We start from the raw sequence: 57,671 nt of genomic DNA on the forward strand, positions 1-57,671 counted from the left end.
ATTTTCTTCTTTACGATTTATGTGTCTTCAGGAATGGTATCAGGAGGAAGGGTTTTTGATTCGTTATTAGGCATTGATTATCATACGAGTTTGTTAATTGTCGCAGGGGTTACCATTCTTTATACACTGTTTGGTGGTTTTTTAGCAGTAAGCTGGACAGACGTCGTCCAAGGTGGCGTTATGATGCTTGCATTGCTCATTGTGCCGATTTTTGCTTTAGCAGAAGTAGGCGGAGTGTCTTCGTCATTTGATCAAATTCGAACTATTGACCCACAGCTATTAGATATTTTTCGCGGAGTTACAGTGATAACGATTATTGGCTCATTAGCATGGGGCCTAGGCTACTTTGGTCAACCACACATTATTGTTCGTTTTATGGCGCTGCGTACGGCGCGAGAAGCGAAGCCGGCTAGAAGAATTGGGATGGCATGGATGATTATCTCGATAATTGGTGCTATGTTTACAGGTCTCGTTGGCCGAGCATATTTGAGTAACGAAGGGGTCTTCTTAAATCCAGATAACGACAGTCAACATGAAACCGTATTTGTGGTTTTAGGTGAGATGTTATTTCATCCGTTCGTTATCGGCATTATCTTTAGTGCAATTTTGGCGGCTGTTATGAGTACAATATCTTCTCAACTACTTGTAACATCTAGTTCACTAACTGAAGACTTATATAAGACATTTCTTAAGCGTAAACCTGGAGATCGAGAGTTAGTTTTTCTAGGTCGAGCAGCGGTGCTTGTTGTTGCGCTAATTGCCTTAGCGTTGTCTTGGAATCCGGATAGTTCGATTCTTGAACTAGTTAGTTATGCTTGGGCAGGTTTTGGTGCTGCATTCGGTCCAGTTATGCTAATCAGCTTGTACTGGAGAGGCATGACGAGATGGGGCGCACTTGCCGGAATGTTGTCTGGTGCAATTGTTGTTATTGTTTGGGCCAACACAAGTCTTTATCAAGTGCTTGGTATGAATGAACGTGTATATGAACTTCTTCCAGGTTTTATTATAGCGACCATTATGATTTTTGTTGTAAGTAAGCTAACGAAAAACGACGAAAGAGTCGCTCAAGGCTTTAAAGAATTCAAACAACAGTTAGACGAGAATAAGAAATAATTAGCTTCGTACGCTTAAAGACAAATGAGCCATTGATGGCTCATTTGTCTTTTTAGGTTCAAAAATCACTTGCATGTAAATGTTTAATGGGAGCATAATTGGGTATCGTAAAGGTGGACATAGAAGAAAGGGAATGAGACAGTATGAAAAAATGGTCAATGTTTAGTCTAGTTTTACTAACGACAATACTCCTATCAGCATGCAACAATGGTGGGAATGAACCAGCAGAAGAAGGAGAGTCTGGTCAAACGAGTGATGAAACGAGTAGTGAAAATCATGATTCGAACGAAGCCTCTATTGATGGGGTAAAGGATTCATGGACAGAAGTACCGCTTGTTTTAGAGGAGATCGAGGATTCAATTACTCGGGTCGAACTGACAAATGATCGAGGTGGCAGTCGGGTCATTCTTTATTACACGAATGAAGAAGGTCCTCAATACAAATCCGTGCTCGTCAAAGACGAGGAACGCTTGAAGATTATTTCAATTAATGAAAATGGGGAAGGGGAAATTTTTAACGAAATTGTAGAAGACCGCTTATAACCATAATAAGTGGAGCGCTAAACAGTAAATTGAATACTGATTTAGCGCTCTTTTTGTGGCTATATCTCCATGGGAACCGATTTCGATTCGTAGTATGCAAGTGCTGCTTGAATCGCTCTACCTGTTTGAACCGATGCGCCTTTGTAAAGTAAAGCCGCTTCAAGTGCGGCAAGCACAAATAAGACGTTTTCTTTACGGCAACTGTAGCCCATAGAACCAATGCGCCAAATTTTACCGTGTAAAGGACCGAACGAACTCGCAATTTCAACACCAAAATGGGTCAACATAAATGCTCTAATTTCATCAGCATTAACGCCAGGAGGGACTGAAATGCAAGTAACAACAGGCAGTTTATTCTCATGGTCTGCATACAATTGTAGTCCCATTGCTTGAATACCGGCAATTAGTGCCTTTTCATGATACATGTGGCGGTTAAAACGCTCTGCTAGACCTTCTTCTAGTAAAAGGCGCAACCCTTCATGTAACCCATAAATCATAGAAGTTGCTTCTGTATGATGGTTGAGGCGTCTAGGACTCCAGTAATCTTGAAGTTGACTTAAATCAAAATAATTGCTTCGAATAACGGATCCTGAATAAGGTTTAGATTGATCGTATTCAGTAGCGATGCCACGTTCAACTTTTTTACGTCGATTAATGACAGCTTCAGCTCTTTCATTATACGTAATGGGAGCCATTCCAGCTGGAATTGATAAGCATTTTTGCGTTCCGCCAATCGCAGCATCAATATACCAATCATCAACGTTAACGTCGACACCGCCAATCGTAGCTACAGCGTCTACTACAAATAAAATGTCCTTCTCACGACACGTTTTTCCGATGTTTTGTAACGGCATCATGCAGCCAGTAGACGTTTCACCGTGCACACACGCAACAATTTTAGGGTTCACGGCGTTGATTTCAGCGATTATTTCTTCTTCAGAAAAAATCGTTCCCCATTCGCATTCAATCGAATGAACGTCTGCGTCAAGCCTTTCGCAAATTTCTACTAATAAATGACCAAATCTACCGTAAATCGGGATAAACACGCGATCTCCTGGTTCAATTAAGCTCGTTAACACAGCCTCTAGCCCTGAACGAGATGTACCATCAATAGGAAATGCCCATTGATTCTTTGTTTGAAATAAATCTCTTAGCATCGCCATTGTCTCATTCATCATCTCTGTAAAAGCAGGATCAAACTGTCCTAAAATAGGTGCGCTCATGGCACGAAGGACACGTGGCTCTGCCTCAACAGGACCGGGAGTCATGATTGTACGTTTAGCTAAGTCGCTCACAGTGATTCCTCCTTATTGATAAGCAAGTTGGTAAAGAACATGTTTTAAAGCGTCTAAACCTACTTGCAAATCTTCTTGTTCTGTAAATTCATATGGAGAATGACTAATTCCTTTCACACTTGGAACAAATAATAAACATGTAGGAACAGCAGAGCCAAGAATTTGCGCATCGTGCCCTGCGCCACTATACATATAGCGGCTCTTTAATTGGGACTGCTGTGCATAATCATAAGCAAGAGAAGTCAAGTTTTCTGACATAGAAACAGGCGCAACATCTGAATATTGCTCAACGGACACAGCGATGTCAGATGTGCCGAGTTCATCAACAAACGAGTAAATTCGTTCATGATAAACATTTAATGTTTCTGAGTGAGGATGGCGGATATCTAACGTAAAGGTAATTTGACCAGGAATGACATTTGGTGTGTTTGGTAAAACATTAAATTGGCCGACCGTTGCAACAAAGGATTCATCCATCGAATGACCAGCTTGAATCAACTTTTGAACAAGTGTTGTAGCTGTATCCATCGCATCTCGCCGTTTATTCATTGGCGTTGTTCCAGCATGATTGCTTTCACCTGTTACCGTGAAAATAAATCGTTTTTGGCCTACAATCCCTTTTACAATACCAAGAGATTCTCCTGCATCCTCTAAGATTGAACCTTGCTCAATATGTAATTCTACAAAGTATCCTAAGTCTTGACGCAACGGATTTTGATAATGCCCAAGTCCGAATCCAAATTCGTTCATTTCATCATAAAAAAACTTGCCGTTTGTGTCTTTTGTTTCACGATAGTTCTTGTCTTGATGAATGCCAGTGAGATTACCGGATCCCCAAAAATTTAAAGGAAAGCGACTGCCTTCTTCTTCGCAAAACGAAACAACATCAATGGTTCGTTTCGGTTGACCGTGTGTGTGAACGAGTTCAGAAACAGCGAGTAAACTAGCGAGTACCCCATATGCACCATCGTATTTCCCGCCGTTTACAACTGTATCAATGTGTGAACCTGTTAAAACAACTGGTTCCTCTTTATTTGTCCCCTCTACACGTCCGTATACATTCCCAATATCATCATAAAATGGAGCAAATCCGTGTTGTTTAAACAGCTTGTGGATGGTTTGTTGGGCTTTATTCCAAACAGGCGTATATAAAAGTCTAGTGACACCACCATCTTTTGTTTTACCTATACTCGCTAATTCTTCAATAATGGACGATATAGGTGCTAGGGATTGTTGAGTTTTCATAGTCATACCCTCACTTTTGTCAAAATGTTTTGATTGAACAACTGTAAAAATAAGTGTACGGTTAAACTATTCAGATTTCATTGGATGATTTATTGTTTTTTGATTTAATTGTTGTGCACATTGTCTAAAATGGAGGGGTTAGATGGATATTGCAGCATTTCTACAGTTATCAGATTTAAAAGAAGCTCGAATAATTGCTGGTGAAAAGGGCATCGATCGTCGAATTGGCAATGTGAAGATGATGGACGCACCGGATATTATTCATTACTTAACGCAAGATGATTTACTCGTTACGACCGCTTACCATTATGTCGGGAAACCAGAGCTATTACTTGATTTGATTAAAGAAATGAAGCGGATAGGATGTGCAGGAATAGGAATTAAACAAGAACGGTTTCTTGGACAAATCCCCAAAAGTGTCTTAGCTCATGCTGAACAAATAGATTTTCCTATTATTGCTTTGCCTGAACAATTGGGATTAAGTTACGTGGCAAATCAAGTATTAAGCACAATTCTTGATCAAAGAACCCATGAATTAACGACTGCTCTTGACGCTCACCGAGCATTTTCAGAGCATATTGTGAGTGGGAAAGGGTTGCTACATCTATTAGAAAATGTAGCACAGCTAGTTGGAGCACCGATTTTACTTATGAACGAGCGCTGTCAAGTTTTATCGGCTTCTAATACAGCAAATCCCGTTGGAAATGGCATGGAGTATTTGTATCGGATGGGCTATGCTTTTTTTCCGGCAGGAAGTCCATATACGTGCTTTACGTTGTTAATGAATCAACCAAAAACAGTAACAGCATTTCCCGTGTACACAGATAAAGCAAAAAAGAGTATCCTCGTTATTCTTAATTCGCTACCGTCTCACGATCGACAAGCCTATTTACTCATTGAACAAGCTACCAACGTCATTGCGTTTGAATTAATGAAAGAAAATGCCTTAAAACAGTATACGCGCCGAGCAAAAAATGAATTTTTTCTCCATTACATAAACGGACAGTATGCGACAAAAGAAGAGACAATTAATCGGGCACAAGAATTTGGTCTGTATAACGATCGACCGTACAAATGTGTGGCGGGTAGGCTTGATCAAGAAGAAATTAGTTTAGGATTTAAAGAGAATCATATTGAGATTGAAAAAGTATTTGATTTTGTTGAAGAAGAGTTATCAATATTTCCTTTCCAATCCCATGTGTTTATAAAAGGAGACATTTGTTTTATTTTATTGGAAGGAGAAAAGGATGATACGATTGGCGATTCCCTTCAAGCAGTAGATTTTGCGCTCGAAATGATCCAAGACCATGTGTTTCTCCATTTTAAACGATCGATTTCATTTGGGGTTAGTCATCTGTGTCGTCAGTTCTGGGATGTTCGAGAAGCCCACCAAGAAGCAACAAACGCCCTTCATTCCGGACGACTTTCAGGAAATCGACAATTTGTCCAAACCTACCAAGCGAAAGATTTAGTGAAGTTATTGCGTATGATTCCGAGAGAAGACCTGAATGAGTTCTGCGATTATAATTTAAAAAAATTAACAGAACCGAGCGTAAACGAGATGGGTCTTATCCAGACTTTAGCTGTTTACCTTGAAACCCATTGTCAAATCTCTGAAACGGCAAAACGACTTTATGTTCACCGCAATACGATTATTTATCGTTTGGAGAAAATTGAAGAACTACTCGGAAAAAATTTAAAAGATCCAGATACAACCCTTCATTTACGCCTAGCCCTGCGAATTCAGCATACTTTACAAACAATGTAAAGACGGATTTTAGTCCGATGGAAGAATCCGGAGTTTCTTCTATAATAAAGTGGAAAGGGAGGCTACTCATGTTAAGTCAAACAACGATAAATACAATTAAGGCGACCGTTCCTGTTTTAGAAGAGCATGGCCTAACCATAACAACGAGATTTTACGAGCTATTATTTTCGAATCACCCTGAATTATGGAACGTCTTTAACCATGCTAATCAAGCGCGCTTTACACAGCAAGAAGCGTTAGCAAAAGCTTTACATGCAGCGGCAAGCCATATAGAGCAATTAGGAAATATCGCACCAGCTGTGGAGAAAATTGCCCATAAACACCGTAGTATTGGAGTGAAAGCTGAGCACTATCCGATTGTTGGTCATTTTTTGATCGTTGCGATGAAGGACGTTCTCGGGGAAGGGGCGAACAAAGAAGTGATTCGTGCTTGGGAAGACGTGTATGGCATACTTTCCCAACAATTTATTGAGATCGAATCAGCACTTGAAAAGGAAGCGAACTGGTCAGGTTTTCTACCCTTAAAAGTCACAAAAATCATACGCGAAACAAGTGACATGACGTCGTTTTATTTACAGGCTGAAAATCGTACGTTTTTGCCTGGTCAATACGTTAGCGTGAAGGTTCACGTAAATGGCTATGATCACATTCGTCAATACAGTCTATCAAATGAAAATGATCAGCGAGCGTATCGAATTAGTGTGAAACGTGAGCAACCAGCAGATGGTCCTAACGGCATTGTTTCTCAGTACATGCACCATCATGTGAATGTAGGAGATGCTCTTTACGTAAGTGCACCAGCGGGAACGGTTCGTTATCATCAAGAGATTGAAACACCGCTGGTATTTATAAGTGCTGGGTCAGGTGTTACCCCAATGATTTCAATGCTAAAATCGGTCACAACGGATCAGCCTAAACGGGAGGTTCATTTTGTTTATGGAACAACGGATAGCACAACGCATGTTTTTAAAGAAGAGGTTGAAGATATCGTGCAAACACATCCTGAAGTTAAGCAGCATATTTTCTATACAAGCCCTCTAAAAACAGATACATATACTAGAAAAAGCAAGATTAATCAAGAGGCGGTATCAGAAATCATTTCACCGCTCAGTGATCCAGAAATCATGATTGGTGGGTCCAAACCTTTTATACATGATGTATATACGTCGTTAAAAGCTTGTGGTGTTGAAGATCGTCAGATTCGCTACGAAAGTTTTGAACCGCAGATTTAGTAGCCGAATACGGTTAGACTTGAAGCATCTCTTTCGTTCTCATTGTGCATCATGAATAGTCTATCTGTTTTAATTTATGCATTGTAACCAATGACCTTCCTTTATCGCGTTAGTAAGATAGTGAAAATAACCGAGGCGATAAAGTGAGGGGATTCATACATGGAACAACTGCAAAATCAAAAATCTAGTACACCAAGTTTACCACCGCAAAAGAAAGAACGGATGCCTCATATATATGTGCTCCTGTTTATCATTAGTGGGCTAGCAGCTATACTTACATACGTTATACCAGCCGGCTCTTTTGAACGAGTCCCTGGGCCTAATGGACGTGAATCGATCGATCCGAATTCGTTTACTACAATTGATGCACCGCCTGTTTCATTTATGGATTTCATGCTAGCTATTCCTGTAGGAATGGCTAGCGCAAGTGAAATCATCTTTTTTACCTTTATTATTGGTGGCATGTTCATGGTATTAAGACGAACAGAGATTATTGAGATTGGTGTCGATCGATTAGCCAGAAAATTTGAACATAAGAGTATTGCGGTCATCCCCGTTTTGCTTACTCTTTTTGCAGTAGTTGCAACAACCATTGGGACACCAGAGCTTTCTTTAGTTTATATTCCCGTTTTAATACCTTTATTTATTTCACTTGGCTATGATTCGATGACTGCAGCAGGTATTGCGCTTATCTCGACAGCGCTAGGTTTTACTGCTGGTGTGATGAATCCAGGTACTGTCGGAATATCACAACAAATTTCAGGATTGGAAACGTATTCTGGTTTTGGCTTACGAGTTGTTGTACTAATGGTCATCATTCTAGTTGGTAGTTTGTATATCATGCGCTATGCAAAAAAAGTAAAGCAGGATCCCTTTAAAAGCTATACGCGAGATGAAGATGAATTGAAGCGTGTAAAATACAAAGATGCGCTTAAGCAACCAGCCAAGCAAGCGACAAAAAGACAATTGCTGGCCATTGCCACATTACCTATTTTCTTTAGTGTTCTTGTTTACGGAGTCACACAGTTAGGATGGTTTATGCTCGAAATGTCTGGCTTATTTATTTTTATGGGCATTTTAGTCGGAATAATCGCGGGGCTTTCATTTACAAAAGTGTGTGAAGCATTTACGGAAGGGTTTAGAGAAGTGTTAATGGGCGCTATTATTATTGGGATTGCACGCTCTGTGGCGGTTGTTCTTGAAGAAGGACAAATTATGGATACGATTGTCTATGGTTTAGGGAATCTCGTCGGGCAATTACCGAGTACATTAAGCGCTATTGGAATGATGACGGTTCAATTGTTTATAAATTTTTTCATTCCTTCAGGAAGTGGTCAAGCGTTAGTAACAATGCCTATTATGGCGCCACTGGCAGACATGTTAGGTGTGACCCGTCAAACAGCTATTCTAGCCTTCCAGTTTGGGGATGGCTTTGCCCATATTTTATATCCAACTTCAGGTTATTTTATGGCTGCCCTTGTAATTGCAGGGATTAGCTGGACAAAATGGATAAAATTTTTTACACCATTATTTATGATTTATATGTTTATTGGCGTGATCTTTTTAATCTATGCACAAGTTACAGGCTGGACTGGTTAATAGAAAGGAAGCGACAGGATGGATATACGAATTAGTGGCGGTCGAATTGTATTGCCTGACCAAGTTATTGAAACAGACATTGGCATAAAAGACGGAATCATTGTAAAAATAGGAAAAGTGGACGGAGCAAAAGAGACGATTGATGCAAACGGTCAACTTGTTTTTCCAGGGGGAATTGATACTCATGTTCACTTCTCAGAACCTGGTCGAACGGAGTGGGAGGGATTTGAAACAGGTAGTCAAGCATTGGCAGCAGGTGGCGTGACATCGTACATTGAAATGCCGCTTAATGCACTACCAGCCACAACGAATCGTGCGCATTTGCAGTTAAAACTTGACTTAGCGAAATCAAAAAACAGCGTCAATTATAGCTTCTATGGAGGGTTATCGTCTTCTAATTTATCGGAGTTGGAAGAGCTGGCAGACAGCGATGTCGTTGCCTTTAAATGTTTTTTATCTACTTGTGGCTCTGATCATCCAGAAGACTTTTCTAATGTAGATGAGCAAACCTTACAAGCAGGTATGCGTATATTAGCTCGAAAAGGCAAGCTTCTATGTATACACGCAGAAGATGCAGACCTTACGGATACCCTAGAGCAAGAAAAGCGTGATGCAGGAAGCGCAGACGCACAAGCATATATCGAATCTCGTCCTATAAGAGCAGAAGTACTCGCTGTAGATAAGGCAATTGCGGCTGCTAGAGAAACAGGATGTTCAATCCATTTTGTTCATATTTCTTCAGCCGCAGCGATCGAGTCAATTCAACGAGCTAAACTGGAAGGAATTGATGTTACGGTTGAATCCTGCCCACATTATTTTGTGTTTTCCGCAGAACAACTAGTGCATTTAGGGACCTTGGCTAAATGTCAACCACCATTGCGACCTCAAGAAGAAGTCGAAAAATTATGGGCATGTTTATTGCGTGGAGAAATCGATTGGATAACATCCGACCACTCTCCTTGTACAATTGATTTAAAGGCAGGGAATTTTTTTACGGCATGGGGCGGGATTACAGGTTGCCAAAATATGATTGATGTGATGTATGATGAAGCTGTCAATAAAAGAGGCATGTCAGAGGTTGCGTTTGCTAACCTTATTTCAAGCATACCGGCAAAAAGAATGGGGATGCATAGTAAAGGGGACATAACTGTTGGAAAAGATGCGGACCTGTTTTTCTTAAATGACCAAGTGTCTTACACTTTAAAACAGGAAGATTTATACTACAAAAATCCATATTCTCCTTATGTGGGTCGAACGATTGATTGTCGGGTAACTTACACAATTGTGAAAGGGCAAGTTGTCTTTCGAAATGGAAAGCTTGTTCAAGGAAAAAAGAGAGGAGAATTGATTCAAGTAAGTTAATCATCAATGTGGGATTTTGATCTATTTTCTTTAAAAAAAGGCGGTTGCAAAAGCGTTTACTGTTATTAATTTAAGTGTAACACCATAGAGTAAATGCGCATTGGTAGATAATCTACCAATGCTTTTTAGTGTAGTGGCTTAATAAGATCTGCGTCGTCGAGTGTATCGAAAGGTCGCTGGAATGAATGATTTGTTCATTAAGCGGCGCTACGATTGCACGGTTTGAGAGTCCTGTTAGAACCAATGTAGTGCCTATCTTATTAAGTTCTTCTTTTAACATTAAAAGATTTTCAAGTGTAAATTGGGTGAACGTATGTAAACTAGAAACATCAGCGGCAAGTGTAGAAATATGGTGATCTGCTAACGATTTTTTAATGTTCGCCATTTGATTATTCACTCTTGCTTTTGTGAATGTACCTACAATCGACATAATCGCAATATCGTTCATAAGTGGCACCACTGGAAGAGCCAACAAATCAAATCCTTTAATCGTTTCTAAATATGCTAATTCAGTCATTTTTCGTTTTGTAATGTCTTTTTGTACACCAACAAAATACGTTTTGTCGTCTTTGTTGTTTTTAGCAGGGTCGATCGTTAATTCATTCCAAAAAGGGGTTCCGTCTTTTTTGTAATTCAGAATTTCTGCTTTAAAGCTTCCCGATCGTTGAAGAGATTCGCTAATCTTTTTTAAATCTTCTTTGTTTGTATTCTCCCCCTGTAAAAAGCGACAGTTCTTGCCCATCACTTCTTCCAAATGATACTGCGTAATGTCTGTAAATCCTTGGTTAATAAAAATAATTGGATTGTCAACTAAACTAGGGTCAGTAATGGCTATACCAATCCCAGTGTAATCAAGGCTATTGGCAAAAAAGCTAGCATCTAATCGGATCATCATATCCCCTCTTTACGAAAATAGTAGTTTAAGTGTACCGCAAACACAAAATCGTTGCATCGATTAAGACGCTATGTTAAGTTATTTAGAGTGATCGTTCTATCAAATGAGGAGGTGGAGCAAAGTGAGTAAGAAACGAGAGCAACTTCTTGAACGTTCGGAACGTTTGTTTGAGACAAATGGCTTTCATGCAGTAGGAATTAAACAACTGATAAAAGAAGCAGATATTTCTCTAATGACGCTGTACAACCATTTTGATTCAAAAGAAAAACTAATTTTGGCTATTTTACAAAGACGAGAAATTCGCTATATGCAACTGTTAAAGCAAGCGTTTGTACATGAAAATGTTGATGTACTGTCGATTGTAAACAATCACATAAACTGGATTGAAAAAAACGGAGCAAACGGGTGTATGTTCCTACGTGCAAAAGAAGAATTTTCTGCAGGTGTGTCGGAAAATCAAGAGATTACTACTTTTGCAACTCAACATAAGCAGCGATTGGTGACGCTTTTTAACGAGCAAGGTTTAACAAAACGCGAAGCAATGCGGTTGGTGCTCGTTCTTGAAGGTGCCACGGCAATGGCAGAGGTGTTTGATCTTGATGATGTTGTAGAAGAAACACGTTTATCGATTCAAGCATTGTTTAGCAGTTGAAACAATGCATTTTTTTGCTAAAAATTATAATGATCGTTCTATATAAAAAGGATGTGATGTAAATGTGGAAAATCGTATTACCTGGATTGGCAATGATTGCAGTCACGTATGCGTTCGCACGACTAAGTTTTGGTTTATTTCTTCCGGACATTGCATCAGATTTGCAGTTAAGTGAAAGTGATGGCGGTTTGATTGGATCACTAGGCTATATTGCTTATTCTCTTGCTCTGCTTGTCTCTTCAGCTGGAATTATGTGGTTTGGACAGCGAAAAGTGAATGTACTAGCTGGATTAACGGCAGTCATTGGCTTACTCGGGATCTCTTCAGCCCAATCAGCGATCTTTTTAGCTAGTAGTGTATTCGTGGCAGGTCTTGGAAGTGGGTTGGCTTCACCAGCTTTAAGTCAAATTGCACGGCAAACGCTGGCGAAAAATCAATTGGATCGCGGCAATACGTGGATAAACAGTGGAACTAGTTTTGGAATGATTATAACTGGCCCGATTGTACTTCTTTTTACAGAACATTGGCGGTTATCATATGCATTGTTTGCTGTAATTGCTTTTGCAGTTCTTGTATGGAATCGAGTGTCTATTCCGAATGAGGAAAACAAGCAAGAAACAAAAGGTCAATCAATCAATTGGACCTCTGTTCTAAATCAAGCGAAAGGGCTTCTATTCGCTTCAATCATTGTTGGTATCAGCTCATCGATCTATTGGACATTCTCAAGAAGTTTTTTAACGGTGGAGCATGGTGTTTCGGCGAATGAAAGTGTGCTTTTTTGGGTGATTATGGGTATAGCAGGTATTTTAGGTGGGGTAGCCGGTGGCTTCATACAATGGATCGGGATGAAGTGGTCGTATCGCCTCGTTTTACTAGCGCTGCTTAGTTCAATTGCGATACTAATCGTGTCATCAAGACTATCCATTTACTTATCTGCCAGTCTGTTCGGAGGTGGGTACATCTTTTTAACCGGCTTATTTATTGTGTGGGCAACAAAACTTTTTGATAAGCTTCCTGCAGTAGGCGTCAGTATATCCTTTCTCGCTTTAGGTATAGGCCAATCGATTGGCTCTTTCTTTGCAGGGAAAACAATTGAGTGGACGTCCTATCCAATCAGCTTTCTACTGTTTGCGTTACTAGGCGGAGTTGGACTATTCATAACGCCACTGAAAAAAAGTATGGAAGAGCAAAAGACAGCGCCATAATTGGTGTTGTCTTTAAAATGTTCGTATCTTCTATAACATTTATAATTGTCACGTAAATGAAAGCGTGTTAAAATGCAATCAAATAATACACATATATGATCGACAATCTCATATGTGATGGAGGGTGTCATGTCCGTAAAATCGGCTGTCCGCGTCTTACGTATATTTGAATTGTTAAGCGTACATAAGGGAGGGTTAAGCAATAAACAAATTTGCACCTATTTGAATCTCCCTCAAAGTAGTGCATCAGGACTTATAAAAACGTTGCTCGATGAAAATTATTTGTCATTAAACGAAAGCAATTATTTTATTTTAGGACCGAAATTAATTCCAGTAGGACAAGCTGCAATGGAATCATTTAATCTTTCGACTTTCGGCGTAGAAGATTTGAAAGCGCTTATGCTTAAAGTGGAAGAAACCGTATTTATGGCTACATTGGTCGATAATGAACTCATTTACATCGCAAAAATTGACAGCAATCGTTCCATTCGTACATCCGCCTTTTTAGGAGGGAAAAAACCTCTTTATTGCACCGGACTTGGAAAAGCGTACTTAGCAAGTATGCCTCAAGAAAAACGAGAGACTTACATACAACATACTAAATTGGAACCGATTACAGATCACACGATAACCGATAAAGAAGAATTAAAAACAAAGCTTTTGGATTATCAACATCAAGGCTATGCCATTGATGATGAAGAGAATGAAGAAGGGCTTTATTGCTTAGCTGCCCCTATTTTTAACAGTACAGGAGAAATGGAAGCCGCCATCAGTGTTGCAGGACCAAAGGCGAGAATGTTAAAACATGAAGCGTACATTGTGCAACACGTCAAGAACACAGCCAGCATGATTTCAATTAAGCTCGGCTATAGAGGAGGGTAACATGGATGTCTTAAGCATGGGTGAAACAATGATTCTCTTTTCACCTCGTTCATCTGGTCAACTACGCTATGAAACTGATTTTCACGCCCAAGTTGCAGGTGCAGAAACAAATACGTTAATAGGTCTAGCGAAATTAGGATACAAATCAAGCTGGATTAGCCGAATTGGAGATGATGAATTTGGTCAAAAAATAATTCATGCCGTTCGAGGGGAAGGGATTGGGACTGAGGCTGTAACCGTAGACGATCGCCACTCAACTGGATTATTTTTTAAAGAAAAAACGACAGAGGCATTAACGTCTGTGCAGTATTATCGCGATCAGTCTGCCGCTAGTTTTTTGTCGACAAACGATGTGGAACCCGTTGATGTCAGTCTATTTCAATACGTTTATTTAACAGGTATTACCCCGGCTTTAAGTGAAACCTGTGCGGATGCTGTTCATGCACTAATGAGAAAAGCAATCGCCGCTAATGTACCGGTTGTATTTGACCCGAACATAAGAAAAAAACTGTTAAATGGGGAAACAGGTAAACAACTTATGAAGGATTGCATTGCTGCTTCGAATATTGCGCTACCGGGACGCCAAGAAGGAGACTATTTATTCGGTACGACTGATGAGAAACAAATAGCCGAAGCGTGTATGAAGCTTGGGGCAGATACAGTTGTAGTGAAGTTAGGGGAAGACGGAGCGTATTTTCAAACGAAAATGGAAAGCGGTTACGTCCATGCATTTTCGGTGTCGCGTGTCGTTGACCCGGTCGGAGCAGGGGATGGATTTGCAGCAGGATTGCTAGCTGGACTGCTAGAAAAAAAGTCGATTGAAGAATCGGTCAAGCAAGGCTGTGCGATTGGAGCAATTGTGACGCAAGTAAACGGGGATATTGAGGGCTTGCCTACGAGAAACCAATTAACAACGTTTATGGAAGCGGATTCTGCTGACGATGTTGCGAGATGAGGAGAGGGTATGATGAGAACGTATCAGGCAATTCAATCAGAGAAAATTATTGCCATTATAAGAGGGGCAGAGGCTGATGATCTTGTTCAAATTGGACAAGCACTGAAAGAAGGTGGGATTCAGCTGGTTGAAGTAACACTCAATTCCAATCAGGCTCTTGATGGCATTACACACTTAAAAAAAGAATTTGGCGATGAACTTTTCATTGGTGCTGGAACGGTATTGGATCCTGAATCGGCTCGAGCTGCCATTCAAGCAGGAGCGGATTTTATTCTCTCCCCAACTGTTAATATCGAAACGATTAGCATGACGAAGCGGTACGGAAAAGTAAGTATTCCAGGTGCCTTTACACCAACTGAAATTCTTACTGCCTATGAAAACGGTGCAGACTTCGTAAAAGTATTCCCAGCGAGGATGGGACCGGACTATATAAAAGATATTCAAGGGCCTTTGCCACATATTCCCCTTGTACCAACTGGTGGTGTAAATGAACAAAATGTCGCATCTTTCTTGAAAATTGGAAGTGTGGCATGCGGGATTGGCAGTTCCCTAGTAAATACGAAAGAAGCTGTTACGGCAGATTCTTTACAAGCATTAACAAAAAGAGCAAAGCGATTTGTTGAGATTGCACGAACGATTTGAAAGGATGAGAATGAATGAAGATTACAAGCTACGAACTTTTTCAAGTTCCACCTAGATGGCTTTTCTTAAAAATTGAAACAGATGAAGGCATTATTGGTTGGGGTGAACCGGTCATTGAAGGGAAAGCCGCAACCGTAAAAACAGCTGTTGATGAGCTCATGCAGTTTTTAATTGGAAAAGACCCTTTACAAATAGAAGATCATTGGAATGTGATGTATCGAGGTGGTTTCTACCGCGGTGGTCCGATTTTAATGAGTGCGATCTCAGGAATTGATCAAGCCTTATGGGATATAAAAGGGAAGCACTTAGGTGTGCCTGTCCATCAGCTATTAGGTGGAAAAGCGAGAGAATCGATTAAAGTCTATTCGTGGATTGGCGGAGATCGTCCAAGCGATGTTGGTGCTGCAGCAAAGGCAGTTGTCGATAAAGGGTTTAAGGCAATCAAAATGAATGGCACAGATGAACTCCAGTATATCGACTCTTATGAAAAGATTGACCGTGTTCTTGAGAATGTTGCCGCCATCCGTGAGGCAGTAGGCCCTTACATCGGGATTGGCATTGATTTTCACGGCAGAGTACATAAGCCAATGGCGAAAATTCTCGCTAAAGAGCTAGAGGTATTTCGACCAATGTTCATTGAAGAACCGGTACTACCTGAAAACAACGAAGCATTGCGAGAAATTGCGAACCATACTGTTATTCCGATCGCCACTGGAGAGCGGATGTATTCAAAATGGGATTTTAAAAACCTTTTAAAAGATGGCTATGTTGATATTATTCAACCAGATTTGTCTCATGCAGGAGGCATTACAGAAAACAAGAAGATTCTCTCAATGGCAGAAGCATTTGATGTTGCAGCAGCACCTCATTGCCCATTAGGACCGATTGCATTAGCATCTTGCTTACAAGTAGATGCAACATGTCATAACGCCTTTATTCAAGAACAAAGTTTAGGTATTCATTATAATGAAGGATCAGATTTACTTGACTATCTTACGGATGCGAGTGTCTTTACATATAAAGACGGTTACGTCGAGATTCCCGACAAGCCGGGACTTGGTATTGAAATCAATGAAGACCATGTAAGAAAGATGGCAAAGGTTGGCCATGATTGGAAAAATCCTATCTGGAGGCACAACGATCACAGTATTGCGGAATGGTAACGGATAGAAAGAAGGAGAGGGATCAAACATGTCTTCATTAGGGTTAATCCTCGTCACGATTGTCGGGATTGCGGTACTTCTATATTTAATTATGCATTCAAAGATGCAAGCGTTTCTTGCGCTATTGATTGCTAGTATTTTTATTGGGATCTTTACTGGTATGGATCCCACATCGTTAATTGAGACAATGGAAGAAGGAATGGGTGGAACCCTTGGCTTTATTGCCATCGTCGTCGGACTTGGTGCGATGTTTGGTGAAATGTTACGAACATCTGGAGGGGCAGAACGTTTGGCCTTTACGTTGGTTGACCGGTTTGGAGAAAACCGAGCTCAGTGGGCGTTAGCGTTAACAGGGTTTATTGTTGCGATTCCTGTATTTTTAGATGTGGCGCTCGTGATCTTACTTCCAATCGTTTATAGTTTAGCGATGCGTACAGGCAAATCACTCCTTTATTATGCAATTCCTTTACTAGCAGGTCTTGCGGTGGCGCATAGCTTTATCCCACCTACACCAGGGCCAATTGCGGTTGCGTCCGTGCTTGGCGTAGACTTAGGCTGGATGATGTTGTTTGGTATTATTGCAGGACTTCCGGCAATGATCATTGCTGGTCCGTTGTTTGGTCGTTGGATCGGGAAACGTGTCCATGTCGGCGTACCGGCACATATTGTTGAAGCAACGAAACAAGAAGAAGAGTCAACAAAAGAATTACCTCGTTTCGGGCTCATTTGCTTTATTATTTTATTGCCACTGGCTATGATTCTGTTAAATACAGCAGGCGACGTCATTTTAGAAGAAGGTACAACAACGCATCAAATTCTTACATTCGTAGGTCATCCATTTATCGCCTTAATCGTGGCGACGTTACTAGCGATGTATTTCTTAGGAAAACGTCGTGGAGCAACGAAGGAACAAATTCAAACGATGACAACAAAAGCCCTTGAACCAGCAGGAATTGTCATCTTAATCACTGGAGCAGGTGGCGTCTTTAAAGAAGTCCTGATTCAAAGTGGTGTTGGTGATGCAATGGGTGAACTAATGGCTTCGTCTGGCTTCCCACTAGTTTTACTAGCCTTCTTAATTGCAACTTTTGTAAGGGTAGCACAAGGTTCGGCAACGGTTGCGATGATTACTGCAGCTGGACTCGTTTCACCAATCATCGACATGGTGGACTTATCACAGCCATCCTTAGCATTAATTGCGATTGCCATTGCTTGTGGTGCAACTGTTCTTTCTCACGTAAACGATTCTGGTTTCTGGCTAGTTAGTCGTTTCCTTGAAATGTCTGAGAAGGATACGTTGAAATCATGGACGGTAATGGAAACCATTATCGGTGGTGTCGGTTTCCTTGTCGTGTTTGGATTAAGCTTCTTCTTTTCATAAATGAGAGTTTCCCTTTTAAAAGAGCGCATTCCAGCGCTCTTTTTTATGCATATAGACATATAACTTTTGAACGAAATCACAAAGAGAAGACCCAAGTCTAAGTTAGCGGGGACAATCGTTGAAGCCGTCTAATCAATGTTTTCATAGGATGGAAGAGGCAAGAAGATGAGCCTTATGGAATAGGAGGAACACGTGTGAAGCGGCGATCTCATTTGTTAATTATTGCAAAAGATACGAATTTCTTTACGGACCGAAACTATGCTCATCTAGAAAAGGAGCTTGCTAAGCACGTCACCGTGACCACTTGGCGAACCTCTGGGCATATCCAAGCTATTCTCAAGAAACTTAAACACACGCCAGATTTTATTCTAGTTGTAAACGATATTGGGGATCGATTTGAACCAAACGTCAATGGATTAAGCGCTGTCTCCATTCCGTCAGCTCTATTTGTAAACGATGTGCATCGATTTACAGAAAGACGACGTCAATTCTTAAGGCGCAATCCAACTACGTATCTTTTCAGCGTGACGCGAGATGCCTGCTTGCAAACTTATCCAGAATATACAAAACGTATGCGGTGGCTGCCTCATTTTGTTGAGCCGACGATTTATCAAGATTATGGTTTACTGAAAGAGTATGACTTTCTATTACTCGGTGCTGTAAATCAAGCTTACCCATTTCGACAATTTATTCTTGAAACCTTTGCAAACCAGCCAGGGTTCCATCACCAAACTCATCCTGGTTATTCGTTCCAGTATGAAGAAACGAAGCAGTTGGTAGGGACGCGATATGCGATGGAAATTAATAAAGCGCATGTCTTTTTTACTTGTCCATCCGCATATTTGTACCCAGTAAAAAAGTATTATGAAGCACTCGCTTGCCGTAGTCTACTACTTGCTCCCAGCTTTCCGGAATTAGAGGCTCTCGGGTTTATACCAGGGACTCATTTTGTATCTGTTCATGAGGAGAATCTTGCTGAAGCTGCAACTTATTATCGTAATAACGAAAAAGAGCGGCATAGAATTGTAGATAATGGTTTTTCTTTTGTTCATCGCCACCATACAACGGAAAAACGGAGTGAAGATGTATTGAAACAGATTGAATTCATTCTCTCATAAGAAAGGACCGAACGTATGACAAAAAAAATTGGACGAAACGTTGTAATTGAAGATGATGTGGTGTTAGGGGAGGAAGTTGTTATTGGCGACAACACGGTCATTCTAGCAGGCACGGAACTTGGAGACGGCGTCGTCGTTGGCGCTAACTGTGTGTTAGGCATTCAGGTTGGTGGGAACAAGCGGATGAGAAAATCAACTGGACCAAAACGTAAATTGATTATTGGAACAGGCACAACGTTGGGCTCTCTTGTCTCCATTTATGCTGGTACAGAACTTGGGGAACAAGTTTTTGTTGGCGATCATGCCAGTATTCGAGAATCTGTCAAAGTTGGAAAAGGAACGGTCATCGGTCGTTCTGCCATTGTTGAATTAAATACAACAATTGGGGAGAGCTGTACGATTCAAACGTCTGCCTATGTGACGGGAGACACGACGATAGAAGACCATGTGTTTATTGGGCCATGTGTGTCAATGTCGAATGATAAATATATGGGCGCGCAAGCGTATGAAATGAAAGGGCCGTTTATTAAAGAGGGAGCGAAGATTGGCAACAATGCCACGCTGCTTCCAGGTGTTTGTGTAGGGAAAGGGACCATCGTTGGTGCAGGAGCAGTGGTGACGAAAGATACAGGGGATGATGTTGTTGTGGCTGGCGTCCCTGCACGTCCATTGAAGGGGGAAGGACAATGACAAAAGTATGTATGCTTGTCCATACCCATTCTTTTTTGGATACGAGAATCTTTCAAAAAGAAGCAAAATCGTTACAGAAACACGGCTATGATGTTGTAATGATTGTACCAAGAATAAAAGGGAAATTATTTAAAGTGAATAAAGAGCCGTTTGACAATGAATTGTTAGAACCTACTTTTATGTATGAAGGCATTAAAATTGTAACGTATGATTTTGAATCGTATAAACCGACTGTTGAGCATATGCAGGAGCACATTGATGCGAAGTCATTAGCGTTTAATCATCCACTTGTAAAATTAGGATTGGCAGAAGATGCGGACGTCTATCACGCTCATGAAGTGGCCTCGTTATTTGCTGGCATAGGTATTAAGCGACAACGAGAAAAAGAAGGAAAACCGATTAAATTAATCTTTGATAGCCATGATCTCATTCCTGATCCGTTTGATAAAAAGCCGAAATTTATCGCAATGGGTAAATTGCTAGATGATATGTTGAAGGAGATTGATCAATTAATTACGGTCTCCCCATCGATTAAAGCCTACTATATTACAAAACAACCGTTACTACCAATTGAAATTTTATATAATTCTCCTCCACTAAACAAGCAGTTTAAAGCGAGAGTACCAAAGGATACTGAATTAACGGTTGGCTATGAAGGGCACGTTGCCGACAATAAAAAAGGAAGCAGCGATAAAATCTATCAGATGACGGAACGATCGAAGTCACATATTCATGACTTTACATTTAAAATCATTGGTGGCGTGTTACACGGCCACAGTCTAGACATTCCGGAAAACGTAAAAAACAATATTTCGTTAACAGGTTGGGTACCATTTGAAAACATTGCGGATGAAATGGCTGAAATCGATATCGGCTGGATTGATTTTGATGATTTAAGCAACTCCTTAAATCGATCGTACGCATTACCGAATAAGTTCTTTAGTTATTTAAACAACGGCATTCCTGTTATCGTCAATAAATGTCATGATATGGAACAATTCATTCAGACGCACCAGTGTGGCATTGTTTTAAATAAACAAAAAGCTACAGGAGATGATTACGCAGAGGCGATTCTCTATTTGCATCAGAACCGAGATCTTTTAAAGCAAATGAGTATAAATGCGCGTAAAGCAATGGAACAACTCTATAATTGGGAGAAGATGGAGCAACGCATGATTCAGATGTACGAAGCGCTGTTAGACGATCAACCCAAGCCTTTCTATATCGAAAAATAACAACCACCACTTGTGAGAGCTGTAATGGCGCTCGCAAGTTTTACTTAAGCGCATAAAAAAGCGATTATGGCATAGTCATAATCGCTTTTTTAGCTAAAATAAGAAGTGCTTTTTTATTATTTGATAGATGTGTTCTGCAGATTGCCCATCCCCAAATAAAGCTGGGTAGTTGGAAGGCTTATATGCTGTTTGGACAGCTTTTATAATTGCAGCAGAATCATTTGCATCGACGAGCTGGTTCCATTTGGCATCAACGGTTTCAATCCATTCTGTCTCATCACGGAGTGTAATGCACGGTATTCCTAGCATGTAGGCTTCTTTTTGCACACCGCCTGAGTCCGTTAAAATGGTTTGCGCTTGGCTCATGAGTGCCAGCATATCAAAATAGTCAAGAGGATCAATAAACAAAAGAGATTTTCCGTCGAGCTCTTTTAATCCTTGCCCGTTTTCAAGCTGCTTTTTTGTACGTGGATGAAGAGGGAGGATGACGGTCTTGTCTAAATGAGTGAACCCTTTCATAATGGCCTGTAATCGATCGGGTGAATCTGTATTTTCAGCACGGTGAATTGTGGCCACATAATAATCTTTCGGTGACAGCTTTAGTTGGTCGAGAATCGTGGAGTGGCTTTTGGCTTTGTCTTGATAGTAAAGAACCGCATCATACATGATATCCCCAGTTGCGTGAACCCCTTTCGTAATACCTTCGTACGCTAGTTGCTTAACGGATGATTGAGAAGGACAAAACAGTAAGCTTGATAGATGATCGGTGACAATTCGATTAATCTCTTCTGGCATGTTTCGGTTAAATGAGCGTAATCCAGATTCTACGTGAATAATAGGAATATGGAGCTTCGATGCTGCGAGACTACCAGCTATGGTAGAATTCGTGTCGCCATAAACCATGACGGCATCAGGTTTTTCATTTAAAAGAACTTGTTCAATTTCGATCAACATTTTTCCAGTTTGTTCACCGTGAGAGCCAGAGCCAATGCCGAGATGATAATTAGGTTTTGGTATATTTAGTTGCTCGAAAAACACATCAGACATGTTGGCGTTATAATGTTGACCTGTATGAACAAGAACTTCTTTTATGGAAGAATCTTGGCTTAAACGTCGTGAAACCATACAAGCTTTAATAAATTGAGGCCGTGCCCCAATAATTGTAACGATTTTCATTGTTTCCTCCTTTAGGTGCACCAATCTCGTTTTTGTTTCATTCGATACTAGTAAATGTATGAAAAAGACAGAAGAATGGCACGGCGTCAATGGGAAATAGATACGTAACCTAAGTAGGGAGAAGGATTTGAATGAAACATATTTGTTTTTTAGTGGCCGAGCATCCTTTTTTAGACGCGCGAATTTTTCAAAAGGAAGCTAAGAGTCTGGTGCGACAAGGCTATAAGGTAACGTTAATTGTCCCAAGAAGAAAAGGTCGTTTGTTTGACACAAGCGGTCAATTACTAATGGATCAATTTTTAGAACAATCATTTGAATATGAAGGCGTTCATTTCTTGGCTTATGATCCACCAAAACAAAAGCGACAACTTGCTCGACAAGTCTCGCTTTTAAAAGCTGGGAAACTAGAATCAATGCCCTCACCTTGCATGGATCTTGCTGTTTCCGTTGAAGCTGATCTGTATCATGCGCACGAGTTTGTTTCTTGCTATGATGGCGTGATGGTCAAGCGAGCGCTTAAATCCAAAGGGAAAGAAGTGAAACTTGTTTATGACAGTCATGAACTTGTTCCTGACCCTTTAGAACCTTATAGTCAAAGAGTGTTTCAACAAATGACCACGCTTTTAAAGGAGCTATTTTTGGAAGTAGATACGATTTTTACAGTCTCTTCTTCTATTAAAAACTATTATCAAGAATTGGGCTGTACAAAGCCAATTGACATCCTATATAATTCGCCGTTTTTAATGCCTATTGAACAGGTAGAAAAACATCATTCTTCACCGCTCGTTCTCGGTTACATTGGGACATTGACGATAAATAAGGGAGATGCTAGCAAACTAATTGAGATTGTGAAGCGTGCAAACCAAACAATTCCTTTGCAAGCTCTGATCATTGGCGATCGAATGGAAACAGAGTCTATTCCCGACACCATTCGTAAGAACATCCGTTCAACTGGCTGGTTGCCCTATGAACGGATTGCAATGGCTTGTGCCACAATTGACGTTGGTTGGATCGAGTTGAACACATCGAATGCATTAAACCGTATGTATTCAATGCCAAATAAGTTCTTTAGCTATTTAGAACGTGGCATTCCACCAATTGTCCCTAGTAGTAAAGATATGAGCGATTTTATCAACACATATGAATGTGGATTTATCATAGACAAAAGTGGATCTGTTGACGCATACGTAGAGAAACTAATCGATCTTTATCGGCATCCCTCAAAACGCTTACTAGCTGGTCAAAACGGAAGAAACGCTATTGAAACTACGTATAGCTGGGATCGAATGGAACAACGATTGTACGAACGATACGCGCAGCTCTTTCAAGTCTAATACATGAATTTCCACGAATCTCTTGATAAAGCTGTCCATAACATCTCATTCTCTTGAACATACAGTATGTAATGAAGCTGAAACTGATAGAGAAGGGGCGAAGTAATGGGAGAATATCCGAAGCAACAAACAGTAGCTGTCGTCGGGTTAGGGAAGATTGGTTTAACGATGGCAGCCATATACGCAAGCAACGGTTTTCGAGTGATTGGAGCAGATGTCAATCCTGCCGTTATACAATCTGTAAATTTAGGAGAATCTCATGTAAAAAATGAACCTGGTTTAAAAGAGCTGGTCGAATTAGGTCATAAACGTCAAGTATTAAGCGCAACCTTAGATACGAAGGATGCTGTATCAAAAGCAGATATTGTGATCGTCGTTGTTCCTGTACTCGTATATGATGACAACGATGTGGATTACACGTATATGGATGCAGCAGTAGAGGAAATTGCTGCTGGATTGACGGAAGGCACAACGGTTATTTTTGAAACGACTTTGCCAACTGGAGACACGAGAAATCGATTCGGCGTCAAATTAGAAGCTGTTTCTGGCTTAAAAGCAGGCACAGACTTCTTTTTAGCGTATAGTCCTGAACGCGTCTATTCAAATAAAATTTTAAGTGATTTGAAAAAATATCCTAAAATTGTTGGTGGTGTGAATGAAGAAAGCTTAAAACGCGCTTCTGCATTTTATAAGCAAGCCATTCAAGCTGATATTATTGAAGTGGAATCTTCTGAAACCGCAGAGTTTGCGAAAGTAGCAGAATGCGTGTATCGGGATGTTAATATTGCTCTAGCGAATGAACTTGCCGTATATGCAAGTAAGATGCATGTGAATATCCGTGAAGTCATTCAAGCTAGCAATACCCAACCTTATTCGCATATTCACTCACCAGGAATTGGCGTTGGTGGCCATTGTATTCCTATATACCCGTACTTTTTTATGAAAAGAGGCTTGTCAGAAGGGCTTGCTCATTTAGCGAGAGACGTGAATGATGGCATGGCAGCTTACTCGATTCAAGAAATAGAACAAGAGTTGGACGGGTTAAATGGCAAAAACATTCTTATCCTCGGCTTATCTTATCGTGAAAACGTGAAAGAAGAAACGAAATCAACCACATGGCTTTTGCTTGATCAACTAAAGAAAAAACAAGCAAATGTATCTGTTCATGATCCAATGTTTTCTGAAAAAGAATTGAAAGAAAGAGCGCTTTTACCGTTTTCTTTTACAAGTGAGGCGTCTAAAGAGATTGACGCGATTATTGTGCAAGCATTTCACGATGAGTATCAAACCATTGAATTTGACTCATTTACTTCATGTAAACTTTTATTTGATGGGCGTAATGCGGTTGATTCAAAGAAATTATCTAAAAGTGGCATCCGCTATAAAGGATTAGGCCTATGAGTAAACAAGGAAAAGAACCGTTGATCCCAATGGTAGATTTGAAAAGAGAGTACGTCGTGTTAAAACCTCATTTGCTCAAAGGCATTATGGATGTTCTTAATAGTGGTCACTATATTTTAGGCGAAAAAGGTCGATTGCTTGAAGCGCAAATTGCTGAATACGTAGGAGCAAGCTATGCAAGTGGAGTCGCAAACGGAACAGATGCCTTATATTTGGCGTTAAAAGCACTTGATATTGGACCAGGTGATGAAGTCATTACAACACCTTTTACGTTTTTTGCAACAGGGGAAGTGATTGCACAAGTTGGCGCTACGCCTGTTTTTGCTGATATTGAAAAAGACAGCTACAACCTTGATCCTGAAGAAGTGGCAAAAAAAGTGACAGATCAAACAAAAGCGATTCTTGTTGTTCATCTTTTTGGGCAGGCGGCGAATATGAACGCGTTACGAGCGATTGCCGATGAGCATAAACTTTATATTGTTGAAGATGCATGCCAAGCCATTGGAACGGAATGGAAGCGTCAGCGTGTAGGTGCTTTAGGCGATGTAGGCTGTTTTTCCTTTTTTCCATCAAAAAGTTTAGGTGCTTTTGGCGATGCGGGCATGGTTGTCACTAATTCTGAAGCGATCCATCAAAAATTGACGGAATTACGTAACCATGGAAGTACGAGTAAATACCGACATGCATCAATTGGACAAAATAGTCGTCTTGATGAAATCCAAGCAGCTGTTTTACTTGCGAAATTAAAGTTCCTTGACCTTTTTCTTCTAAAGCGAAATGGCATTGCAAAGCGTTATACTAGAGGCTTAGATGATTCAATCAAAAAACCTTCTATAAACAAAACAAGAAGTCATACCTTTCATCAGTATTGCATTGAATTTGATGATCGAGATGCCGTCGCGGACTATTTGGATGAGCAAGGAATTGCATCCGCAGTTTATTACCCTGTTCCGCTTCACCTTCAGGAAGCATTTGCTTACCTTGGGTTGAAAAAAGGAGATTTCCCTAATGCAGAAACAGCCGCCGATCGCATTCTAGCTTTACCGATTTCCCCAGAATTATCTATTGAAGAGCAAGAGTTGATCATCGCGCATATCAATCATTTTATTGATACGAATCGTTAACGATCGAGCTGTTTAAGAAAACCATTCCACTTGGAGTGGTTTTTTTGTGTAATGCTTTGAGCGTGATCCCGAACATTGTAAATGGTGAAGTCTTCGTAATGGAGCGGTCCTTCCTTGTATAAGCGCATGATCGTTGAAACATCTTCATATAAGCGTCCTTCTTCATATTCGGAAACGACGAATCCGCCCGCTTTTTTCAGTAAATCTGTACGATACATGCGAGGACCAAGAGGGTAACGGTAGTGCTGCAAAGAGGTGGCTGTCATTATTTTTCGCCCGTTCGCTATTCCTTTGTAGACAAGGTGACCTAAACGTTGTTCTTTCCAACGGCGTAAATTGCCATAAAGTAGTGGTGAATTGTCTGGCCACTTTCTAAGCATGTCTGTCAGAACCTCAAAGGCATTCGGATCAAGCCAATCATCTGCATCGAGCTCCAGAATAAATGGGCTTTGAATGGACGAAAGAAGGTGATTGAGTGCATGAGCCTTGCCTCTATTCTGCTTAGAGATAGAAGAGTGGAGGATAGGTTGATTCCATCTGCTCAATCGCAATGGAGACGAATCGCTGGAGCCGTCATCCCATACATAAATTGCTTCTGGAAGTGTTGAACCAATTAAACAAGACGCAATTGCGTTATCAAGATAATCGCCTTGATTGTAGTTCGCAATGACAACAGATATCGGTACAGTTGTGCGTGTATAAGCCTTAAGAGTATATTTACGTACAAAATCTTCAACAGCTTTTTGCTGCGCGTGTTTCCTTCGTTTTAATCCTGTTGTGAAAGTATTCGTCTCTTTTTTTTCATTTGGTAGCTCTTGAAACCAAAAAGGGAGTAAGGACTCTGGAAACGGCAGCAACCATTTATCTGGAAATGGATATTGTAAGAGTGCGTTTCTTTTAATAAAAAGACCATTACGATCGCCACTTGCAACAAGGTGATCGTCCATAGCCAAAATGGCTTTGGTGGACAGGGATGCGTGAGAATCAATTAGAAGCACATGTGACGCATCTATTTGTGTGATTAAGCCATTTAACGTCGTTCCGAGGTCTTCTCCCTTAATTGGAATCGAATGCGTTTGTATCGCTGTTTTTGTTTGAGGCACATAATAGGTTGGCAAGTGAACGATGTAAAGGTCACGTATGTCCGTCGCAATAGAATCAAGAGATTGAAGTGTAGATTTAAACGTTTGATGATGATGGAGCGCAATGATAATGGCAGTAGTCGACACTTGAAAGCCCCCTGATCTGTTTTTACTAGCTTATGTAAAGAGTGCTTGCGAAAGAATGGTTTTAAAAATGGAGACATTAATGGAATTCATGAAGAGATAGGGCAATTAAACAAGCAATCCTTCAATTAAAACATTAACTAAAGAGAGACTTATAAAGGAGGGATAGAATGTTCATCACTCGTTTGTTTTTTTTAGTTAAATCATTTTTCTTATCATTGTTTTTTCCGGCATGCTGTAAATTACCAGTTTCAGAACGAGAGTTGCTATGGTGTTTAACTGGCAAAGACATTGAAGTATCAACGCCATTTGGGTTTTTATCAGGCACATTACTAGCTGTTAAACGTGACTACATTGTGTTACTTGATGAAACAGATACACAAGTGCTTGTGCGTTTTGCAAAGATAGAGACTGTTCGTTCATTAGCTTAATAGAAGAGGAGGGAACTCGTTTGTTTAGACGCTTTTTTTATCAAGAGCTTACAAGCAGAATAGCTACACGAGTAGAAGTAACAACTGATACGAATTTAATAGAAGGCTTAATTGTTCGTGTGACACCTGAATTGCTCGTTGTGGACGTAACAGATGGATATGAAGCAGGCTCAAACCAATTTGTATTCATTGATGCCATTAATTACGTACGCTTCCCATAAATGAAAAGGAATGCATAATAAACCCACCTTTGGCATCTCCAAAGGTGGGTTTTATTTGAATAAACAACTTCTAGCTATTTGTTTTTCAAACAAATAGCGTGGCTGATCTGATTTGCTAAGGCAAGTGCTTTAATGCCGTCATTCGCGGTCACATAAGGCGTTGTTTTTTCTTTTATACTAGAGAGAAATGCTTGGAGCTCAAGTGAAAGCGGCTTTTGGAATGATGGTGCTTGTATGGTTTCCGTGATGGATCTTGGAAAAAGATCAGCAGAATCAGAAGGTCGGGTAATGGCCAGTTCATTCGTTAATAGATTCGCGACCATATACGTTTTTTCAGTTAATAAATGGATGGATCGTACATTTTTATTTGACTGATAGCTTGCAGTTAATTGAATAGCGACTCCTGAAGCAGTCTTACCAATCGCAACAGCGTGGATGGGCATCTGTTTTGATAAGTGTCCAATTGTATAAATGTCTTTAAACGGTTCATGATTAAGAAGTGTTCCTACTATATATAAGTCGTGAAGCATTAAGTCCTGTACAACATCTACCCCTTCTAATCGATTACTGAAGGCTGACATTCGGTGTGTTTCAATCGCAATGATTCTCTCGTTTTTTAAAACGTGCTGCAGCGCTTTCATTAGAGGATTAAACAATTCAATATGACCAATCTGTATTTGTACGTTTGCCCGTTCGGCTCGTTCTTTTAGGTCTGTCGCTTCGTCTACGGTTGAAGCAATGGGTTTTTCGATTAACATGTGAACCCCTTTGCTTATGCAGGCTAAGGCAACATCATAATGATAAATAGTTGGAACGGTAATACTTACAGCATCTACTTCTTTAAGTAGTGCATCAAGGCTAGAAAAAGCCTGCACATGATAAGTGGAAGCCATTGTTTCCCTACGTGTTTTGTCAACGTCATATAAGCCGACTAATTGACACTCTCTTGTTAATGATAGATACGTGCGTAAGTGGTTTTCTCCCATTTTGCCGGCACCGATTATTCCTACTCTCATTCAACTCTCCTCACTTTATAAAAGACTAAACGAATAAAAAATATTCACGACAAAAAAAGTCGCTATACAAGGTAGTTTATGCAAGCAAAAGTGAGATGAATGGACAGACATAACGCAAGCTTGAAAATGCAACGTATGGCACGGTTTATCTTCAATCAATTTACTTAAACTCTAGTAAATCACCAACATGACGTTTTATATGTAAAAATAAACCATTTAATCGGACCTTTAAACCCGTTAAAACGTTTTTAAGTTTAGTTCAATCAATTTCTAAATTTAAGGTTTGACGTTCTTTCTCGTAAAGTGAAAAATGCTTTACAAGTAATGTGAAGGTAAAATACGGCATAAAGTTAGGAAAAGGAAAGGGGGTGATTGCTTGGCTATCTTATATATTGATTATTCATCTCCTCAGAACCAATATTCGTATGATGTGAAACAAAATGTCTTATTCCAGAAAAACGAGCACAACATCATCAATGGGTTGGGACGAAATCAGTTAAATACGTTAGGGAATGTTTCTTTATTAGACATTTTTTTAAGCTCAGGTAATTATGTTGAGCCTCACATCCACCAGAATGCGTCGGAACTTGTGTATTGTGTGAGTGGTACGGCTCTTGTTACGTTTATTAATCCTTTTAATAATGAAGTCATAAATATTAACATTCATGCCGGACAAACGGCAAATATTCCTCAAGGGTTTTGGCATTATGAAGTCGCTACTTCCGAAAATACACATTTGTTAGCGATATTTGATGCCCCTTATCCTCAAGCAATTTATGGTTCCGACATCTTACGGTTAACGCCGAGCCAAGCAATTGCTCAAAGCTATTGCATTGATCAAACAAGTTGGGAAAAAGCCATTTCGCCAATTCAACAAACAGTCATTATCGGTCCTCCTGAAAATTGTCAGCAGCAACGGCATGTTCGCCCCTCGCATTCAGAAAGGACCTACTACTCAAATCATCACTTCAACTCCATTTATCCTCCATACAACAGAGCATAATCATGATAAACCCTCTTTCTCAAATATCAAATGAGAAACAAGGGTTTTTTTGTTTCAATATATTTTTCAAATAAATTTGTCAATTCGTGTTGGGAAACATGTCTAAACTATATAAGTTCTTGTCGAAGTCATTTATAATAAAAGAAATTAACATTTAATTGGAAAAGAGGGATGTGGAATGATTGTCGCTTTATCAGCTAGCATCATTGGAGGTAAACTTGTTGAGTGGCATAGCTGTCTAATTGCGAAAAATTTTACGCACGCTCAACGTTTAAGAAACGAAACGAAAGAACTGATTAAACAAATGGAATCAAATGACAAAATTCTTGCCTATTATCAGCTTGTTAGTTTTAAGCATGAATTATTATCAACATACGGAACCGGTGAATTATTTGAATCCACACTGCCGACACCTGTTGAAATTGAGAGAGATGATTACCTCAACTTTATGTTTTATTTCGTTTCAGCCCAGAATGAATTTTTGAATGAACGCTATAAGTCGGCTGTTCAAATGTATAAAGTTGCGGAACGTCTAATTGAAAAAGTGAATGATCCTGCAGAAAAAGCAGAATTTTATCAAGAATTAGGGATGAGTTATTACCGGATTGATCAGTATACGTTTGCTGCTTCTTATATGGATCAAGCGCTTGAGTTTTTCGGTAAAAATGCGATGTATCTTGTGAATGAGATTCGTTGTAAATTGGTTTTAGCCGCTATTGATACAGAATTAGGGGAGCAAGCATCTGCAGAGAAAATCTATAAAGAAATGATTGAAATTTCAAAACCTTTTCCTTACTATCATTCGCTTGTTTTGCATAACTTGGGTCAAAATAGAATGACCCAACAACGTTTTGATGACGCAGTACAGCTATTCGAGCAAGCGTTATCGATTAATGAGTTTTCTCAATCCATCACGGGTTTAAAATCAACATATAATTTGCTTAATGCAAGGTTGAGAAATGAAACTTACATAGGGGGGTTAGAAGAACTAGAGTTTAATGCAAGAGCTCAAAAACTAATGGAGATTAAAGCAAAATGTAAAGTAAGCAGAGGGCTGTATCTAGAAGATAATTTTTCCGAAGTAGAGCAAGGGTTGGACATGCTAAAAGTAAATGAGAAATTTTTTGAATGCTCAGAAGTGTGTGATGAAATTTCGCAACACTTTGAACAAAAAGGTGATTTAGCAAACGCTCTTAAGTATGCAAGATTAGTAAACCATATGAGTAAAAAACAATCAAATGTGGGGGTTGATTTATTATGAAAAAATGGACAATGTCTTTAGCAGCTACGTTTGTATTCACATCATTTGCATTAGTAGGTGGTCATCTCACTGCGACAGGCGATGCAGTGGATCAGGATGGAAAACATGACTTTCATCAACTTGCAGGCAAGCATGACTTTCACCAACTAGGAAAACATGATTTTCATAAGACTGCTGGAAAACATGATTTTCACCAAAAAGGCAAGCATGATTTCCATCAGCTAGCTGGTAAACATGATTTTCATCAAGTGACAGGTAAAGCTTAAACTTAACTTACTATAAACCTATTAAAAAAAAGTCGTCTTTGACGGCTTTTTCTGTGTGAAAAGAAAATGAGCGCAGTAGTTAGATTGTTTCGGAGTTTTGTAAAACGGTTACATAAGCTGTATACATAAAGTTTTTGTGGAGGTGTGAAATGAGGAACAAGTCGATTGTAGCAAGCTTTGCGAGCGTGATGGTGGTAGCGATCGTAGCAGGTTGCGGAAATGATACTGAAAATAACGAAACAAATCAAAATCATGATGTTGAAAATGAGGCAGTGGATCATGAGGTAGATTCAGAAATGGAAGAAAATCAAGATGAGGAGTCGCAATCGGAATCTGGAATTAATAATAGTGATGAAAAAGACAATGAGTCAGAAGAAGAGAGTAATGAAGCGTACTACGAATCTTTAGCAGTAACGGACGATACGAGAGAAGTGGCACCTGAAGCGATTGAACATTTAGAGTTGCCAGGGATCCATGAAAATACACGCATTTATAATGGAAAAGTCAGTTCTGGACAAACGGTTCGTTTCGTATTTCCAGATGAAGAACACGAGTCAGGTTTTGATTATCAAAATTCCTTAGATGCACACGTATCCGATGAAGGGTATTTCTCGGTGTCGTTTAGTGACTATGATTTAGATGACATGGAGCAAATTCGATTTATTGTTTCAGGCTTCTTGCCGCAGGAGCAAGCATTTGATTTGCCGATCCATCCCGAAGAAGAGGGGATGGCGTATATTCCGAGTGAAGCACATACAGAAGAACGTGAAGCTGCCGTTCAGGAAGAAATAGAATTAGACGACATTTACGAAAATACTCGATTTTATCATGTGCAACACGTGGTTGAAGATGTAGATGCTGTTCATCTTGAACATCCAGAGATCGGTTTTAGCGAAGATTTAAATTTGCCCGCAGCAGATGTAGAGCTTGAGAATACAATTTCAACAAGCTTTGATGAGAATGTGTTAACGGCTGGCGATACGCTAACATTTTACATCGTAGCTAAAGGTGTGACTACGTTAGTAGAAAAAGACGTACAAGGTTGGACAGACGAAGAATGGGCCGTCATAAATACGATGAAAGACGAAACCAGCATTGATGAAATTGTTGCGACTGAACCAATCATTGTCGGTAAAACGGTCCCGCATGCTTCTATCACAATCACAAATCTCAATCCGAGTAATTTCAACACCACCATTGAAGCCGATGAAGAAGGTCAGTTTGAAATGGATTTAAGTGGGTCAAGAGACGAGATGGATGGAGAAGCAATTCTTTTTTCGATCGTCGATGAAGAGGGTCATTTAGCTACAATAGAGGTACCTGTGCAAGAGTGAAAAGAATGATTGATTTGCAGGGGAGAGAGTAGGCAAACGATAACGTGTTAAAAGGTGGCCTTTACGCTCTTTACTCAGATAAAAGAAAATGCCGTAAAAAATACTTGAAGTTAAATAGAGAATCCTTTCTACATCATCATAAATGACTCTTATTGAGCACATGGTTTAAAAAATATAAGAGTAGCTTAGGTTGATGCTATCCAATTAGAAAAAGGCGACCCCAATAACGATTTTTTTCGTTATTGGGGTCGCCTAAATGGATTCATTAGTCACGCTCTTGTTTTAAAATCTCTCCTGTTTCAGCGTGAATATCAATGTCATATTCTGTGTTATTTATGATGGCTTCAAGCTCATAGACGGCAACACTATCATCATAATCAAGCTCACTCTCAATCACGTTCACATCGTTGCCAAATGCTGACTGAAGAATCGTATTGACTTCTTCAAGTGAGAGTTGTGATTCTGCACGGCTCTCTAATGAAGGAATGTCAATTTCCTCATCCATACTTAGAACGTCGCCTGTTTCTGCATCTATTACCATATCCGCGTCGTCGTCGTGCAAGGTAAACTCAATTTTATAGATCAGTTTCCCATTCTCTAGTTCTAACTCGATCTCTTTCACATCCGTCAAGCCACTTTCTTCTTTTGCGCGGTTTTCAGCTTCTTCTCGTGAGAGAGCTGGCTTTGCTTGACTCTCTGCTACTAGCAAGTTGCCGTCAATTTCGGTGATGTTGCCGGAGTGTTGATCGAAGGTAAACTCGAATGTCTCCTTATTAGTCCGAACATCAATTTCAAAGACATCTTTGTCATCATCTGTATCTTGTTTTGCTTTTACCATTTTGCCGCCAACATAGTCTTCCGCTTGCTTAACGGCTTGCTCAAGAGAAAGGGCTGAAGAAGTCGCTTCAGCAACAGCGGTTAATGGAGCTGTCACTTCTTTCACCGAAGTGTGTTCTTTTGCACTAGCAAAACCCCAAGTCGTGCCTCCAGCAAGTAATAGTGCACAAGTACCTGTAACGATAGCAGTTTGTTTTTTCATAGGTCTTACCTCCATTTGTTTGATAGCTTTACTATAGCGGCTCCAAATGAAGAGACCATGAAAGGAAAATGAGCGTTTAATGAGAAAACGATTAATCCCAAATCACCGAAATGATTACTCCAGAATAGGCATCAACAATGACAATCGCGTCATCATCCCGTCCTGTATCTTCAATTTCAACTTCATAGACAAGTCGGTCATTGAGAGTTTCTTGTTCAATATCGTCAAGCGTTCCCGGTACTTCTGCAAGGGCAAGCTCAACAGCTTCTTCGGGCGTCAAAAGGGCTTGCTGTTCTTCAAGACTGTTCCAAATAATGCTACCTGTGTAGGCGTCAATCTCAGCTTCTCCAGACTGATCGTCAATTTGATAGTCCACAACATATCGGTTTTCTTGCAACGTTACATTGGAAATGTTGACGATCTGTTCAGGAAAAGATGCTTGCAGAATCGATTCAATTTCAGCCTCAGAAAGAGGCTCTTCTCGTTGTTCAACAAGCTGTAAGGATTGGACGGACCCAGAAGTCGCATCAAGAATGAGTTGGTATTGACCGGTATCCTTTAAAAACATAAACTCATACACATTTGTATCGTTTCGATAAGTGCTTGATTGAATCTCGCTTGGTTCATAACGCTCGTTGACCAAAACCGTTACTTCATCATGGGGTAAAGGCTCTGGCTGCATCCACTGATAAACAATAAAGCTAATGAGGAGAACACCGCAAACGCCAATGATAAGAAGCATTGTCTTAAACCTTGTCATCATTATGCTCCTTTCTTACCAAAGGAAACGTGATAGAGAAGGTGGAACCTTGGTTCTCAACACTCGTCAACTGCATAGAACCACCATGTTCTTCAACAATTTTCTTTGCAATCGAAAGACCGAGTCCACTTCCACCCGTTTCCCGAGAGCGAGCTTTGTCAACACGATAAAACCGTTTAAAAATGGCTTCTTGCTCCTTCTGACTAATGCCAATACCATAATCGATTACGGAAATAACACATTCGTTATCACCGTGTTGAATCGTTTTTACAACTAATGGGTCGTCTGAATACTTGATGCCATTATCAAGTAAAATGAAAAGAAGTTGTTTGATTAAATGCTCGGAACCTTGCACGTATAAAGGATGTGCAGGCTTAATAAAGTGAATTTCTCGATTGGAGCCAATGCTCATTTTGGCACATGTTTCCTGAACGAGTTTATCTATGTGTAGACGTTTCCTTTCATGTGCTGGCATTTGTCCATTTGCGAGCAGTAACATTTGCTCTGTCAATCCTTTCATTCTTGACGATTCAGACAGAATGGCATTAACGGCTTCATCGATCATCGAAGAATCATGTTTCCCCCAGCGTTCAAGCATTTTCGCATAGCTTTCTACAACGGTTAGGGGTGTTTTTAATTCATGAGATGCATCAGAAACAAACTGTTGCTGTTGATCTGCGTTCCGTTGTAACAAGTCAATCATATGATTAAACGAACGACTTAACTCAGCTAATTCATCTTGTTTGGTTGAGACGTCCGGCACTTTCTTTAATACCCCGCGCTGACGGATGTCATTCATTGTTTTCGCTAGAGAGCGAACGGGTTTCAAAATAAAGCGTCCTAACGCACGACTAGCTAAAAAGGTCGGAATCAAAATAATGAGGGACGCAAGAAGTAAAATCATCCCTAATAAAGGTAGGGTCTCATCCAAATAATCAAGCCGCTGAGTAAGTTGAAGGGAAACAACTCGACCGTCTGTCCAAATTACAGGGGTAGAGGCTGTTGCATACGATTCATCGTCAATGCTCACTAGATCACTTGATTCTTGAGAAGAGAACGAACTAGGTAATTCAAGCAAATCATCGTTTCGCGTTGCTGTTACGATTACCGTATCCGTTTCATCCACAAGCCGTAACATCCCGCTTTCTGGTGCGTATGCGTTAATAAATTGGTTACGTGACTCAGGACTCGCATTTGCCTGGTCGAGACCTGTCGCAATCGAGACCGCTTGAGTAGAAAGCCGCTCTAATTCACTGTTTGTTAGATTTTCTTTGAACAGCGCATACACAGATAGATTAACGACGAGAAGCAAGATCGTGATAAGACCAGTCGAAAGCAGCGTTATACGCCAAGATAACGTCATAAGCTTGACTCCTTGAACATGTAGCCAGCTCCACGAACAGTTTGAATAAAAGATAAACCAAACGGTTTTTCTAGCTTGTTACGCAAATAACGAATGTAAACATCTACAACATTTGTTTCACCATAGAAATCATAGCCCCACACGTTCTCTAATAGTTGATCTCGTGACAACACTTGATTTGGATGTTCAAGCAGATAGCAAAGTAGTGTATATTCACGATTTGTGAGAGCGACGTGCTTGTTTTCAACGTGTACATCATGGGATGCGGTATCAACATGAAGAGAGCCAGCGGTTAATAGAGAACGAGATGAGTGTTTTTTAGCTATGGGTGCTTGCCGTAGAGACACACGAATGCGTGCAAGTAATTCTTCAATTTCAAACGGTTTTGTCATGTAATCATTTGCCCCTAAATCAAGCCCGGTCACCTTATCAACAGTTGCATCTCTTGCTGTTAGCATAATAACAGGCGTTGCATCGCCACGGCTCCGAACTCGGCGCAACAATTCGATGCCGCTCAAGCCTGGAAGCATAACATCGAGAAGCAATAAATCAAACGATTGGGCTTGGAGCGTTTGCCAAGCATCTAATCCATCGTGAACAATGGTTGTCGTATACCCTTCATGAGTTAACTCTAATTGGAGCACACGCGCAATTCGTTGCTCATCCTCAACGACAAGGATATGGCTCTTTTTCTCCATATCAACGTTCCTTTCAAGAGTTCTATTGTTGAACGTAGCGTACACAAAAAAAGGAAGCATGACAAGTTAGAATTTGATGAGAAAAAGAACAAGAAGAGGCCGCACCTTATTTACTTCGCTCGTGTCTGTAAAGGTAATCGTTATTTGACTCGAATCTAGAGCGATTTATTATGGCATTACGGTATAATAAATCTGTATGAAAGTCAGTTACAACCGCGCACAAATAGACCAGATTATGTTTAGGAATCCCTTTAAGATAAAGCTAAGGAGTTGAGGGTATGGCAATGATTGATGTATTGCAAGAAACGATTGACTATATGGAGACGCATTTATGTGAGCCGCTCACAATCGGCGAGATAGCGAAACAAGCCAATGTGTCTCCGTTTCATTTTCAACGGTTGTTTGCCGTGTTAACGGATATGTCTGTTGGTGATTACTTACGCAAACGGCGCTTAACACTGGCGGCACAAGAATTGGTCCGTTCAGATCTGAAAATCATTGATCTTGCGTACAAATACCAGTACGAAACTCCAGAAGCATTTACGAAATCCTTCCGTAAGCAACACGGGGTTACACCAAGTGCTATTCGGAAAGGGTTTGGCAAAGTAAGTGCGTACAATCGGCTTGTCGTGCACGTACAATTGAAGGGAGCAAATCCAATGCGTTATCGGGTAGTAGAACGAGACGAATTTCAAGTAATTGGAACAAGGAGGACATTCTCACTTAAGAACGATGAGAATACGAGAGAAATACCAAAGATGTGGGATCAAGCTGCAAAGGATGGAACGATCGCAAGCTTGGCTCAGTTAAACGACGGAGAAATCAAAGCCTTGATGGGTGTATGCGTAGACCATCAAGTGAATACAAGTCTAGAAAAGGTAGAATATTGGATTGCGGCAGAGTCCTCTGCGAGTGAATCAGATGAGTTCGAGAAGCTTATTTTACCAGCATCGACGTGGGGCGTATTTGAAGTACATGGACCAGCTCCAAGCGCGATTCAAAAAGTGTGGAAAGAAATCTTCTCAGAATGGTTTCCATCGAATCCCTACGAGCACGCGGGCACTCCTGAGCTTGAAGTCTATGTAGATGAAGATGTGATGAAAGAAGATTCTTATGCGGAGATATGGATTCCGTTGAAGTGAGTTATCTCAAGCTACATGAATAGGTAATGTTTTTATTGTGAGAGATCGACTTTCTTTAAGCATGTTTCAAGATAAAGAATGGTGTCTATTGAGTGCTTTCAATAGACATCTTTTTTATAATTTTTTTATAAGCAAACGAAAAATTTTAGAGATAACGATTCTTAATGTCTGGTAATTTCCAAACCACTAAAAGGTTAAGAATGCGATGTTGTGGCTGATTCTTGTGTACAAACATGATCTGAATCCTGCGTGTTTTTTTTATTTAGAATCCTCACCCTTGGTGAACCAACAACTGGTGGAGAATTTTGCTAGCTCATCCATATGTTTTGCCATAAGAAAACACCCAAACTGCTAGATGTTCACTCTAACAGCTGGGGTGCAGCTCTTTACGGTCTACTCTTTTCTTTCTTTTTCGGATAACCAATTAAAATCGCAACACTTCCGCATATGGCGATGAGCATTGGATAGAAGGAATAGGGAACAATGCTAACTGGTGAAATGCCTGCCACACCTGCGGCAATTAAGAGCTGAGCGCCATATGGAATCAGTCCTTGGACAGTGCATGAAAATAGATCTAGTACACTTGCGGATTTCCTAGGTTCGATCTCATATTGATTGGCAATATTTTTGGCAAGTGGCCCAGTAATCATAATGGCGATTGTGTTATTTGCAGTTGAGAGATTCGTAAGGCCAACTAGACCGGCAATCCCAAATTCTGCGCTTTTTCTCGATTTCACTCGTTTTGTGACGAGTTGAAGTAGAAATTCAATGCCTCCGTTTAACCGAATCAGTTCCATCATTCCAGCGATGAGAATAGCGAGGAACGCCATTTCGTACATGCCTTCCATACCTTCACCGATGCTTTGCAAGAGTTGCAACAGTTGAAAGCTCCCATCTGCTAAGCCGATAATTCCTGCCAACACAATCCCGAGAGCCAGAACAATAAAGACGTTCATTCCGGCAATCGCAAAAACAATAACCAACAAATATGGCACGATTTTATACCAGCTGAAGCTCGTGTATTCAATTGGCGCGCTTTCGCCGGAAGTTAATGTCCATAAGAGAATGCACGTAATAATTGTAGCTGGTAAGACAATCCAAAAATTCACTTTAAACTTGTCCTTCATTTGTGCACCTTGGGAACGAACTGCTGTAATGGTGGTGTCAGAAATGAACGAAAGGTTGTCGCCGAACATGGCTCCTCCAATAATGGCGGCGATGATTAACGCTGTAGGAATATCTGTGATCTCGCTAATGCCAACGCCGATTGGTGCTAATGCGACAATCGTCCCGACCGATGTTCCCATCGCTAACGAAATAAAACAAGCGATGACAAACAAACCAACAGCAAGTAAGTCTTGAGGAACGACTGCTAGCGCAAGCTGAACAGTGGAATCCACGGCACCCATGGCATTTGTTATGCCAGAAAAGGCGCCAGCTAATAAGAAGATCAGCACCATCAGCATGACATTTGGATGCCCGGCGCCTTTACTAAAATGATCAATTTTTTTTGAAAAAGATTCTTGTCGGTTCATTGCAAGCGCAAACGCACTCGCGATTACAATGGCGACAATAACCGGAAACGCATAAAAATCCCCGGTTACGATTCCTGCCCCGATAAATAAACTCAAGAAAATGAGAAAGGGGGTTAATGCCCATGGATTCGGTTTAGTCATTGATGCGTGCACACCCCTAAATAGAAATTAAAAACAGACTTGCTCAACGTCATCGTTGAGGCAGATTCTAACTTAAAATAAAAGCCAAATTCTTTTGTCAGTTTGTAGCATGACGAAAAAATGGCCAAGTCATACACAAGAAGGTAGCATAACAAAAAAACGCTCGATTGAAAATCTTTTTTTAATGGAAGGTGAAAAAGAGAAGCGTTGTTCATCCATTATTCTTTCCGCACATGCAATCTCTCATTTTCTGAATAGACATGAAGAAACCATCTTTAAGGGATTAGGGAGGAGACCTATGGACAATCAAGCGAATGAAAACCGCCACATTCCCCAGCCGATTCGAAGCAACGGAGCAGGGGATGTTGACCGAATCTATGGCGCGACCTGCAAAACCCGAATATTCTCATGCTGCCGAAAACGGTTGTATCGAATGATGAAAGATGAATCTGTTCGATCTTTTTCTACATGAACCTAGAAATAAACATTTACGCCCTGTGTAGTATGTACTATAATGACCTCATTAGAAGGTGTTACTAACGCGATTAGGCATTAGTTCTAGGTTTTGGATTTTCCGGAGGGGACGCGCTATGAACCTCATTAAGTCGTTTAATAATAATGTTGCATTGGTTGAAGATGCTTCTGGAACAGAGTGGGTCGTTCTTGGAAACGGTGTAGGCTTTGGCAAAGAAAAAGGATCTTTAATTAATGAAGAAAAAATAAAGAAGAAATTCATTGCTGCTTCACGACGTCCTTTTGTCGACATGATTGAAGAGATTCCCATCTCAATCTTTGAGACAACGGAAAAAATGATTCAAACAGCTGAAGCGGTGATTGGTGCAACACTGAATCAACAATTGTTTTTAGCACTGGCAGATCATGTCCATCATGCGGTCAAGCGGGTTCATGAAAACGTAGACTATCCGCATACAAATCGTTGGGAGCTGCAAAAGCTTTATCCAAAAGAACACCAAGCGGCCGTTGAAGCCATTCGCGTCGTGTATGATACATCTGATATCATTTTGCCGAAAAGCGAAGAAACCTTTTTAACGTATCATTTTGTAAACGCTCAAGGGCGTTCTGCACAGCTTTCAGAAACAATGAAAATGACCGAGGCGATTAACCAAGTGATTACGGTCATTGAGTACCATTATGAGCTGGAATTAAATGAACAGTCGCTAAATTATTTGCGCCTTCTCACCCACTTGCGCTACTTTTTATTGCGCCAAATACATGGGGAGAAACTAGATCAAAATGATATGGATGATGACCTTGTTGAAATGATTAAAGCAAAGTATCAGAAAGCATTTGGATGTGCGAATAAGATTGCTCGTATCCTAAATAAGCACTATAGTTGGGATATCACGCAGAATGAAAAAATTTATTTAACGCTTCATATTAATCGATTAATTTTATAACGAGTTTGGCGTGTTACTGGTAAAACAGGCATAACCCAAATAGCAACTAGATTTCATTCCGATGAACGCTAGCTGTTGTTTGGGTTTTTTATGTCTTTTTTTTATAAAAAATGGGACAAAGGAGTGAATGAAGATGATGAATTATTTACAGCGGCTCGGACGTTCGTTGATGCTTCCAGTTGCTGTGCTTCCAGCCGCCGCTGTTCTTCTTGGTGTTGGGGCGTGGATTAGCCAATTTCCTTGGGGGGAAGACACCGCTGTTGCAGCTTTTATGATTGCTGCTGGAGAATCAATTATAGGCAATATGGGCATGTTATTTGCGCTCGGTGTGGCCCTCGGTTTGTCTAAAGATAAAGACGGAGCAGCAGCTTTAAGTGGGCTCGTTGCCTTTCTCGTCATTACGGAGGTATTATCTGTTGAATCGGTCGCAGAACTGACGCAGATTGCAGTGGACGATGTGAACCCAGCATTTGACGTCATTACCAACCAATTTATTGGGATTTTATCCGGTGTTGTTGCCTCAATTATGTACAACCGCTTTAGTCACGTGCAGCTACCGGCGGCGTTAGCATTTTTTAGTGGAAAACGGCTTGTGCCAATTGTAACGGCGGCAATGATGATGGCGTTATCAGCACTCTTCTTTTTCATTTGGCCTTATGTGTATAACGGTCTTGTCACGTTTGGAATGTGGATTAGTCAGCTCGACTTTATAGGGGCTGGATTGTATGGCTTTTTCAACCGTTTACTTATTCCGACAGGACTCCATCACGCGTTAAACTCTGTCTTTTGGTTTGATGTCGCAGGAATAAATGATATCGGAAACTATTGGGATGGAGAGGGAGAAGTAGGCATCACCGGACGTTATCAAGCAGGCTTCTTTCCAATTATGATGTTTGGTGTGCCAGCGGCGGCCTTGGCGATGTACCATACCGCGCATGCAAGCAAAAAGAAACAAATTGGTTCCCTAATGTTAGCGGCAGGTTTTGCGGCATTTTTAACAGGGGTAACAGAGCCAATTGAATTTGCGTTTATGTTTGTTGCACCGCTCTTGTTTGTTGTTCATGCAGTCTTAACTGGACTGTCTCTCGCCATTGCAGCGTTTTTCCAGTGGACAGCAGGATTTTCCTTTAGTGCTGGACTGCTTGATTTCTTCTTAGGTTTTCCCCTTGAGATGGCGAATCAGCCTTACATGCTACTCGTCCAAGGTGTCATTTTCGGCGCAGTCTACTATGTGTTATTCCGATTCTTAATTGTGAGATTTAATTTAATGACCCCAGGTCGTGAGCCTGAAGGAGAGGGCTTGGACATGTCTGAAGAACCTATAGAAACGGATGAATCAAACAAGATGGCAATGATGGCGAGCACGATTTATCAAGCTTTAGGTGGTGATGACAATGTCGTCACGATCGATAATTGTGTCACACGTTTACGACTGGAAGTGAAGGATATGGAGAAAGTCGATCAAGCAAAAATTAAACAAACGGGTGTACCAGGCATTAACGTTGTGTCCGATCACAATATCCAAGTAGTCGTTGGCACTCAAGTTCAGTTTGTCGCCGATGAAATGAATAAGATTCGTAAAAACTAATTAAGAAAGTCAGGGACGGAAGGATATGACTAGAATGAAAAGACGAAGATCCAAATTCTGGATTGTTCGTCTTTTCGTTTTTCATCTAAAGTAACGTAAGGAGAACCCGTGTTCATGGAAAGCGATGGACTCTGCTTTTTCTTTTAAGAAGAACTCAACGTTTCGTCCCTGCCTTTTCTATGTCCTATGGACGTTTTGTATAGCTTTGAATCACATCGACAATCGCATCATTTCGAGTGAAACTTGTTTCCGTTTCAGCAGTAGCCCATTTTCTTCTAATGTCTGCTTCACTGTCAGAATAAATATCCACTTCCGATGGGTTTCCAGTGTACATGCCCCAGCTACTTCCTTGACCTGTTACTTTATACGTCCATGTCGTATAACTCCATCCATGCTCTTCATACACACGTAGTGCATAATCCCAACTCTGTAAATTGTTAAACAACGTAAATTCGCCAACAAACAGAGGGACAGGATAATTTGTCATCTCATTCACCATAGTTACTTTTGAATCCACAAACTTCTTTTGATAATCAAGATTGTCGATATCGTCCCAGCCGTAAAAATGGTAGGAATACACAACGTTTTCCCACCCGTACAAATCGGGGTGAGGAAGGTCCATCGGGTCCCAAATCGCTTCAATAATGATGATATGATCTGGATCTTTTTTTCGAATCGCTCGATAAAGGCGATCATAAAAATCAAACTGTTCTTTTCCACTCGCGCCACCAGGCTCATTAAGCAAGTCATATCCTGCGACCCAGGGGTGATCTTTATACCGTTCTGCAATGCGCTCCCATAAAAAGACCGTTCGCTCCATATTCTTGGCGTTTCCATATAAATTTCCCACGTCTGGGTATCGCGTATCGCCAGAATGATCTTTGCCGTTTTGGGATCCAGGTGCACCGTGTAAATCTAAGATGACGTACAGAGAACGTAACTCTGCTTCTTTTACAAACCAGTCTATTCGGTCAAAAGCAGTTGCTTTTAAACTCCCGTCATCGTTCAACATTTCAAAATAAGTAAAGGGAAGGCGAATGACATTCATACCTTCATCCTTAATGCGGTCAAAATCGCTTTCTTGCCAGTACGAATCTTGAAAAAGGTTCACAAGTTCCCAAGCAGTTCCTTTTCCAAACCGAGATGTGAGCGTATCAAGTGCTGTTTTTTGATCCGGTGCATTTGTTGGTGACATCCAATTTTCCATGACAAGCCAACCGCCTGCATTCGTTCCACGCAAAATAACTTCATCACCAGTACCAAACTCGTTTCGCAATTTCTTGCCGTCCGTTTTTAAAAAAGGTGTATAGCCTGTTTGTATGTGAGTGTGCACGATCGTCTTTAATTCAACATCTGTCTGTTCATTTGCAGCTTGCATGTCCGTCATTTAAATCCTCTCCTTTATAAAGGAATACGGTCTATAGAGGAAATCTATGAAAGAAAACAACGGTTTTTGAATTATTTTTATACGATCTGTAGAAACTGCGATGCATACGGAACGTCAATTTTGCTGATGGTATTCAATTGATGTTACCTCCTACATGATTTAAGCATATTGTTGACGTTTACGTTAAGTTCAAGGGGATTCTTAATGTTAAATCGTCTTATTCAAGACAGGAGATGATAAGTTCATCATTGTGTAAGGCTCGCCGTATTCCATGACAGCATCTATAAGCTGTTCTAATTGTTCATTGGTCTCTGTGACAATTTTGACTAAGTAGCTGTACTCACCAGTGAGTCTATGACACTCAATCACGATAGGGGTGTCTTTGCAAAATGCTCTAAACTGTTTGCATTTATGTGTTTTTACTAGCATGAATGCTTTCACAGATTTGTTGAGTTTTATCGCATTGATTTTGGCGCCATAGCCTTCAATCACGCCGCTTTCTTCTAAGCGCTTGACTCTTTCTGTAACAGCTGGTATTGATAAAGAAATTTTTTTCCCTAATTCGGTCATGGACATTCGGCCATCTTCTTGAAGTAACGTTAAAATGTTGCGATTGATTTCATCCATTTTCAGATCTCCTTCAAACTTAAATTGTTTATAAACGATTGAATTTCATAACAGGTAGTAATAGTCATATTTACGAATAATAACAGCAATATTGTTTTAAACATTCGTCTAATTAAATGGCGACGACTCCCTCGGGAACAGCACGAGTTTGAAGACATTGGAGCGAGATTTTACACGGAAATGGCTGAGACCGTGCCCGGGGAAAGCGTTCGCCACTTTAGATAGATCGACCATCTTTTTCGCAACAATTTCAGATTATGAAAGTGACTCAAATTTTATCCTTTTATTTTAAGGTAAAAAGTCAGAATTGACGAATAAAACGTATTCGGTTATAGCGCAATTTCCATTAAGATAGTACAAAATAGGTAGGGGGATAAGGGAATGAATCAATGTCTCGAGTGTAAGAAATTTATCCAGAACGAATGGTGTAGTTGTGTTCACGGCTGCACGTTTTGCAAGGTTTGTACAGATTTAATGAAAGGCGTTTGTCCAAATTGTAACGGATCGCTTTGTAAAAGAAGTTCAAACAAAAAGGCACTTTTCGTTATCGATGTTCAAGAGGCTTTTAACGATCCAAATTGGGGAGAGCGTAATAATTTAGATGCCGAAGCGAACATTAATAAACTGTTAAAAACATGGCGGGCGAACGGGCATATGGTGGTGATGATTACGCACGTGTCAGACAACCCAACTTCATTGTTCTATAAAGGGAGCAGGAGTCAACAATTAAAATCTAGCCTTCATCAAGATCCTCGTGATTTTCATATTGAAAAACGAGTTAATAGTAGTTTTATTCAAACGGATTTAGAAAAGTTATTGACAGGGCATGGCGTGACAACCGTTGTTGTGACAGGTTTAACAACTCCGTATTGCGTATCAACGACGGCAAGAATGAGTGCGAATCTAGGTTTTGATACATATGTGGTGGAAGACGCAACAGCTGCTTTTGGGCTAACGGGGCATACCAACCGCTACTATGACGCAAGTACGGTTCACGAGGTATCGCTAGCTACATTAGAGGGGGAGTTTGCAAAAGTCATGACGACGGAGATGATGGTAAAAGGAAATTTTGTATAAGACGATCAAAACAGTTACTTTGATGTAGCTGTTTTTTCTTTTAAGGACAAGCTTATTAATTTTGGATATATTTTAGTCATTTTAGGATTAACGCATGCCTCATGCTGAGATAGGATAGAGCTAGGAATAAGAGGAGGGGATTTTTTGAAAGCGCTTAAATTAAGTGGGGTACTTCTTTGCGCGTGTGCTGTATTGGCTGGGTGTAACAATTCGAGCTCTGGGTCAGGAGAAGGGGAACTCGTCATTTATACGACTAGAAGTGAAAATTTAAATGAGGCGGTTATTCCAAGTTTTGAAGAGGAAACCGGTATTAAAGTGCAAACGATCTCGGCAGGAACGGGTGAAGTGGTGACTCGTGTGGAGTCGGAACGGAATAATCCGCAAGGGGATATTTTATGGGCAGCTGATGTGACGATGCTTCACGATAAAACCGATCTTTTTGAGGAATATGTGTCGCCAGAAGATGAATTCATGATGGAAGGTTTTAAAAATACAACAGGGTTTTTCTCCCCTGCTTTTTCAGATCCGACGGTATTTATCGTCAATACAGATTTGATTGGCGATATTCAAATGGAAAGTTTTGAAGATCTACTAAATCCTGAGTTAAAAGGGCGAATTGCGTTTGGAGATCCAGTTAATTCAAGCTCTGCTTTTCAATCTTTAGTGGCAATCTTATACGCAGCTGGGGATGGTGACCCTATGGCTGAAGAGGCTTGGACATTTGTAGAAGCGTTTCTAGAAAACTTAGATGGCAAAGTTCAAGGGAGTTCTGGTCAAGTCCATAGAGGTGTAGCAGATGGTGAGTACACAGTCGGACTTACCTGGGAAGATCCTGTTATTCATTATATGCAAAGTGGGGCTGCGGTTGATGTAGTCTTTCCAACAGAGGGAGTGGTGTACCCAGGACAATCGGTTCAAATTATTAAAGGGACCGATAATTTAGAAGGAGCAAAGAAATTCATTGACTATGTGTTGTCGGAAGTAGTGCAAAGCCGAACGGGGATGGAACTAACGGTTCGACCGCTCCGGGAAGGAATTGAAGTGGCGGACTATATGACGCCACAAGATGAGATTCATTTATTTGAAGAGTACGACGAAGAATACATCATTGAGCACACCGATGATATTACAGCTCGCTATGTGGATGTGCTTGAGCAATCGATGAATTAGCAAACAAGATATGCAGGGGAAAGGAAGCTCTGCATATCTATTTTTCTATTAAAGGGGATGAAAGTAATGAGCGTTGCCATTCATATTGATCAAGTCGTAAAAAAATATGAAAACCAGACCGTTATAGATGGTTTATCCGTTGATATAAAGAAAGGAGAACTTTTTACATTACTTGGTCCTTCTGGATGTGGGAAGACCACATTATTGCGGATGATTATTGGATTTAATTCGATTGAAGGCGGTTCCATCAAGCTTGATAATGAGGTCATTAATCATATTCCCGTCAATAAGCGGAAAATGGGCATGGTGTTTCAAAACTATGCGATTTTCCCTCATATGACGGTTGCCGACAATATTGCATTTGGTTTAAAAGCGCAAAACCAAGATAAACAATCAATGAGCAAGCGGATTAAAGAAATGATGAAAGTTGTACGAATTGAAGAACATCAAGCGAAAAAGCCAGATAAACTGTCAGGTGGTCAACAGCAACGCGTTGCCCTCGCACGAGCTTTAGTCATTAATCCGAAAGTGTTATTGATGGATGAACCTTTATCGAATCTGGATGCAAAACTACGCGTGGAAATGCGGAACGCAATAAAAGACATTCAGCAAGAAGTAGGAATCACAACAGTCTATGTCACACATGATCAAGAGGAAGCACTTGCGATTTCCGATCGAATTGCAGTGATGAATAAAGGAGTCATTGAGCAAATTGGAAAGCCGGAAGCGATTTATCTGCGACCACGGACATTGTTTGTCGCTCAATTTATAGGCACCTCAACAATTATTAAAGGAACCATAACGAAACAAGGCGATGACCACTTTCTTTCATTCAACGATACGTATAAAGAAAAGCTCCCTAACCTAGTTGAATCAGTAATAGATGGGGAAGAAGTGTTGGTTTCTGTCCGGCCGCAAGAATTTATTGTCACAACTGACACGAGTAGCATCTCTGGAGTTGTAAACAAAACGATGTTTTTAGGAATTAACACCCATTATTTCGTCACCCTTAATTCTGGTGAATCCGTTGAAGTTGTTCAAAATATCGAAGACCATGCCATTATTCCAGAAGGGACGTCGGTGCAGCTAAAAGTAAAACCTGCGCTAATTAATGTGTTTCATCAGTCTAGTGAAGAGACGCTAATAAAGGCAGGTGAGTAACATGTTTCGCAAAATTTTTAACGGCTGGAATCTAATCACGTTATTCATTTTACTATTTTTCGCTTTATTTATCTTATTCCCGGTCATTCTTGTATTAAATAAAAGTGTATATGATGCGGAGACAAGTAGCTTTTCTCTCCAGTATTTCGCGCATTTCTTCGATCGTAAATTTTACTGGGTGACATTATGGAATAGCATAAAAGTTACGGTTGTTGCGACCTTTTTGGCGGTTATGATTGGCTTGCCTTTGGCGTATATTCTTAGGAGAGTGAAGATCTTTGGCAGCAAAGCCATTCAAATTTTAATTATTGTCTCGTATATTTCACCGCCTTTTATCGGGGCTTATGCGTGGATTCAATTGCTTGGTCGTGGTGGCGTCGTTACGTCGTTTATCAATGATACATTTGGCATGAATTATGACGGAATCTACGGATTCGCAGGAATTGTACTCGTATTGACGCTACAATCCTTTCCATTAATTTTTATTTATATTTCAGGCGCTTTGAAAAATGTGGACAATTCGCTGATTGAAGCAGCAGAGAGCCTAGGGTATTCTGGAATGCAGCGCATGATGAAAATCGTGGTGCCGTTGATTACGCCAACGCTTTTAGCGAGTGCGCTCCTTGTGTTTATGCGCGTCATTGCAGATTTTGGTACGCCGATGTTAATTGGTGAAGGCTACCGAACGATTCCAGTATTAATCTACACACAATTTATGAGTGAAGTGGGCGGGGATGCTGGGTTTGCAGCGGCAATCGCAGCAATTTTCATTATTGTCACCATTGCCTTGTTTTTAGTGCAACGGATTATATCAAGGCAGTATGCCTATTCCATGTCTGCGCTTAAACCAATGGAAGTGAAGCGTTCGTTTGGAATAAAACATGTTCTAAGCCACAGCATCGTTTATGTCATCGCGCTGTTGTCCATTTTACCGCAACTAGTTGTCATCTACACGTCCTTTCTTGAAACAACAGGTGGTCAAGTATATACCGGACGATTCTCGCTCCAAAACTACGAAACGATCCTGTTTAATCGGGATCTATCAATGATTCTAAATACGTATAAGCTAGGATTTTTTGCGATCATCATCATTGTGATCATTGGCATCTTTATTTCGTATTTAACTGTACGAAAGCGAAATGCGATTACGTCTACACTCGACACGATTTCGATGCTCCCGTTTGTCATTCCCGGTTCCGTTCTCGGAATTGCGCTTGTCTTCGCCTTCAACGATGCGCCGTTTTTCTGGACAGGGACAGCATTCATTATGGTGCTTGCGTTTGTCATTCGACGCATGCCTTATACAATTCGATCAAGTACAGCAATTATTAGCCAAATTAGCCCGAGTATGGAAGAAGCAGCGATTAGCCTCGGGGCTTCCGAAAAGCGAACGTTTTTTAAAGTGGTTGTGCCGATGATGATGCCTGGTGTACTGGCTGGAGCCATTATGAGCTGGATTACCATTCTCGGTGAATTAAGTGCATCCATTATTTTGTATTCAAGCAATACACAAACGCTTGCTGTATCTATTTACTCAGAGGTGATCCGAGGAAATTTCGGCAATGCATCTGCTTATTCGGCCATTTTAACGGTAACATCAATCTTGTCTCTCCTATTATTCTTTAAATTAACTGGAAAAAAAGAGATGAATCTTTAGTAAAATCAACGACTGCTTTCAACAGAAGGCAGTCATCTTTTCATTCTAGCTGTGGGAAGGAGCGATCTATGAAAATAAAGAAATTAAAAGACGAAATCCAGCGCTCTTTTTTCATGTACGCGATCGGTGTCCTCATCTTCATTTTTATTGTTTACGGGCTATCCCTTGCTGTCAGTTTTCAAAATTCCATTGTGGATCCCAGTAATCGTAGTCATGAAGAGCTTATCGATCAACTAGATACCGGCTTTACGTCGTATTATCAAGGAGTAGCAGAACTAGTGGAGAACGACACGATTCATGCATTCCTTCAAACCGGCGATTACAGTCGAGAAGTATATGAGAAGTTGTATGATTTTCGGAATAACGAAGACCTATATGCAGAGTTTGTTTTACTTGATAAGAATGAAACCCTCGTCGCTACAAGTTTCTATGATGGAATGGAAGACGAAGTCAGGCGAAGTATCGTGTTAAACAACCTCATTCAAAAAAGTAACGAACAAGGGATGTTTGGTCAGCGGTTAAATCAACAAATAAGAAATCAGAATGATCATGTGTCATATGTCATTGCTTCTCCTGTCATCGAAAATGACGAGATTAATGGCTATGCGCTATTCTTTTTAGAACAACTATCATTCGCTAATCGACCTTATACGTACGTCATTGATTCAAATGAGAATGTTGTGTTTACAAATCAAGATTTTGGCGTGACTTCTTTAGGAAAGCTAAATATGCCGTTGAATGGAAAATGGGTTCGCCATGAAGGAGAAGATTTCTATCTAAAAGAGACGGTTTTAACGCAACTAGGTCTTAAAATCATCACATTAACGCCTATTACCATTTACTGGTTTTTATTGTTTTATGGGATTGCTTCCATCCTAATCAGTAGCTTTGTCATTCTATTAATGGTTTGGTTTGTCACTCCAAAAATTATTACATCTTCGCTACAACCATTTGATCGTTTGGTGGCATTCATGCAAGCAAAAAAGGATCAGCCATTTTTTCAGGCAGATCATCAATATGAAGAAGTCCAAACCATCTATGAAGAATACAAAAGTCGAGTCTCGGAAGTAGAACGACTTATGGTTGAAAACGAAACTATTTTGGAAAAGAAGAGAATAAGTGAGATGAAGCATCTGGAAGCAAAGTTTAATCCCCACTTTTTGTTCAATGTGCTCGAGATGATTAAATATGAGATACACACCGATCCAGAAAGTGCCTCAGATATGGTTGTGAAAACGGCAAAACTGATGCGCTACAACGCAAATTTTGGCCAAACGATCGTGACACTTAAAGAAGACATTACTTATTTAGAGGATTATTTCTCCTTACAGAAGATGAGGTATGGGAAGCGGCTTGACTACCAAATTGATGTGAATGAAGAATTATTGACGGATGCGCGTATTCCGAAATTGCTTCTACAGCCATTAATTGAGAATGCAGTGAAACACAATATTAATCAAGTGAGCAAACTGTTTATCCAACTTACGGTTAGAAGAAAAGGGAACAAGTTGTTCATAACGTTGTTTGACAATGGCCTCGGAATTTCAGCGCATGAGCTTAATGAAATAAGAGCAATTTATAGTGGAGAAAATGAAGCACAAGAGCAAACAGGTCTCCACACTGTTCATCAATTAATTACACTTTTATACGGACACTCTTATGGATTACATATGGAATCCACACTCGAGAAGGGGACCACTGTGTCTATAACACTACCATTTAAGGAGAGAGGGATATGTTAAAAGTTGTTATTGTAGAAGACGAGCCCATTCTATTAAAGGGACTGCTTTATCGAGTGGACTGGTTTAAGAATGATTGTGTGGTGGTCGGAACCGCCGAAAGTGGGGAAGAAGGCTGTCAATTAATTCGGGACACTCAACCTCACATTGTTATTACAGATATTCGGATGCCCTTTAAAGATGGAGTAGAAATGTTGCAAGAGACGAAATCCAGCTATCACTATGAAGCGATTATTCTTTCTGGTTATAGCGAATTTGCCTACGCCCAGCAAGCAATCCGACTAGGCGTCCATAATTATATGCTTAAACCTGTTGATCTAGGAGAACTGGAACAATCACTCCAAGAACTAGTGACGCGTATTCATGAAAAACATCAAGTCAACCGATCAAAAACGGCGCTTCATGTTCTCCATTTAAAAGCAGAATGGGAACAGCCTGCTACCTATACTGCTGCTGCGATTGGCTATATTAAGGAACACTATCATCAAAAGGTCACCCTTGCTATGGTAAGCGAAGCGATTGGGCTTTCAACAGTTAGCATAAACGCAAAAATCAAACAAGTGACAGGTTATAGTTTTAACGAGCTGTTAACCAGGTATCGTCTTTTAAAAGCGGTCGAAAAACTCCAAAATGAAACGAGTCTTATATACGAAGTGGCTGAACAAACTGGGTTTAGTGATTACAAATATTTCAGCCAAGTCTTTAAAAAGTATGTCGGTCAGTCACCAAAGCAGTTTATGCAAGAGGGGGAAGTTGACACATTCAATTAAATTGAGAGAATTAGGCAATATTTCAATAAGAATAGGTAAAGAATCTCCGAACACTTCCGTTATACTCGTTCTATATAACTAGCATAATGGAGGGAATAGTATGAAAACAATAACGCTAAACAATGGTGTGAAGATGCCAATACTTGGATTCGGCGTTTTCCAAATGACTGATGAAAATGTATGTGAAAAAGCTGTTCGTGATGCATTACGGACAGGTTATAGACTGTTTGACACTGCTGCCTCTTATTTGAATGAACAAGCAGTAGGCCGAGCACTTAAACAAAGTAACGTACCAAGAGAGGAACTTTTTATTACAACGAAATTATGGGTACAAGACACAGGTTATGAAAAAACAAAACAAGCATTCGCAAGATCTCTTGAACGACTTCAATTAGACTATTTGGACTTGTATTTAATTCACCAGCCATTTGGCGATGTTCATGGTTCTTGGCGAGCAATGGAAGAGCTATATATAGAAGGCAAAATTAAAGCGATTGGCGTTAGCAATTTTCAATCAGATCGCTTAATCGATTTAATCGTTCATAATAAAGTCGTACCTACAGTGAATCAAGTTGAAACACATGTCTTTCATCAGCAAGTTGATCCTGCTCATTTTATGAGTGAAAACCAAGTCCAAATTCAATCTTGGGGACCTTTTGCGGAAGGAAAAAATCATTTCTTTCAGAATCAAACACTAGCGATGATTGCACAAAAACACAAAAAAACAACGGCTCAAGTCGCTTTACGTTGGCTCATTCAAAGAGGAGTTGTGGCTATTCCAAAATCGATTCATAAAGAAAGGATCGTTGAGAATTTCACTATTTTCGACTTTGAATTAAGCACGGAAGACATGAAACAAATTGCTTCATTAGATCGAAAAGAGAGTCTGTTTTTCTCACATAGAGACCCTGAAATGGTTAAAGCCATTGGAACTCGTCAACTGAATCTATAACCTACTAAGAGCTCTTCCTATGGAAAAGCTCTTTTTTCTGTTCAGACTAAAAAACAGTAGGGGCTGAAACATATTAAGTCCACATAAGATTTAATAAATTAATAAATAATGTCAAAAAAATGTATACGTATAGAAGAATTTATGGCAAAATGTCCTGACCTACAAAATTATAAGGAGGTTAGTGGCATGAAAAACATGGTTCTGTTAATACTTGGCACAATGTTAGCGGCATTAAGCATCACGCTTTTTGCCATGCCGAATGAAATTGCAGACGGTGGTTTCGTAGGAATTTCGCTCCTACTATATTTTTCTCTAGATATTCCGCCTTCGCTTGTTGTTTTTATTTCTTTCATTATCATTACGTTAATCAGCATGAAATATCTTTCAAGGCAAGTCGTGATTAAGACAGCGATTGCGACACCGTTGCTCTCTCTCTTTACATTTTTAACAGAAGATCTTGGCCAGCCGTTAGGAGACCCACTTGTTGGGGGTATTTTTTTTGGTCTTTTTATGGGAAGTGCATTTGGTTTAATTCTACATTCCGGAGGGTCTTTTGGGGGCTCATCAACAGTTGCGCTCATTTTAAAACGAATATTTGGTTGGGACGTTGTGCTCGTTACGTTTATTTTAGATTTAATTGTTGTTCTAAGTGGTGTCTTCATTATTGGTGTACTTAATACGCTCTACACAATCATTGCTTTATTTGTTGGGAAACTAGCTACCGATTACGTCTTAAACGGGTTTAATGCAAAAAAAGCCTTTCAAATCATTTCGACCCAAAATGAAGAGATCGCACGAAGGGTTACACAAGATTTGTCATCAAGTGCAACGTATATTAATGGTTCAGGTGTGTATGCAAGTCAAGAGCAAAAGATTTTGTACGTAGTTGTGAATAATCATCGTGTTATACACCTTCGTAAGCTGATTAACGATATTGACAGCAATGCGTTTATCGTTGTTAGTAATGTAAAAGATGTGTCTGGTGGAACCTTTTTTGCTAATCAAGTATTTCCTGTTTTATCAGAAGGAGAGGCCGATTTAGAGGAAATGCAACATAAGGGTGAACCGAACCATTGATTGTAAACAGCTTTAACATTTTTCCGTTTAATCAACCACTCATTGAGGAATAGAACGAGTGAGTTCAAATTGAGGGAGGAATGTTTTCATGAAACAACAACAAATCCAGTTACGCGAACGTCCAGATGGATGGCCAAACCAAGAAACCTTTGATTATAAAGAGGTTGATGTTCAGCAACCGAATAACGGAGAAGTAGTCGTGAAAACGCGTTACTTATCAGTGGATCCTTATATGCGTGGTCGAATGAACGATGCAAAATCGTATGTGGAACCATTTCAAGTAGGGGAGCCGCTGAATGGGGGCATTGTAGCAGAAGTAGTTGAAACAAAGTCGAACGACTTAGCAATCGGTGATGTTGTAACCGGTTCTCTCGATTGGCAGGAGTATAATACGGTCTCTGCTAACAATGTTCGTAAATTGAATTTACACGGAGCACCAATGTCTACCGCTTTAGGTGTACTTGGGATGCCAGGTCTTACAGCGTATTTTGGAATGTACCATATCGGTGAACCGAAAGAAGGAGAGACCGTAGTCATTTCCGGTGCAGCTGGGGCAGTCGGATCAATTGCAGGTCAACTAGCAAAACGTAAAGGTGCACGGGTTGTCGGAATTGTTGGTTCGAAAGAAAAAGCCGACTATTTACGCTCCCTTGGGTTTGATGAAGCAGTGAACTATAAGGAAGAACAAGTGGGTGAAGCTTTAGAAAAAGCTTGTCCAGACGGTATTGATGTCTATTTTGAAAATGTTGGTGGAGAGATTTCTGATCAAGTTTGGCCGCTCCTTAATACTTTTTCTCGTGTTCCAGTATGTGGGGCGATTTCAGCTTACAATTTAGAACAAGGTGAAGAGGATATTGGCCGTCGTGTACAAGGTTTTCTCGTTAAATCTCGAGTGAAAATGCAAGGCTTTCTCGTTGGTGATTTTCAAAAAGATTTCAAAGAAGCCTATGTAAATTTATCTCAATTTGTACAAGATGGTGAACTGAAATTCGAAGAAACCATACATGAAGGCATTGAAAAAGTACCGGACGCATTTTTAGGCTTGTTCAAAGGAGAAAATATCGGCAAGCAGCTTGTAAAAGTAAGTGAATAATCGAAAGAGAGAGGCGGTCATATTGTCAGATGATCGCCTCTCCTTTTTATTTTAGTTTCAATGCAATAATAACGACAATCAAAGCAAGGGTGGCGAATGCACCACCTATGGTCGCATTCATTTCAACGATAAACTGATCAATTGTGATACCGCCAACAACCGAGCCAATCGCCATCCCAACGTGCGTGGCAGAATTGTTAATGCTTTGCTGGATGTCTGACGTTTTTGGAGCAGAAGCCACTAAATGTCCCTGAATGGCTGGTGTAATGGTCCAGCTTAAGAAATTCCAAAGCATCAATAACGGGATTAACCATATACCATTATGTGTAAAGAGAGGAATCAAAAAGAGAACAAGCGAAAAGAATGCCAACGCAATCATCATCGTTTTTCGATTTCCGAAACGATCGGATGCAAATCCGCCGAACCAACTTCCACAAATGGCTGCAAGTCCGAACAACAAGTACATTATGCTTATTGTATTCCCTTCGATCTGTAAAGTAGATTGAAGAAAAGGTGTTAAATAACCATAAAGGGTTAAGTGTCCAATAAAAAATAGAATGGAGACGGAATGTACTAAAAATATTTTTGGCTGACCTAACGCACGTAGCTGGGTTCTTAAGGGTACGTATGGTCTGGGCTCAATTTTGGTTAATGTAAAATGGATTAAAATCATTAAAATAAAGGTTACGATGACAATAAAGATAAAAGGCGCACGCCAGCCCCATTCATTGCCGAGAAAAAGACCTAACGGCACGCCAAGCACGAGCGAGGCACTGACGCCCATTAAAACTGTTCCAATTGCTCTAGAGCGGTTTGCCTCCGAGCTTATCTGTGAAGCGATCGTTAAACATAAAGAAACGAGAAGTGCAGCCCCTGAGGCAGATAAAACCCTGGATACCAATAAAACCGTTAAGCTAGTACTAAAAACCGCAATACCGTTTGAAAAAATAAATAGTAAGAGAACAATCATAATTAACTTTTTCCGTTCCACTTTTGCTGTCAATGACAATAAAAGCGGCCCTGCAATCGCAAAACTAAGAGAGAAAGCAGAAATTAATAAGCCTGCTTGACCGAGAGAAATGTTGAGATCGCCTGCTATTAATGGCAAAATACCACCAACAATTAACTCAACTAGACCAACAATAAATGTTAACGTTGTTAATAAGTAAATTCTTTTGTCCAAAAAACCATTCCTCCTCAAAAAAAACAGGACCTCCCCATCGATCGGGAGGCCCTGCATTCAAGCAAACATTTGCCAATTCGCTAACATAACGCCCATAGTTATGTCGCCTTTATCATTGAATAAGTTAGCATGGGTTGGAGGAACTGTCAACTTGACTAGATCTTCTCTCGATAAACCATTTCTGTTTCGTTGGGTGTATCTCTTGTGACGTAGGTACCGGCAATTAAATCGTGAAGTGAACGCCTAGATTTTGAGACACCAACCATAAACGCACTAACAAGCAATAATGCGAAAGATAAGAGTAAGCCTGCCGTTAAGAGCGTTACGTCAGCATTTGATAGGGTTGCTTCTGTAAAGTCCTCCGTCTGAAAAGAGAAAACGGCCCAAATTCTCGTATCTAAAGTAAGAGCAAGATAAATGACTGGTAGAAAAATTGGAAGAACATAAATGAGACCACCGACTACATTCCGCTTAATCATTGTCCAAAGGCGCACGTTGCTGCCATCCATATGAATGATTCGAATAGTAAACGCACGTTTTCCAATTGTATAACCGTACCAGACGATTGGCACTACGAGTAAATAAAGAAATTGAATGATTTCAGTTATGCCGTTTTGCCAAGACGTGATGAACATAAAACCAAGTAACCACGCAATTAGGTTAATAAAGAGTCCATCCAAGATCAAGGCACCTAATCGTACCCAAAAGCCAGCTGGGTTATTTTCCATATGAAATTCCTCCTTTTAGAAAAATATACCATAATTCCTTTTATTCTGTATAAAGTGGCAAAAGAAGAGTCGAGTAGTTGACTCAAAACTTACACTGTCCTCGTAAATGTGGTACAATCTTTAATTGGATCATAAAACGAACTTGTTACAATAAAAGGGTTGATAATAGATGAGTATATTAACGGTAAAAGACTTAAGTCACGGCTTCGGTGACCGTGCGATTTTTCAAGATGTGTCGTTCCGTTTGTTGAAAGGAGAACACATTGGATTAATCGGTGCAAATGGTGAAGGTAAATCAACGTTCATGAATATTATTACTGGGAAACTTATGCCTGATGAAGGAAAAGTAGAATGGTCAAAGAAGGTTCGTGTCGGTTACCTTGATCAGCACACAGTTCTTGAGCGAGGTATGACGATGCGTGATGTGTTAAAAGGAGCTTTTCAGTATCTTTACGACATGGAAGCGGAAATGAATCAAATGTACGACAAAATGGGTGACGTCACGCCTGAAGAATTGGAACGTCTTCTTGAAGACGTGGGCGTCATTCAAGATACCTTGACCAATAATGATTTTTATACGATTGATGCAAAAGTAGAAG

The 57,671-nt window shown here is 40.2% G+C and carries 54 protein-coding genes (2 of these 54 cut by a window edge); 39 read left to right on the forward strand and 15 right to left on the reverse strand.

Annotation, left to right across the window (positions count from 1 at the left end; genetic code table 11):
• Positions 1–1,113 carry the 3' portion of a sodium/proline symporter PutP gene (gene putP, locus ABC361_RS09050; protein ID WP_413073672.1) on the forward strand. The gene continues 393 nt to the left of window position 1, outside the view, so 1,113 of the gene's 1,506 nt are visible here — the last part of the coding sequence; its start codon lies beyond the left edge, outside the window; its stop codon occupies positions 1,111–1,113.
• Between the two features lie 143 nt (positions 1,114–1,256).
• Positions 1,257–1,655, forward strand: coding sequence for a hypothetical protein (locus ABC361_RS09055; protein ID WP_413073673.1), 399 nt, complete (start codon positions 1,257–1,259; stop codon positions 1,653–1,655).
• A gap of 59 nt (positions 1,656–1,714) precedes the next feature.
• Here the strand turns inward: ABC361_RS09055 and ABC361_RS09060 are convergent, their stop codons facing one another.
• Positions 1,715–2,923, reverse strand: a complete 1,209-nt coding sequence (locus ABC361_RS09060) for a pyridoxal-phosphate-dependent aminotransferase family protein (RefSeq protein ID WP_413075745.1) — start codon at positions 2,921–2,923, stop codon at positions 1,715–1,717.
• A 39-nt stretch (positions 2,924–2,962) separates the two neighbouring features.
• Positions 2,963–4,195: a M20 family metallo-hydrolase gene (locus ABC361_RS09065; protein ID WP_413073674.1), complete on the reverse strand. Its 1,233-nt coding sequence runs from the start codon at positions 4,193–4,195 to the stop codon at positions 2,963–2,965.
• A 142-nt stretch (positions 4,196–4,337) separates the two neighbouring features.
• Here ABC361_RS09065 and ABC361_RS09070 point away from each other — a divergent pair, with 142 nt between their 5' ends.
• The 4 genes from ABC361_RS09070 (at position 4,338) to allB (ending at position 10,156) form a co-directional block, all read left to right on the forward strand.
• Positions 4,338–5,963: a PucR family transcriptional regulator gene (locus ABC361_RS09070; RefSeq protein ID WP_413073675.1), complete on the forward strand. Its 1,626-nt coding sequence runs from the start codon at positions 4,338–4,340 to the stop codon at positions 5,961–5,963.
• A gap of 68 nt (positions 5,964–6,031) precedes the next feature.
• Positions 6,032–7,195 carry a globin domain-containing protein gene (locus tag ABC361_RS09075; protein ID WP_413073676.1) on the forward strand — a complete coding sequence of 388 codons (1,164 nt, stop codon included), beginning with the start codon at positions 6,032–6,034 and terminating at the stop codon, positions 7,193–7,195.
• Positions 7,196–7,354: 159 nt separating this feature from the next.
• Positions 7,355–8,794 carry a YfcC family protein gene (locus tag ABC361_RS09080; protein ID WP_413073677.1) on the forward strand — a complete coding sequence of 480 codons (1,440 nt, stop codon included), beginning with the start codon at positions 7,355–7,357 and terminating at the stop codon, positions 8,792–8,794.
• A gap of 18 nt (positions 8,795–8,812) precedes the next feature.
• Positions 8,813–10,156, forward strand: coding sequence for an allantoinase AllB (gene allB, locus ABC361_RS09085; protein WP_413073678.1), 1,344 nt, complete (start codon positions 8,813–8,815; stop codon positions 10,154–10,156).
• A 112-nt stretch (positions 10,157–10,268) separates the two neighbouring features.
• On the opposite strand, the gene ABC361_RS09090 is transcribed toward allB, so the two are convergent.
• Positions 10,269–11,048: a PAS domain-containing protein gene (locus ABC361_RS09090; protein WP_413073679.1), complete on the reverse strand. Its 780-nt coding sequence runs from the start codon at positions 11,046–11,048 to the stop codon at positions 10,269–10,271.
• A gap of 124 nt (positions 11,049–11,172) precedes the next feature.
• Between ABC361_RS09090 and ABC361_RS09095 the strand changes: the two genes are divergently transcribed.
• The 10 genes from ABC361_RS09095 to ABC361_RS09140 all read left to right on the forward strand — a co-directional run bounded on the left by ABC361_RS09095 (position 11,173) and on the right by ABC361_RS09140 (position 20,974).
• Positions 11,173–11,703, forward strand: a complete 531-nt coding sequence (locus ABC361_RS09095; RefSeq protein ID WP_413073680.1) for a TetR/AcrR family transcriptional regulator — start codon at positions 11,173–11,175, stop codon at positions 11,701–11,703.
• A 62-nt stretch (positions 11,704–11,765) separates the two neighbouring features.
• Complete coding sequence (locus tag ABC361_RS09100; protein ID WP_413073681.1) at positions 11,766–12,908, forward strand: MFS transporter; 1,143 nt, start codon at positions 11,766–11,768, stop codon at positions 12,906–12,908.
• A 129-nt stretch (positions 12,909–13,037) separates the two neighbouring features.
• A complete protein-coding gene (locus ABC361_RS09105) occupies positions 13,038–13,790 on the forward strand; it encodes an IclR family transcriptional regulator (protein ID WP_413073682.1) in 753 nt (250 codons plus the stop codon).
• Between the two features lies 1 nt (position 13,791).
• Positions 13,792–14,745, forward strand: coding sequence for a sugar kinase (locus ABC361_RS09110; RefSeq protein ID WP_413073683.1), 954 nt, complete (start codon positions 13,792–13,794; stop codon positions 14,743–14,745).
• 12 nt (positions 14,746–14,757) lie between these two features.
• Positions 14,758–15,387, forward strand: coding sequence for a bifunctional 4-hydroxy-2-oxoglutarate aldolase/2-dehydro-3-deoxy-phosphogluconate aldolase (locus tag ABC361_RS09115; RefSeq protein ID WP_413073684.1), 630 nt, complete (start codon positions 14,758–14,760; stop codon positions 15,385–15,387).
• Between the two features lie 14 nt (positions 15,388–15,401).
• Positions 15,402–16,550, forward strand: coding sequence for a galactonate dehydratase (gene dgoD / locus ABC361_RS09120; RefSeq protein ID WP_413073685.1), 1,149 nt, complete (start codon positions 15,402–15,404; stop codon positions 16,548–16,550).
• A 28-nt stretch (positions 16,551–16,578) separates the two neighbouring features.
• Complete coding sequence (locus ABC361_RS09125) at positions 16,579–17,931, forward strand: GntP family permease (protein ID WP_413073686.1); 1,353 nt, start codon at positions 16,579–16,581, stop codon at positions 17,929–17,931.
• A gap of 194 nt (positions 17,932–18,125) precedes the next feature.
• Positions 18,126–19,049 (forward strand): glycosyltransferase, encoded by a 924-nt coding sequence (locus tag ABC361_RS09130; protein ID WP_413073687.1) that lies wholly within the window; start codon positions 18,126–18,128, stop codon positions 19,047–19,049.
• Between the two features lie 15 nt (positions 19,050–19,064).
• Positions 19,065–19,739 (forward strand): acyltransferase, encoded by a 675-nt coding sequence (locus ABC361_RS09135; RefSeq protein WP_413073688.1) that lies wholly within the window; start codon positions 19,065–19,067, stop codon positions 19,737–19,739.
• A complete protein-coding gene (locus ABC361_RS09140) occupies positions 19,736–20,974 on the forward strand; it encodes a glycosyltransferase (protein WP_413073689.1) in 1,239 nt (412 codons plus the stop codon). The genes ABC361_RS09135 and ABC361_RS09140 overlap by 4 nt, the downstream gene beginning before the upstream one ends.
• Before the next feature lie 93 nt (positions 20,975–21,067).
• Here the strand turns inward: ABC361_RS09140 and wecB are convergent, their stop codons facing one another.
• Positions 21,068–22,150 carry a non-hydrolyzing UDP-N-acetylglucosamine 2-epimerase gene (gene wecB, locus ABC361_RS09145; protein ID WP_413073690.1) on the reverse strand — a complete coding sequence of 361 codons (1,083 nt, stop codon included), beginning with the start codon at positions 22,148–22,150 and terminating at the stop codon, positions 21,068–21,070.
• A gap of 131 nt (positions 22,151–22,281) precedes the next feature.
• Between wecB and ABC361_RS09150 the strand changes: the two genes are divergently transcribed.
• The 3 genes from ABC361_RS09150 (at position 22,282) to ABC361_RS09160 (ending at position 26,009) form a co-directional block, all read left to right on the forward strand.
• A complete protein-coding gene (locus tag ABC361_RS09150) occupies positions 22,282–23,484 on the forward strand; it encodes a glycosyltransferase (RefSeq protein WP_413073691.1) in 1,203 nt (400 codons plus the stop codon).
• A 105-nt stretch (positions 23,485–23,589) separates the two neighbouring features.
• Positions 23,590–24,885, forward strand: a complete 1,296-nt coding sequence (locus tag ABC361_RS09155) for a nucleotide sugar dehydrogenase (RefSeq protein WP_413073692.1) — start codon at positions 23,590–23,592, stop codon at positions 24,883–24,885.
• The gene (locus ABC361_RS09160) at positions 24,882–26,009 is read left to right on the forward strand and encodes a DegT/DnrJ/EryC1/StrS family aminotransferase (RefSeq protein WP_413073693.1); all 1,128 of its coding nucleotides are present in this window, start codon (positions 24,882–24,884) and stop codon (positions 26,007–26,009) included. Before ABC361_RS09155 ends, ABC361_RS09160 begins: the two co-directional genes overlap by 4 nt.
• Here ABC361_RS09160 and ABC361_RS09165 read toward each other — a convergent pair.
• Complete coding sequence (locus tag ABC361_RS09165) at positions 26,006–27,238, reverse strand: glycosyltransferase family 2 protein (protein ID WP_413073694.1); 1,233 nt, start codon at positions 27,236–27,238, stop codon at positions 26,006–26,008. The genes ABC361_RS09160 and ABC361_RS09165 overlap by 4 nt on opposite strands.
• A 167-nt stretch (positions 27,239–27,405) precedes the next feature.
• Here ABC361_RS09165 and ABC361_RS09170 point away from each other — a divergent pair, with 167 nt between their 5' ends.
• Both ABC361_RS09170 and ABC361_RS09175 read left to right on the forward strand, forming a co-directional pair.
• The gene (locus ABC361_RS09170; RefSeq protein WP_413073695.1) at positions 27,406–27,666 is read left to right on the forward strand and encodes a DUF2642 domain-containing protein; all 261 of its coding nucleotides are present in this window, start codon (positions 27,406–27,408) and stop codon (positions 27,664–27,666) included.
• A gap of 20 nt (positions 27,667–27,686) precedes the next feature.
• The gene (locus tag ABC361_RS09175; RefSeq protein WP_413073696.1) at positions 27,687–27,887 is read left to right on the forward strand and encodes a hypothetical protein; all 201 of its coding nucleotides are present in this window, start codon (positions 27,687–27,689) and stop codon (positions 27,885–27,887) included.
• A gap of 74 nt (positions 27,888–27,961) precedes the next feature.
• Here the strand turns inward: ABC361_RS09175 and ABC361_RS09180 are convergent, their stop codons facing one another.
• Positions 27,962–28,903: a Gfo/Idh/MocA family protein gene (locus ABC361_RS09180; RefSeq protein WP_413073697.1), complete on the reverse strand. Its 942-nt coding sequence runs from the start codon at positions 28,901–28,903 to the stop codon at positions 27,962–27,964.
• Between the two features lie 376 nt (positions 28,904–29,279).
• Between ABC361_RS09180 and ABC361_RS09185 the strand changes: the two genes are divergently transcribed.
• The 4 genes from ABC361_RS09185 to ABC361_RS09200 all read left to right on the forward strand — a co-directional run bounded on the left by ABC361_RS09185 (position 29,280) and on the right by ABC361_RS09200 (position 32,767).
• Complete coding sequence (locus tag ABC361_RS09185; RefSeq protein ID WP_413073698.1) at positions 29,280–29,906, forward strand: cupin domain-containing protein; 627 nt, start codon at positions 29,280–29,282, stop codon at positions 29,904–29,906.
• A gap of 178 nt (positions 29,907–30,084) precedes the next feature.
• Positions 30,085–31,167: a response regulator aspartate phosphatase gene (locus tag ABC361_RS09190; RefSeq protein ID WP_413073699.1), complete on the forward strand. Its 1,083-nt coding sequence runs from the start codon at positions 30,085–30,087 to the stop codon at positions 31,165–31,167.
• Positions 31,164–31,433, forward strand: a complete 270-nt coding sequence (locus ABC361_RS09195; RefSeq protein WP_413073700.1) for a hypothetical protein — start codon at positions 31,164–31,166, stop codon at positions 31,431–31,433. The genes ABC361_RS09190 and ABC361_RS09195 overlap by 4 nt, the downstream gene beginning before the upstream one ends.
• Positions 31,434–31,582: 149 nt before the next feature.
• Positions 31,583–32,767, forward strand: a complete 1,185-nt coding sequence (locus tag ABC361_RS09200) for a hypothetical protein (RefSeq protein WP_413073701.1) — start codon at positions 31,583–31,585, stop codon at positions 32,765–32,767.
• 265 nt (positions 32,768–33,032) lie between these two features.
• Here the strand turns inward: ABC361_RS09200 and ABC361_RS09205 are convergent, their stop codons facing one another.
• From ABC361_RS09205 to ABC361_RS09220, 4 genes are all read right to left on the reverse strand, one after another.
• Complete coding sequence (locus ABC361_RS09205; protein WP_413073702.1) at positions 33,033–33,806, reverse strand: PepSY domain-containing protein; 774 nt, start codon at positions 33,804–33,806, stop codon at positions 33,033–33,035.
• A 91-nt stretch (positions 33,807–33,897) separates the two neighbouring features.
• Entirely contained in the window at positions 33,898–34,566 is a 669-nt protein-coding gene (locus tag ABC361_RS09210) for a PepSY domain-containing protein (protein WP_413073703.1), read from the reverse strand.
• The gene (locus tag ABC361_RS09215; RefSeq protein ID WP_413073704.1) at positions 34,553–35,929 is read right to left on the reverse strand and encodes a sensor histidine kinase; all 1,377 of its coding nucleotides are present in this window, start codon (positions 35,927–35,929) and stop codon (positions 34,553–34,555) included. The genes ABC361_RS09210 and ABC361_RS09215 overlap by 14 nt, the downstream gene beginning before the upstream one ends.
• A complete protein-coding gene (locus tag ABC361_RS09220) occupies positions 35,926–36,627 on the reverse strand; it encodes a response regulator transcription factor (protein WP_413073705.1) in 702 nt (233 codons plus the stop codon). Before ABC361_RS09220 ends, ABC361_RS09215 begins: the two co-directional genes overlap by 4 nt.
• A gap of 278 nt (positions 36,628–36,905) precedes the next feature.
• On the opposite strand from ABC361_RS09220, the gene ABC361_RS09225 reads away from it, so the two are divergent.
• Positions 36,906–37,769: an AraC family transcriptional regulator gene (locus ABC361_RS09225; protein ID WP_413073706.1), complete on the forward strand. Its 864-nt coding sequence runs from the start codon at positions 36,906–36,908 to the stop codon at positions 37,767–37,769.
• 386 nt (positions 37,770–38,155) lie between these two features.
• Here ABC361_RS09225 and ABC361_RS09230 read toward each other — a convergent pair whose 3' ends face one another.
• Positions 38,156–39,445: a Na+/H+ antiporter NhaC family protein gene (locus ABC361_RS09230; RefSeq protein WP_413073707.1), complete on the reverse strand. Its 1,290-nt coding sequence runs from the start codon at positions 39,443–39,445 to the stop codon at positions 38,156–38,158.
• Positions 39,446–39,743: 298 nt separating this feature from the next.
• Here ABC361_RS09230 and ABC361_RS09235 point away from each other — a divergent pair, with 298 nt between their 5' ends.
• The 3 genes from ABC361_RS09235 to nagE all read left to right on the forward strand — a co-directional run bounded on the left by ABC361_RS09235 (position 39,744) and on the right by nagE (position 42,451).
• Positions 39,744–39,917: a hypothetical protein gene (locus tag ABC361_RS09235; protein ID WP_413073708.1), complete on the forward strand. Its 174-nt coding sequence runs from the start codon at positions 39,744–39,746 to the stop codon at positions 39,915–39,917.
• Between the two features lie 118 nt (positions 39,918–40,035).
• Positions 40,036–40,863, forward strand: a complete 828-nt coding sequence (locus ABC361_RS09240; RefSeq protein ID WP_413073709.1) for a PRD domain-containing protein — start codon at positions 40,036–40,038, stop codon at positions 40,861–40,863.
• A 133-nt stretch (positions 40,864–40,996) separates the two neighbouring features.
• Positions 40,997–42,451, forward strand: a complete 1,455-nt coding sequence (nagE, locus tag ABC361_RS09245; RefSeq protein ID WP_413073710.1) for an N-acetylglucosamine-specific PTS transporter subunit IIBC — start codon at positions 40,997–40,999, stop codon at positions 42,449–42,451.
• A gap of 184 nt (positions 42,452–42,635) precedes the next feature.
• Here the strand turns inward: nagE and ABC361_RS09250 are convergent, their stop codons facing one another.
• Both ABC361_RS09250 and ABC361_RS09255 read right to left on the reverse strand, forming a co-directional pair.
• Positions 42,636–43,838, reverse strand: coding sequence for a glycoside hydrolase family 5 protein (locus ABC361_RS09250; protein ID WP_413073711.1), 1,203 nt, complete (start codon positions 43,836–43,838; stop codon positions 42,636–42,638).
• Between the two features lie 207 nt (positions 43,839–44,045).
• On the reverse strand, positions 44,046–44,465 hold the full coding sequence (locus tag ABC361_RS09255; RefSeq protein WP_413073712.1) for an Lrp/AsnC family transcriptional regulator: 420 nt from the start codon (positions 44,463–44,465) through the stop codon (positions 44,046–44,048).
• A gap of 381 nt (positions 44,466–44,846) precedes the next feature.
• Between ABC361_RS09255 and ABC361_RS09260 the strand changes: the two genes are divergently transcribed.
• From ABC361_RS09260 to ABC361_RS09300, 9 genes are all read left to right on the forward strand, one after another.
• Positions 44,847–45,542: an isochorismatase family protein gene (locus ABC361_RS09260; RefSeq protein ID WP_413073713.1), complete on the forward strand. Its 696-nt coding sequence runs from the start codon at positions 44,847–44,849 to the stop codon at positions 45,540–45,542.
• Between the two features lie 144 nt (positions 45,543–45,686).
• Positions 45,687–46,712, forward strand: a complete 1,026-nt coding sequence (locus ABC361_RS09265; RefSeq protein ID WP_413073714.1) for an extracellular solute-binding protein — start codon at positions 45,687–45,689, stop codon at positions 46,710–46,712.
• 66 nt (positions 46,713–46,778) lie between these two features.
• Positions 46,779–47,873, forward strand: coding sequence for an ABC transporter ATP-binding protein (locus tag ABC361_RS09270; protein ID WP_413073715.1), 1,095 nt, complete (start codon positions 46,779–46,781; stop codon positions 47,871–47,873).
• Position 47,874: 1 nt separating this feature from the next.
• A complete protein-coding gene (locus tag ABC361_RS09275) occupies positions 47,875–49,530 on the forward strand; it encodes an ABC transporter permease (protein ID WP_413073716.1) in 1,656 nt (551 codons plus the stop codon).
• Positions 49,531–49,598: 68 nt separating this feature from the next.
• Positions 49,599–51,272, forward strand: a complete 1,674-nt coding sequence (locus ABC361_RS09280) for a sensor histidine kinase (RefSeq protein WP_413073717.1) — start codon at positions 49,599–49,601, stop codon at positions 51,270–51,272.
• Complete coding sequence (locus ABC361_RS09285) at positions 51,266–52,039, forward strand: response regulator transcription factor (RefSeq protein WP_413073718.1); 774 nt, start codon at positions 51,266–51,268, stop codon at positions 52,037–52,039. The genes ABC361_RS09280 and ABC361_RS09285 overlap by 7 nt, the downstream gene beginning before the upstream one ends.
• Before the next feature lie 100 nt (positions 52,040–52,139).
• Positions 52,140–52,991, forward strand: coding sequence for an aldo/keto reductase (locus ABC361_RS09290; protein ID WP_413073719.1), 852 nt, complete (start codon positions 52,140–52,142; stop codon positions 52,989–52,991).
• 186 nt (positions 52,992–53,177) lie between these two features.
• On the forward strand, positions 53,178–54,068 hold the full coding sequence (locus tag ABC361_RS09295; protein WP_413073720.1) for a YitT family protein: 891 nt from the start codon (positions 53,178–53,180) through the stop codon (positions 54,066–54,068).
• 88 nt (positions 54,069–54,156) lie between these two features.
• On the forward strand, positions 54,157–55,161 hold the full coding sequence (locus tag ABC361_RS09300; protein WP_413073721.1) for an NADP-dependent oxidoreductase: 1,005 nt from the start codon (positions 54,157–54,159) through the stop codon (positions 55,159–55,161).
• Positions 55,162–55,207: 46 nt separating this feature from the next.
• Here the strand turns inward: ABC361_RS09300 and ABC361_RS09305 are convergent, their stop codons facing one another.
• Positions 55,208–56,344, reverse strand: a complete 1,137-nt coding sequence (locus ABC361_RS09305) for an MFS transporter (RefSeq protein ID WP_413073722.1) — start codon at positions 56,342–56,344, stop codon at positions 55,208–55,210.
• A gap of 155 nt (positions 56,345–56,499) precedes the next feature.
• On the reverse strand, positions 56,500–57,072 hold the full coding sequence (locus ABC361_RS09310; RefSeq protein ID WP_413073723.1) for an RDD family protein: 573 nt from the start codon (positions 57,070–57,072) through the stop codon (positions 56,500–56,502).
• A gap of 169 nt (positions 57,073–57,241) precedes the next feature.
• Here ABC361_RS09310 and ABC361_RS09315 point away from each other — a divergent pair, with 169 nt between their 5' ends.
• On the forward strand, positions 57,242–57,671 hold the 5' portion of the coding sequence (locus ABC361_RS09315; RefSeq protein ID WP_413073724.1) for an ABC-F family ATP-binding cassette domain-containing protein. The gene runs 1,124 nt beyond the window's last position; the window shows 430 of its 1,554 coding nt (coding positions 1–430); the start codon lies at positions 57,242–57,244; its stop codon lies beyond the right edge, outside the window.

The sequence above is a fragment of the Shouchella phoenicis genome, assembly GCF_047238345.1.
Classification (GTDB): Bacteria; Bacillota; Bacilli; order Bacillales; family Bacillaceae_D; genus Shouchella.

Bases quoted from the DNA above. Each gene is read 5' to 3' on its own strand.
- ABC361_RS09300 (WP_413073721.1), top strand. From the start codon at position 54,157: ATGAAACAACAACAAATCCAGTTACGCGAACGTCCAGATGGATGGCCA.
- ABC361_RS09135 (WP_413073688.1), top strand. From the start codon at position 19,065: ATGACAAAAAAAATTGGACGAAACGTTGTAATTGAAGATGATGTGGTG.
- ABC361_RS09155 (WP_413073692.1), top strand. From the start codon at position 23,590: ATGGGAGAATATCCGAAGCAACAAACAGTAGCTGTCGTCGGGTTAGGG.
- ABC361_RS09310 (WP_413073723.1), bottom strand. From the start codon at position 57,072: ATGGAAAATAACCCAGCTGGCTTTTGGGTACGATTAGGTGCCTTGATC.
- ABC361_RS09285 (WP_413073718.1), top strand. From the start codon at position 51,266: ATGTTAAAAGTTGTTATTGTAGAAGACGAGCCCATTCTATTAAAGGGA.
- ABC361_RS09075 (WP_413073676.1), top strand. From the start codon at position 6,032: ATGTTAAGTCAAACAACGATAAATACAATTAAGGCGACCGTTCCTGTT.
- ABC361_RS09125 (WP_413073686.1), top strand. From the start codon at position 16,579: ATGTCTTCATTAGGGTTAATCCTCGTCACGATTGTCGGGATTGCGGTA.
- ABC361_RS09195 (WP_413073700.1), top strand. From the start codon at position 31,164: ATGAAAAAATGGACAATGTCTTTAGCAGCTACGTTTGTATTCACATCA.
- ABC361_RS09160 (WP_413073693.1), top strand. From the start codon at position 24,882: ATGAGTAAACAAGGAAAAGAACCGTTGATCCCAATGGTAGATTTGAAA.
- dgoD (WP_413073685.1), top strand. From the start codon at position 15,402: ATGAAGATTACAAGCTACGAACTTTTTCAAGTTCCACCTAGATGGCTT.
- ABC361_RS09115 (WP_413073684.1), top strand. From the start codon at position 14,758: ATGAGAACGTATCAGGCAATTCAATCAGAGAAAATTATTGCCATTATA.
- ABC361_RS09240 (WP_413073709.1), top strand. From the start codon at position 40,036: ATGAACCTCATTAAGTCGTTTAATAATAATGTTGCATTGGTTGAAGAT.
- ABC361_RS09065 (WP_413073674.1), bottom strand. From the start codon at position 4,195: ATGAAAACTCAACAATCCCTAGCACCTATATCGTCCATTATTGAAGAA.
- ABC361_RS09225 (WP_413073706.1), top strand. From the start codon at position 36,906: ATGGCAATGATTGATGTATTGCAAGAAACGATTGACTATATGGAGACG.
- ABC361_RS09060 (WP_413075745.1), bottom strand. From the start codon at position 2,923: ATGACTCCCGGTCCTGTTGAGGCAGAGCCACGTGTCCTTCGTGCCATG.
- ABC361_RS09080 (WP_413073677.1), top strand. From the start codon at position 7,355: ATGGAACAACTGCAAAATCAAAAATCTAGTACACCAAGTTTACCACCG.
- ABC361_RS09180 (WP_413073697.1), bottom strand. From the start codon at position 28,903: ATGAGAGTAGGAATAATCGGTGCCGGCAAAATGGGAGAAAACCACTTA.
- allB (WP_413073678.1), top strand. From the start codon at position 8,813: ATGGATATACGAATTAGTGGCGGTCGAATTGTATTGCCTGACCAAGTT.
- ABC361_RS09260 (WP_413073713.1), top strand. From the start codon at position 44,847: ATGAATCAATGTCTCGAGTGTAAGAAATTTATCCAGAACGAATGGTGT.
- ABC361_RS09280 (WP_413073717.1), top strand. From the start codon at position 49,599: ATGAAAATAAAGAAATTAAAAGACGAAATCCAGCGCTCTTTTTTCATG.
- ABC361_RS09220 (WP_413073705.1), bottom strand. From the start codon at position 36,627: ATGGAGAAAAAGAGCCATATCCTTGTCGTTGAGGATGAGCAACGAATT.
- ABC361_RS09110 (WP_413073683.1), top strand. From the start codon at position 13,792: ATGGATGTCTTAAGCATGGGTGAAACAATGATTCTCTTTTCACCTCGT.
- ABC361_RS09190 (WP_413073699.1), top strand. From the start codon at position 30,085: ATGATTGTCGCTTTATCAGCTAGCATCATTGGAGGTAAACTTGTTGAG.
- ABC361_RS09055 (WP_413073673.1), top strand. From the start codon at position 1,257: ATGAAAAAATGGTCAATGTTTAGTCTAGTTTTACTAACGACAATACTC.
- ABC361_RS09090 (WP_413073679.1), bottom strand. From the start codon at position 11,048: ATGATCCGATTAGATGCTAGCTTTTTTGCCAATAGCCTTGATTACACT.
- ABC361_RS09290 (WP_413073719.1), top strand. From the start codon at position 52,140: ATGAAAACAATAACGCTAAACAATGGTGTGAAGATGCCAATACTTGGA.
- ABC361_RS09250 (WP_413073711.1), bottom strand. From the start codon at position 43,838: ATGACGGACATGCAAGCTGCAAATGAACAGACAGATGTTGAATTAAAG.
- ABC361_RS09105 (WP_413073682.1), top strand. From the start codon at position 13,038: ATGTCCGTAAAATCGGCTGTCCGCGTCTTACGTATATTTGAATTGTTA.
- ABC361_RS09140 (WP_413073689.1), top strand. From the start codon at position 19,736: ATGACAAAAGTATGTATGCTTGTCCATACCCATTCTTTTTTGGATACG.
- ABC361_RS09100 (WP_413073681.1), top strand. From the start codon at position 11,766: ATGTGGAAAATCGTATTACCTGGATTGGCAATGATTGCAGTCACGTAT.
- ABC361_RS09235 (WP_413073708.1), top strand. From the start codon at position 39,744: ATGGACAATCAAGCGAATGAAAACCGCCACATTCCCCAGCCGATTCGA.
- ABC361_RS09150 (WP_413073691.1), top strand. From the start codon at position 22,282: ATGAAACATATTTGTTTTTTAGTGGCCGAGCATCCTTTTTTAGACGCG.
- ABC361_RS09205 (WP_413073702.1), bottom strand. From the start codon at position 33,806: ATGAAAAAACAAACTGCTATCGTTACAGGTACTTGTGCACTATTACTT.
- ABC361_RS09200 (WP_413073701.1), top strand. From the start codon at position 31,583: ATGAGGAACAAGTCGATTGTAGCAAGCTTTGCGAGCGTGATGGTGGTA.
- ABC361_RS09210 (WP_413073703.1), bottom strand. From the start codon at position 34,566: ATGACAAGGTTTAAGACAATGCTTCTTATCATTGGCGTTTGCGGTGTT.
- ABC361_RS09215 (WP_413073704.1), bottom strand. From the start codon at position 35,929: ATGACGTTATCTTGGCGTATAACGCTGCTTTCGACTGGTCTTATCACG.
- ABC361_RS09270 (WP_413073715.1), top strand. From the start codon at position 46,779: ATGAGCGTTGCCATTCATATTGATCAAGTCGTAAAAAAATATGAAAAC.
- ABC361_RS09275 (WP_413073716.1), top strand. From the start codon at position 47,875: ATGTTTCGCAAAATTTTTAACGGCTGGAATCTAATCACGTTATTCATT.
- ABC361_RS09070 (WP_413073675.1), top strand. From the start codon at position 4,338: ATGGATATTGCAGCATTTCTACAGTTATCAGATTTAAAAGAAGCTCGA.
- wecB (WP_413073690.1), bottom strand. From the start codon at position 22,150: ATGAAAATCGTTACAATTATTGGGGCACGGCCTCAATTTATTAAAGCT.
- ABC361_RS09230 (WP_413073707.1), bottom strand. From the start codon at position 39,445: ATGACTAAACCGAATCCATGGGCATTAACCCCCTTTCTCATTTTCTTG.
- ABC361_RS09255 (WP_413073712.1), bottom strand. From the start codon at position 44,465: ATGGATGAAATCAATCGCAACATTTTAACGTTACTTCAAGAAGATGGC.
- nagE (WP_413073710.1), top strand. From the start codon at position 40,997: ATGATGAATTATTTACAGCGGCTCGGACGTTCGTTGATGCTTCCAGTT.
- ABC361_RS09170 (WP_413073695.1), top strand. From the start codon at position 27,406: ATGTTCATCACTCGTTTGTTTTTTTTAGTTAAATCATTTTTCTTATCA.
- ABC361_RS09295 (WP_413073720.1), top strand. From the start codon at position 53,178: ATGAAAAACATGGTTCTGTTAATACTTGGCACAATGTTAGCGGCATTA.